The 57,671-nt window shown below is 62.3% G+C and carries 45 protein-coding genes and 1 pseudogene (1 of these 46 running past the window's edge); 12 read left to right on the forward strand and 34 right to left on the reverse strand.

All coding sequences use genetic code 11. The features are described 5' to 3' along the window. The 7 genes and pseudogenes from F3J17_RS16430 to galE form a co-directional block, all read left to right on the forward strand. Nucleotides 1-299: pseudogene (locus F3J17_RS16430) on the forward strand (SIS domain-containing protein); the annotation flags it as partial. A gap of 74 nt (nt 300-373) precedes the next feature. Beyond that, nucleotides 374-1,525 carry a glycosyltransferase family 1 protein gene (locus F3J17_RS16435; RefSeq protein ID WP_167060569.1) on the forward strand — a complete coding sequence of 384 codons (1,152 nt, stop codon included), beginning with the start codon at nt 374-376 and terminating at the stop codon, nt 1,523-1,525. Between the two features lie 13 nt (nt 1,526-1,538). Further along, on the forward strand, nt 1,539-3,545 hold the full coding sequence (locus F3J17_RS16440) for a capsular biosynthesis protein (RefSeq protein ID WP_167060572.1): 2,007 nt from the start codon (nt 1,539-1,541) through the stop codon (nt 3,543-3,545). 201 nt (nt 3,546-3,746) lie between these two features. Further along, nucleotides 3,747-5,174 (forward strand): mannose-1-phosphate guanylyltransferase/mannose-6-phosphate isomerase, encoded by a 1,428-nt coding sequence (locus F3J17_RS16445; protein ID WP_167060575.1) that lies wholly within the window; start codon nt 3,747-3,749, stop codon nt 5,172-5,174. A 346-nt stretch (nt 5,175-5,520) separates the two neighbouring features. Then, the gene (gene cysC, locus F3J17_RS16450) at nt 5,521-6,108 is read left to right on the forward strand and encodes an adenylyl-sulfate kinase (protein ID WP_205194824.1); all 588 of its coding nucleotides are present in this window, start codon (nt 5,521-5,523) and stop codon (nt 6,106-6,108) included. Nucleotides 6,109-6,274: 166 nt separating this feature from the next. After that, nucleotides 6,275-7,420 carry a glycosyltransferase family 4 protein gene (locus F3J17_RS16455; protein WP_167060580.1) on the forward strand — a complete coding sequence of 382 codons (1,146 nt, stop codon included), beginning with the start codon at nt 6,275-6,277 and terminating at the stop codon, nt 7,418-7,420. A gap of 37 nt (nt 7,421-7,457) precedes the next feature. Then, nucleotides 7,458-8,480: a UDP-glucose 4-epimerase GalE gene (gene galE, locus F3J17_RS16460; RefSeq protein WP_167061164.1), complete on the forward strand. Its 1,023-nt coding sequence runs from the start codon at nt 7,458-7,460 to the stop codon at nt 8,478-8,480. Nucleotides 8,481-8,547: 67 nt separating this feature from the next. On the opposite strand, the gene F3J17_RS16465 is transcribed toward galE, so the two are convergent. From F3J17_RS16465 to rfbB, 22 genes are all read right to left on the reverse strand, one after another. Next, the gene (locus tag F3J17_RS16465; protein WP_167060583.1) at nt 8,548-10,431 is read right to left on the reverse strand and encodes a nucleoside-diphosphate sugar epimerase/dehydratase; all 1,884 of its coding nucleotides are present in this window, start codon (nt 10,429-10,431) and stop codon (nt 8,548-8,550) included. Beyond that, nucleotides 10,418-11,458, reverse strand: a complete 1,041-nt coding sequence (locus F3J17_RS16470; RefSeq protein ID WP_167060587.1) for a glycosyltransferase family 4 protein — start codon at nt 11,456-11,458, stop codon at nt 10,418-10,420. The genes F3J17_RS16465 and F3J17_RS16470 overlap by 14 nt, the downstream gene beginning before the upstream one ends. A gap of 24 nt (nt 11,459-11,482) precedes the next feature. Continuing rightward, nucleotides 11,483-12,442, reverse strand: coding sequence for an SDR family oxidoreductase (locus F3J17_RS16475; protein WP_167060590.1), 960 nt, complete (start codon nt 12,440-12,442; stop codon nt 11,483-11,485). Next, the gene (locus F3J17_RS16480; protein ID WP_167060593.1) at nt 12,439-13,281 is read right to left on the reverse strand and encodes a glycosyltransferase; all 843 of its coding nucleotides are present in this window, start codon (nt 13,279-13,281) and stop codon (nt 12,439-12,441) included. Before F3J17_RS16480 ends, F3J17_RS16475 begins: the two co-directional genes overlap by 4 nt. A gap of 216 nt (nt 13,282-13,497) precedes the next feature. Beyond that, entirely contained in the window at nt 13,498-14,916 is a 1,419-nt protein-coding gene (locus tag F3J17_RS16485; protein WP_167060596.1) for a DUF2142 domain-containing protein, read from the reverse strand. Nucleotides 14,917-14,933: 17 nt separating this feature from the next. Beyond that, entirely contained in the window at nt 14,934-15,284 is a 351-nt protein-coding gene (locus tag F3J17_RS16490) for an EamA family transporter (protein ID WP_167060599.1), read from the reverse strand. Between the two features lie 25 nt (nt 15,285-15,309). Continuing rightward, complete coding sequence (locus F3J17_RS16495) at nt 15,310-16,344, reverse strand: glycosyltransferase family 2 protein (RefSeq protein WP_167061167.1); 1,035 nt, start codon at nt 16,342-16,344, stop codon at nt 15,310-15,312. 154 nt (nt 16,345-16,498) lie between these two features. Beyond that, the gene (locus tag F3J17_RS16500) at nt 16,499-17,947 is read right to left on the reverse strand and encodes a mannose-1-phosphate guanylyltransferase/mannose-6-phosphate isomerase (RefSeq protein WP_167060602.1); all 1,449 of its coding nucleotides are present in this window, start codon (nt 17,945-17,947) and stop codon (nt 16,499-16,501) included. A gap of 111 nt (nt 17,948-18,058) precedes the next feature. Further along, entirely contained in the window at nt 18,059-19,996 is a 1,938-nt protein-coding gene (locus F3J17_RS16505; protein WP_167060605.1) for an HAD family hydrolase, read from the reverse strand. Between the two features lie 64 nt (nt 19,997-20,060). Beyond that, a complete protein-coding gene (locus F3J17_RS16510) occupies nt 20,061-20,960 on the reverse strand; it encodes an NAD-dependent epimerase/dehydratase family protein (protein WP_167060608.1) in 900 nt (299 codons plus the stop codon). Continuing rightward, on the reverse strand, nt 20,960-21,994 hold the full coding sequence (gene gmd / locus F3J17_RS16515) for a GDP-mannose 4,6-dehydratase (protein WP_167060611.1): 1,035 nt from the start codon (nt 21,992-21,994) through the stop codon (nt 20,960-20,962). Before gmd ends, F3J17_RS16510 begins: the two co-directional genes overlap by 1 nt. Nucleotides 21,995-22,134: 140 nt before the next feature. Further along, the gene (locus tag F3J17_RS16520; RefSeq protein ID WP_167060614.1) at nt 22,135-26,040 is read right to left on the reverse strand and encodes a glycosyltransferase; all 3,906 of its coding nucleotides are present in this window, start codon (nt 26,038-26,040) and stop codon (nt 22,135-22,137) included. A gap of 415 nt (nt 26,041-26,455) precedes the next feature. Next, on the reverse strand, nt 26,456-28,849 hold the full coding sequence (locus tag F3J17_RS16525; protein WP_167060617.1) for a hypothetical protein: 2,394 nt from the start codon (nt 28,847-28,849) through the stop codon (nt 26,456-26,458). Between the two features lie 260 nt (nt 28,850-29,109). Continuing rightward, nucleotides 29,110-30,807, reverse strand: coding sequence for a glycosyltransferase (locus F3J17_RS16530; protein ID WP_167060619.1), 1,698 nt, complete (start codon nt 30,805-30,807; stop codon nt 29,110-29,112). Between the two features lie 116 nt (nt 30,808-30,923). Then, entirely contained in the window at nt 30,924-33,836 is a 2,913-nt protein-coding gene (locus F3J17_RS16535; protein WP_167060622.1) for a glycosyltransferase, read from the reverse strand. Next, complete coding sequence (locus F3J17_RS16540) at nt 33,836-34,591, reverse strand: ABC transporter ATP-binding protein (protein WP_167060625.1); 756 nt, start codon at nt 34,589-34,591, stop codon at nt 33,836-33,838. The genes F3J17_RS16535 and F3J17_RS16540 overlap by 1 nt, the downstream gene beginning before the upstream one ends. A gap of 10 nt (nt 34,592-34,601) precedes the next feature. Further along, on the reverse strand, nt 34,602-35,384 hold the full coding sequence (locus F3J17_RS16545) for an ABC transporter permease (RefSeq protein ID WP_167060628.1): 783 nt from the start codon (nt 35,382-35,384) through the stop codon (nt 34,602-34,604). A gap of 62 nt (nt 35,385-35,446) precedes the next feature. Next, entirely contained in the window at nt 35,447-36,337 is an 891-nt protein-coding gene (locus F3J17_RS16550; protein WP_240161016.1) for a glycosyltransferase family 2 protein, read from the reverse strand. A gap of 22 nt (nt 36,338-36,359) precedes the next feature. Beyond that, entirely contained in the window at nt 36,360-37,247 is an 888-nt protein-coding gene (rfbD, locus tag F3J17_RS16555; RefSeq protein ID WP_240161017.1) for a dTDP-4-dehydrorhamnose reductase, read from the reverse strand. A gap of 7 nt (nt 37,248-37,254) precedes the next feature. Then, on the reverse strand, nt 37,255-37,806 hold the full coding sequence (gene rfbC, locus F3J17_RS16560) for a dTDP-4-dehydrorhamnose 3,5-epimerase (protein WP_167060637.1): 552 nt from the start codon (nt 37,804-37,806) through the stop codon (nt 37,255-37,257). Beyond that, nucleotides 37,791-38,684 (reverse strand): glucose-1-phosphate thymidylyltransferase RfbA, encoded by an 894-nt coding sequence (gene rfbA, locus F3J17_RS16565; RefSeq protein WP_167060640.1) that lies wholly within the window; start codon nt 38,682-38,684, stop codon nt 37,791-37,793. The genes rfbC and rfbA overlap by 16 nt, the downstream gene beginning before the upstream one ends. Before the next feature lie 12 nt (nt 38,685-38,696). Next, nucleotides 38,697-39,758 carry a dTDP-glucose 4,6-dehydratase gene (gene rfbB / locus F3J17_RS16570; protein ID WP_167060643.1) on the reverse strand — a complete coding sequence of 354 codons (1,062 nt, stop codon included), beginning with the start codon at nt 39,756-39,758 and terminating at the stop codon, nt 38,697-38,699. 405 nt (nt 39,759-40,163) lie between these two features. Between rfbB and F3J17_RS16575 the strand changes: the two genes are divergently transcribed. Further along, on the forward strand, nt 40,164-41,015 hold the full coding sequence (locus tag F3J17_RS16575) for a symmetrical bis(5'-nucleosyl)-tetraphosphatase (protein WP_167060646.1): 852 nt from the start codon (nt 40,164-40,166) through the stop codon (nt 41,013-41,015). A 31-nt stretch (nt 41,016-41,046) separates the two neighbouring features. Here F3J17_RS16575 and F3J17_RS16580 read toward each other — a convergent pair whose 3' ends face one another. The 8 genes from F3J17_RS16580 to F3J17_RS16615 all read right to left on the reverse strand — a co-directional run bounded on the left by F3J17_RS16580 (nt 41,047) and on the right by F3J17_RS16615 (nt 48,404). Further along, nucleotides 41,047-41,862: a 2OG-Fe(II) oxygenase gene (locus tag F3J17_RS16580; RefSeq protein WP_167060649.1), complete on the reverse strand. Its 816-nt coding sequence runs from the start codon at nt 41,860-41,862 to the stop codon at nt 41,047-41,049. 62 nt (nt 41,863-41,924) lie between these two features. Then, nucleotides 41,925-42,689 (reverse strand): lysophospholipid acyltransferase family protein, encoded by a 765-nt coding sequence (locus F3J17_RS16585; RefSeq protein WP_167060652.1) that lies wholly within the window; start codon nt 42,687-42,689, stop codon nt 41,925-41,927. Between the two features lie 51 nt (nt 42,690-42,740). After that, nucleotides 42,741-44,018: a dihydroorotase gene (locus F3J17_RS16590; protein WP_167060655.1), complete on the reverse strand. Its 1,278-nt coding sequence runs from the start codon at nt 44,016-44,018 to the stop codon at nt 42,741-42,743. A gap of 11 nt (nt 44,019-44,029) precedes the next feature. Then, complete coding sequence (locus F3J17_RS16595; RefSeq protein WP_167060658.1) at nt 44,030-45,091, reverse strand: aspartate carbamoyltransferase catalytic subunit; 1,062 nt, start codon at nt 45,089-45,091, stop codon at nt 44,030-44,032. A gap of 94 nt (nt 45,092-45,185) precedes the next feature. Beyond that, a complete protein-coding gene (gene ruvX / locus F3J17_RS16600; RefSeq protein ID WP_167061170.1) occupies nt 45,186-45,614 on the reverse strand; it encodes a Holliday junction resolvase RuvX in 429 nt (142 codons plus the stop codon). A gap of 2 nt (nt 45,615-45,616) precedes the next feature. Beyond that, complete coding sequence (locus F3J17_RS16605) at nt 45,617-46,195, reverse strand: YqgE/AlgH family protein (RefSeq protein ID WP_167060661.1); 579 nt, start codon at nt 46,193-46,195, stop codon at nt 45,617-45,619. Between the two features lie 191 nt (nt 46,196-46,386). Further along, on the reverse strand, nt 46,387-47,910 hold the full coding sequence (locus F3J17_RS16610) for a hypothetical protein (protein WP_167060664.1): 1,524 nt from the start codon (nt 47,908-47,910) through the stop codon (nt 46,387-46,389). Nucleotides 47,911-48,233: 323 nt separating this feature from the next. After that, a complete protein-coding gene (locus F3J17_RS16615) occupies nt 48,234-48,404 on the reverse strand; it encodes a rubredoxin (RefSeq protein WP_008342674.1) in 171 nt (56 codons plus the stop codon). A 318-nt stretch (nt 48,405-48,722) separates the two neighbouring features. Here F3J17_RS16615 and F3J17_RS16620 point away from each other — a divergent pair, with 318 nt between their 5' ends. From F3J17_RS16620 to F3J17_RS16630, 3 genes are all read left to right on the forward strand, one after another. Continuing rightward, the gene (locus tag F3J17_RS16620; RefSeq protein WP_167060667.1) at nt 48,723-49,607 is read left to right on the forward strand and encodes a hydroxymethylpyrimidine/phosphomethylpyrimidine kinase; all 885 of its coding nucleotides are present in this window, start codon (nt 48,723-48,725) and stop codon (nt 49,605-49,607) included. A 229-nt stretch (nt 49,608-49,836) separates the two neighbouring features. Next, nucleotides 49,837-50,787: a glycosyltransferase family 2 protein gene (locus F3J17_RS16625; RefSeq protein WP_167060670.1), complete on the forward strand. Its 951-nt coding sequence runs from the start codon at nt 49,837-49,839 to the stop codon at nt 50,785-50,787. Between the two features lie 4 nt (nt 50,788-50,791). Beyond that, nucleotides 50,792-51,841: a glycosyltransferase gene (locus F3J17_RS16630; protein ID WP_167060673.1), complete on the forward strand. Its 1,050-nt coding sequence runs from the start codon at nt 50,792-50,794 to the stop codon at nt 51,839-51,841. Nucleotides 51,842-51,962: 121 nt separating this feature from the next. On the opposite strand, the gene groL is transcribed toward F3J17_RS16630, so the two are convergent. Continuing rightward, nucleotides 51,963-53,603 carry a chaperonin GroEL gene (gene groL, locus F3J17_RS16635; RefSeq protein ID WP_167060676.1) on the reverse strand — a complete coding sequence of 547 codons (1,641 nt, stop codon included), beginning with the start codon at nt 53,601-53,603 and terminating at the stop codon, nt 51,963-51,965. A 45-nt stretch (nt 53,604-53,648) separates the two neighbouring features. After that, nucleotides 53,649-53,939, reverse strand: coding sequence for a co-chaperone GroES (gene groES / locus F3J17_RS16640; RefSeq protein WP_137333599.1), 291 nt, complete (start codon nt 53,937-53,939; stop codon nt 53,649-53,651). 649 nt (nt 53,940-54,588) lie between these two features. On the opposite strand from groES, the gene F3J17_RS16645 reads away from it, so the two are divergent. After that, nucleotides 54,589-55,989 (forward strand): oligosaccharide flippase family protein, encoded by a 1,401-nt coding sequence (locus F3J17_RS16645; RefSeq protein WP_240161018.1) that lies wholly within the window; start codon nt 54,589-54,591, stop codon nt 55,987-55,989. Between the two features lie 290 nt (nt 55,990-56,279). Here F3J17_RS16645 and F3J17_RS16650 read toward each other — a convergent pair whose 3' ends face one another. Together F3J17_RS16650 and F3J17_RS16655 are read right to left on the reverse strand one after the other, a co-directional pair. Further along, nucleotides 56,280-57,386: an acyltransferase gene (locus F3J17_RS16650; protein WP_167060679.1), complete on the reverse strand. Its 1,107-nt coding sequence runs from the start codon at nt 57,384-57,386 to the stop codon at nt 56,280-56,282. Between the two features lie 132 nt (nt 57,387-57,518). Continuing rightward, a protein-coding gene (locus F3J17_RS16655; protein WP_167060682.1) for an acyltransferase crosses the window boundary here: on the reverse strand, nt 57,519-57,671 show its 3' portion. Its footprint extends 963 nt past the window's final position; only the last 153 of its 1,116 coding nucleotides appear in the window; its start codon lies off the right edge, out of view — the gene reads right to left on this strand; its stop codon occupies nt 57,519-57,521.

The raw sequence follows: 57,671 nt of genomic DNA on the forward strand, positions 1-57,671 counted from the left end.
TGACGGAAGCCATGCCGGTGGTGACGGTTGCGCCGAACGACGCGCTGCTCGAAAAGCTCAAGTCGAACATGCAGGAAGTGCGTGCGCGCGGCGGCCAGCTGTACGTGTTCGCCGACGCCGATACGCACATCACGAGCGAAGAGGGCATCCAAGTGATCCGCATGCCGGAGCACTATGGCCAGCTCTCGCCGATCCTGCACGTCGTGCCGCTGCAGATGCTGGCGTACCACACGGCCAGCGCACGCGGCACCGATGTGGACAAGCCGCGTAACCTCGCGAAATCCGTGACGGTTGAATAGTAATAGATCGCGCGTCAGGAAATGCCGAAGTGTGCGTCTTGATGCAAACAACTATAAATTCATTGACTCTCTCTGTGTCACGAGTTCTCCTGGACGTCACCCGCCTGGTGACGCGCCTTTACGACGGCCTGCTTCCCACCGGCGTCGACCGTGTTGGCATCGCCTATATCGAGCGGTATGGGGAGAACGCGCACGCCGTCCTGAGTGAGCGTGGCTTTTCAACGGTTCTATCGCGAAAAGACTCGCAGACCGCATTCGAAATGATTATTTCGGGTGCTCGCAAACGTTATGCAATTCGCAAACTCGTTGCGCGCGCTTGCATTAAGCATCTTCGTCCGCAAGACACCAACAAAGGTGTTCTCCTTCACACCAGCCATAACGGCATGGAGTTTCATCGCTATTACGAGGCGATGAAAAAACGCGGCTTGCGCTCGGTTTTCATGATCCACGACCTCATACCGCTGACCCACGCCGAATTCTGCCGCCCAGGCGTGGACGCCGCGCACCGCAAACGCATCCACACCGCGCTCGCCCACGCTAACGGCCTGATTGCCAACTCGCAGGACACGCTTGACGTTCTCGCCGCCGAAGCGAAACAAGCTCGCCTGCCCTTGCCCGCCAGCGTCGTCGCCCGTCTAGCACCGGCGATCACCACGCGCACGCCCCACCCCGCACCCATCGCACACCCCTACTTTGTTGTGCTGGGAACGATCGAGCCGCGCAAGAACCACTGGTTTCTACTCCAGGTTTGGCGCCGTCTGGTCGAGCGTCACGGAGCTGCTGCGCCGAAGCTCGTTGTGATCGGTCGTCGCGGCTGGGAATGCGAGAATGCCATCGACATGCTCGATCGCTGCACTCATCTGCAGGACGCCGTGATCGAACTGCACGGCTGCTCCGACGAGGATCTGCGCACCTGGATGCAGAACGCGCGAGCCTTGTTGTTCCCGTCGTTCGTCGAAGGCTACGGCATGCCGCTCGTCGAAGCGCTGGCGCTTGGCGTGCCGGTGATTGCCAGCGATCTGGGCGTGTTCCGCGAAATCGCTGACGATATCCCCGACTATCTCGACCCGCTCGACGGTCCGGGCTGGCTTGCCAAAGTGGAAGCCTACGCAGCGCCCGACAGCGGCGCGCGTGCGGCGCAATTCGTGCGTATCCAACGCTTTAGCGCACCCAACTGGGCTGATCACTTCGCGGCCGTGGATCAGTTCCTCGCCTCGTTGAACTAGCATGAGCAGCCCGATGTCCCCGTCTTCGCCGGCCTTGTCTGCTATCGCGCTAAAGCGCGGTGTCCGCACGCTGGGCTGGCTCGCGGGACAATCCGGCGTCATCTGGTGCGACAGCGTCGTGGGACGCATCGCGCTCACCTTCGCCCGATTGACGGGGCGGCATTTCGAAGCTGCCTGGCAAGGTCCGCTATGGACGCGCGAGGAACGCCGAGCCATGCCGCTGGCGTGGTTTTGCGTCCCAGGCGCCGATGGTTCGCCGACCACGTTCGCCCGAGCCATCGACGATGCATTGCTATGTAATTCGCATGCAGGCACAGCGCCCGATGTCGCGCGCCTCATGGCGCGCGTTCGCGACACGCATGCGCTCGCCCCCGCTCACCGCACGCCGCGCGCCCCAATACAGACGCAATTCTCCGAGGCCGATGCCGAACGCGTGCTGCTAATCGACGAACGTTCATCGAGCACGCAAGACAGCCAAAGTGCACGCGCAAGACGCGCGGCATTCGAACAGATGGTGGCATCGGCACGAACCGCCCACCCGCGTGCGCAGTTCTGGCTGATCCGATCAAGCGTTCATGGGCGCGGACGCTGGCTCTCGGAAACTATCGGCGCACTGCCGCCCGGCGTTCACCGTACCTCAGCCGACAGCACCGCTTGCGCCACGATCGATCAAGTCGACCGCGTCTACACCCTAGCCGCGCCCGAAGGTCTGCACGCCCTGCTGGCGAACGTGCCGCTGCATGTCTTTGGCGCGCCCTGGTATGCGGGCTGGGGCCTCACGCAGGACGAGCACCCGCAGCCAGCCCGGCAATCGCGCCCAACGCTCGCCGCGCTTTTCGACACAGCGTTTCTGCACTTCGGCCGCTACCTCGACCCGACGATGCACGCGCCAAGCACGCTCGACACCTTGCTCGACAGCCTCGAACTGCAACGCCGGGTCGCGGCGCGTTTCGAAGCGCTCGGAGACGTTGTCGCGGTGCGCTTTCAATGGTGGAAGCGTCCGTTCGCCACGCCGTATCTGGGGGCGGGCGGCCACACACTGCGCTGGGCATCTTCGGCAACCGGAATCGCACCGCACGAATGCGCTGCGCTCTGGGGCGCACGCAGCGCCGAAGGTCTTGTCGACGGCATGCGTCAGATCCGCATCGAAGACGGCTTCCTGCACTCGCTCGGCCTCGGTTCCGACATGAACGCGCCGCACAGCCAGGTGATCGATACTCGCGGGCTTTACTTCGACGCGAGCCGCCCTAGCGATCTCTCTGTGCTCCTCAATGAAACATCGTTCACGGAAGCCGAGTTAGCGCGCGCGGCGCGTCTGCGCGCACAGATCGTAAGCAGTGGCCTCACGAAGTACAACCTCGGCCGACGCAGTCCGCAGTGGCGCGCGCCAGTGGGAAAGCGTGTCGTTCTAGTGCCGGGCCAGGTGGCAGATGACGCCTCGATCCGCCTCGGCACCCGCGCCATTTCGACCGCCGACGCCCTGCTAAAGGAAGTGCGCGCGCGCCGCCCGGACGCCTTCATCGTCTACAAACCGCATCCGGATGTGATGTCGGGCAATCGCAACGGACTGATTGACGCGCATCGTCTCGCCGACGCTGTCGATACGGTATCCGATGTGCTTTCCCTGATCGAAGCGGCTGACGAGGTTCATACGCTCTCGTCGCTTGCTGGTTTCGACGCGCTGTTACGCGGCAAGGAAGTTCACGCCTACGGCATGCCCTTCTACGCTGGCTGGGGGCTGACGCATGACGCACTTGCCCCGCTGCCCTGGCGCGAGCGCACGCTCACGCTGGACATGCTCACGGCGGGTGCGCTCCTGCGCTATCCGCTCTACTGGGACTGGCGCCTGGGTATTTTCACGACGCCGGAAGCCGTCGCTGCGCGGCTCGCACCAGGTGCTGCGCGGCCGCTGCGGCCGGTCCGGGGCGATCGTTTGCGTTTCTGGCGCAAAGCGTGGCGCTGGACGCGCAACGCGCTCGCACATCTGGCCTGGCGCGTTGGGCAAAGTCGCAACGGTTAAATCGGGCCGTATATTGTGGCGCGAATCGTTCGGATAGAATGCTGAGCGACACGTCCGATACTGGACACGGGGAGTCCCGGGCGTGTGCCAAACCGCGCTGTCCGTCACATTGAAACGCCTTGACGGCAGCACCACCCGTCGCACCACGAACGAAGTTCCGCGGCGGCACTTTGTCGGCCGCACTCCGCGATCCAATCGATAATGACCATTCATCCGGTAATTCTTTGCGGCGGAAGCGGTACCCGCCTGTGGCCGCTCTCGCGCGGCGGCTATCCCAAGCAGTTTTTGAATCTCGCAGGCGAGCGCACGCTCGTTCAGCAAACCGCACTGCGCGTGCGCGACATTGACCGCATGGCCGCGCCGATCATCATCGCGAACAATGACCAGCGTTTTCTGGTCGCGGAACAGCTGCGCGAAGCCGACGTAAAACCCGCGGCCATCGTGCTCGAACCGCTCGGCCGCAATACCGCGCCGGCCATCGCCGTAGCCGCGCTGATCGCACTGGGAAAGTCGCCAGATGCCCTTCTGCTCGTCTTACCGTCCGATCACGCGATCCAGAATGACGCCACCTTCGCGCAAGCGGTGCAAGCCGCGGCGCATGTAGCGAGCGATGAGTATCTCGTCACATTCGGCATTGAGCCGACGGAACCGCATACCGGCTACGGCTACATCCGTTGCGGCGAGTCACTCGGTTACGATGTGCCGGCCTGGCGCGTCGACGCGTTCGTTGAAAAGCCGGATGCGCAGACCGCGCAGACCTTCCTCGCCGACGGTGGCTATCACTGGAACAGCGGAATGTTCATGTTGAAGGCGTCCACCTTCATGGAGGAGCTGCGTCGCTATCAGCCGAAGGTCGCTGAACAGGCGGAGGAATCGCTAAAGCTCGGGCGCGCAGACCACGACTTCCTGCGTCTCAACGAAGCAGCCTTTGCGGCTTGCCCGAGCATTTCGGTCGACTACGCGGTGATGGAAAAGACCGACCGTGCAGCCGTGATTACCGCCAACGATCTGGGCTGGAGCGATATCGGCTCGTGGTCTGCACTCGCCGAGCTCGCGAAGACCGACGAAGCCGGCAATGCCGCACTGGGCGATGTCTTCCTCAACAATGTCGCAAACAGCTATGTGCGAGCTGAACACCGCCTGGTGGCCGCGATCGGCGTCGACGATCTCGTAATCGTCGAAACCGCCGACGCCGTACTGGTGGCCCATCGCAACAGCACACAAGATGTGCGTAAGGTCGTCGAGCATCTGACGAAGGCGAAACGCAGCGAGTCGGTCACGCATCCGCGTGTGGTGCGGCCTTGGGGTTCGTATGAAGGTGTCGATCAGGGCGAGCGCTTTCAGGTCAAGCGCATCATCGTCAATCCCGGCGCGCAGTTGAGTCTGCAGATGCACCATCACCGCGCCGAACACTGGATTGTCGTGAAAGGCACGGCGCTTGTCACGAATGGCGATCAGCAGATCATGCTCAGTGAAAATCAGTCGACTTATATTCCGCTTGGCGTGACGCACAGACTCGCGAATCCCGGACGAATTCCTCTCGAACTCATCGAAGTCCAGTCAGGCGCCTACCTCTGTGAAGACGACATCGTTCGATTCGAAGACAACTACGGCCGCATCGGTTCGTAATCTCCCCAAAAGGGCGTTCAAAAAATGAACGCCCTTTTTTCATCTCCGTCATCCCCGTTTAACCGTGTTGTGTATTGCTCACCACACCCCCTTAAGGCAAACGTTTCCGCTGGACACGTTGTAAACGACTGTAACGAAATGATTAACGAACTATTTCCAAAACCTTACAGCGCATTCTAAAATCTTCGCCGGAATAAGCTTCCATGCCAGACGGATAAGCGCCGGCTCCGTCAGACTCGAATCGATCCGAGATCACTGCCAGCGCAGCAAAATTACGATCAGTTAGCGCGAGCGCCCAGTCGCAGCCGGGACGCGCAAACTAAAAGACCAAATGAAACGAGAGCCAATGCAGATCGTCGTTGAAAGCCCGACGAGCATCCAGCCATCGGACCGTGCACGCCTCAAGGGGCAGCGCGCGTTTGTCGTGTGGTTGACGGGAATTTCCGGCGCGGGCAAATCCACCCTCGCGAATCTGCTTGAACAGAGTCTGCACGCGCGTGGTGTGCATACCGCGCTGCTCGATGGTGACAGTCTGCGCCTTGGATTGAACAAGGATCTCGGTTTTTCCGATACGGACCGCGGCGAGAATATCCGACGCGCCGCTGAAGTCGCCAGACTGATGGTCAACGCCGGTCTCGTGGTGATCGTCGCGACCATTTCGCCGATCCGCGCCGCTCGCGAATCCGCTCGCGCGCTCTTCGCTGAAAACGAATTCTTCGAAGTCTTCGTCGATGCTCCCCTCGATGTGGCGGAAGCGCGCGATGTCAAAGGTCTCTACGCGCTAGCCCGCCAGGGCACGATTCGCCAGTTCACCGGCATCGGTTCGGCTTACGAGCCGCCCGTGCAACACGACGTTCATGTGCAAACCGCGCAAATGAGCAAAGAACTCTGCATCGGCGCGATCCTGCAAAAGCTGCCGATCCACCCCGTCTGAAATACTGCGTCCGTCGCCATTCACGCGCGACGGATGTGGGCGCCGGTCAGCGTCTCGATGGCGCTGCGCCGTCGGTTAGAATGCTGCACGCTGCAGCGAACCCGCTTTTTACAGCGCGTTTGCGCGCATCGCACGCACTCTGCCACGCATCCGGATCATCCCGCCTGTGAATTCCCGCGCCAAAGACAACGCCCTCCACATCGCCCTCGTCTGCAATACCGCGTGGGCGATTTACACCTATCGACGCGGACTTTTGCGCGCGCTTACGCAAAGCGGCGCACGCGTGAGCATCATCGCGCCGCGCGATCGCACTTTCGAGCCGCTCGAACAGATGGGTTGCGAGTGCATCGATCTGCCGGTCGCCTCGAAAGGCACCAACCCGCTACACGATCTGCGCACGCTCTTCGCGCTCTTCAAGCACTATCGCGCGCTCAAACCCGACGTTGTCTTCCACTACACGATCAAACCGAATATCTACGGCTCCGTCGCGGCGTGGCTGGCGCGCGTGCCGTCGGTGGCGGTCACGACGGGGCTGGGCTACGTCTTCATCCAGAAGAGCCGCGCCGCGCAGGTTGCCAAGCGTCTTTACCGTTTTGCGTTTCGCTTCCCGCGCGAAGTCTGGTTTTTGAATCGTGACGACGAGACCGCCTTCCGCGAAGAGAATCTGCTTGCGCATCCCGAACGCGCGCGTCTGCTGCACGGTGAAGGCGTGGATCTCGAAGACTTCGCCTTTGCGCCGCTGCCCGAGCGCAGCGAATTTTCTTTCGTGCTGATCGGCCGTTTGCTGTGGGACAAGGGCGTGGGCGAATACGTTGAAGCCGCGCGCCAACTGCGCACACGCTATCCGCAGGCACGCTTCAAGCTTCTCGGCCCGGTTGGCGTGGATAATCCCAGCGCGATCACGCGCGCAGAAGTTGCCGCGTGGGAGCGCGAAGGCGTGATCGACTATCTGGGCGAAACCGCCGACGTGCGGCCCTATATCGCCGATGCCGATTGTGTGGTCCTGCCCTCTTATCGCGAAGGCGTGCCACGCACGCTGATGGAAGCAAGCGCCATGGGCCGCCCGATCGTGGCCACCGACGTGCCCGGCTGCCGCGAGGTCGTCGCCGATGGCGAAAACGGCGTGCTCTGCGAAGCGCGTGACGCCGCATCGCTCACGGCCGCGCTGTCAAAAATGCTCGATATGTCCCTTTCAGAACGCGAGGCAATGGCCGCGCGCGGCCGGAAAAAAATCGAGAAAGAATTCGACGAACGGGTTGTGGTACAACGCTACCGGGACTTGATCCGGGGCATCACCGGATCGACCTTCTAACTATATCGAGAGCATACGGGAATACAGCATGGCAGCGATTCACTCCAAAGGCACGATCCTCGTCACGGGCGGCGCGGGCTTCATCGGCTCGCATACCTGCGTCGAACTGCTTAACGGCGGCTACGACGTGGTCGCCGTCGACAACCTCGTCAACAGCCGCGAGGAGTCGCTCGCCCGCGTCGAGCGTATTACCGGCAAGCCGGTCGCGTTCTATCACGCCGATGTGCGCGATGCCCAGGCGCTTACGCGCATCTTCGAAGCACACAAGATCACGGGCGTGATCCACTTCGCCGCGCTCAAAGCCGTGGGCGAGTCAGTCGCCAAGCCCATCGAGTATTACCGTAACAACCTCGACGGCCTGCTCGTCGTGCTCGACGTGATGCGCCAGCATGGCGTGAAGCAGTTCGTGTTCAGCTCGTCGGCGACGGTCTATGGCGTGCCCGAGCGTTCGCCCATCGACGAAACTTTCCCGCTTTCCGCGACCAACCCGTACGGCCAGTCCAAACTCATCGCCGAGCAGATCCTGCGCGACGTAGTCATTTCCGATCCGTCGTGGCGTATTGCCGTGCTGCGTTATTTCAACCCGGTGGGCGCGCATGAAAGTGGCTTGATCGGCGAAGATCCGGCCGGTATTCCGAACAACCTGATGCCGTTCGTCGCGCAGGTCGCGGTGGGCAAACTGGAGAAGCTGCGCGTGTTCGGCGGCGATTACCCGACGCCGGACGGTACGGGCGTGCGCGACTACATTCACGTGGTTGATCTGGCGCAAGGGCATTTGAAGGCGCTCGATGCGCTGGTGGCGCGCGATGAGGGCTTCACGGTGAACCTTGGCACGGGTCGCGGTTATAGCGTGCTTGATGTGGTGAAGGCGTTCGAAGCGGCCTCGGGCAAGCCGGTGCCGTATGAGATCGTGGCGCGCCGCCCCGGCGATATCGCCGAGTGTTATGCGAACCCCTCGACGGCGGAAAAGCTGATCGGCTGGAAGGCGCAGTTCGGTATCGAGCGCATGTGCGTCGATCACTGGCGCTGGCAGGAAAATAATCCGCGTGGGTTTGAGTAAGAAATAAAAAAAGCGGCGGATACAAATCCGCCGCTTTTTTGTGGGCTGTCCGCCCTCTTATTTCGCTTCAGCCCACCGCTCGCACCGAGGAACCACCAACGCTCTGCAGCTTCGGCGCGCTCGACGGCTGGTATTCCGGAACCCAGCGCCGCAGATCACGACGCACTTCGTCGTCGCTCGGCACACGATGCTGCATCAGCCACGGCAGCAATTCATCGAGCAGATTGCTCGGCACTTCGCGCGCACGCGCGATGCGCAGCTTTGAATGCGGCGTGCGCGTGGTGGTTTCGTCGTCGGCGAGCAACTCTTCGTAGAGCTTTTCGCCCGGACGCAGGCCCGTGAAGACGACTCGAATCTGCTCCTCCGAGAAGCCATAGAGGCGTATCAGGTCGCGTGCAAGATCGACGATCCTCACCGGTTTGCCCATATCGAGAATAAAAATCTCGCCGCCATGACCCATGCTTGAGGCCTGCAGCACGAGTTGCGACGCCTCGGGAATCGTCATGAAGAAACGCGTGATCTCCGGATGCGTGACCGTGACCGGCCCGCCCTTGGCAATCTGCTGCTGGAACTTGGGGATCACGCTGCCGGCGCTGCCCAGCACATTGCCGAAGCGCACGGTTTCAAACTGCGTGCGCTCGCTCGTCTGCTGCAACGCCTGACACGCCATTTCCGCAAGGCGCTTGCTCGCGCCCATCACGTTGGTGGGGTTGACGGCCTTGTCGGTGGAAATCAGCACAAAATGGCGTACCTGATGCTTGATCGCCGCGCGCGCCACCCGGTAAGTGCCGAGCACGTTATTGCGAATCGCCTGCCAGGCGTTGAGTTCCTCCATCAGCGGTACGTGCTTGTACGCAGCCGCGTGGAAAACGATGTGCGGCGTGTAGCGCGACATCACCTGATCCAGCAACAAGGCGTCCTTTGCATCGCCCACAATGGGAATGACCGGCAGATCGGGAAAACGGTCGTGGATTTCCTCGGTGAGCCGGTACATCGCGTACTCGGACACGTCGAGCGCGACGAGTTGCGCAGGCGCGAAGCGCAGGATCTGGCGGCACAGTTCCGAGCCGATCGAGCCGCCCGCGCCCGTCACCATGACCACACGGTTGCTCAACAGCGCTTCAACGTGCGGCGTATCGATCTTGACAGCCTCTCGACCCAGCAGGTCCTCGAGATCAATATTGCGGACCTGGGACAGAAAGCCCTGCCCCTTGGTGAGTTCGGTCAGCGCCGGCAGCATCAGCGCCTTGACGCCGGCACGCACGCATTGCGTCGCGACGCGACGCTGCACTTCGGACGAAGCCGAGGGGATCGCAATAATCGCGAATTCGCAGCGCAACGTTTGCGCCCAATGCTCGACTTCGTCGATGGCGCCCAGCACCTTGTAGCCGTAGATTTCGCGGCCCTGCTTTGCGGGATCATCGTCGAGCAGGCCGACGAGCCGCCATTCCGCCGAACGCGAAAGCTCACGCGCGAGACTCGCACCCGCGCCGCCGGCGCCCAGCACCAGCACAGGCTTGCCTTGAGCAACAAGGCCGCCGTAGAGATAGAACTCCTTCGTCGCGCGGTAGAGCGCTCGCGAGCCGCCCATTACGAAGAACAACAGAAGCGGTGAGACGATCAACACCGAACGCGGAATGATAGGCGCTGGCTGCAGCATCACCGAAACCACCATCACGATCAGCGCGGCGGAAATAATGGCCTTGGAGATGCGCATCAGGTCCGGCAGGCTCGCGAAGACCCACATGCCGCGGTAGAGACCGAACACGCGGAACATGGCTGCGTAGACGGGCAGCACCCAAAAGAGGGTCTTGAGCGCGCCATGCCAGAACTCGTCGGGCACGGAGGCGTTGAAGCGCAGGAGATAGGCGGTCAACCAGGCAGCGGCGACGGCGCTTACGTCGAAAAGAAACGCGCTGAATGATAGCCAGGAGGCTTTATTGCGGAGCATCAGCGTCAACCTCAGTTTGGCTGGAAAGATTTGACTGGAAACTGCGCCAGCGCGCGTCAATTACCGCGCCGATCAAGACCAGAACGACAGCCCAACCTGCTACGGTTGTCCATTGGAGCGTGGGTGTGAAACCCAGAGCCCATAGAGCAAGCAGCATGCCCACCAACATTACCAGATACCATGCGAGCGCTGTAGCGGCGTGGCCGAAACCGGCGCGCACCAAACGCTGATAGTAATGTTCTCGATGGGCCTGCCAGAACTTTTCGCCACGCAACAGGCGTTTGATTAGCGTTACTGAAGCATCACCGATGAAAGGCGCGAACATCAGGGCCGGAAACCAGATTGGCCACGCGCCTGTCTGCCATCCCCAATAGCCCAGCGCGCCCGCGAGAAAACCAAAGGGGATCGAGCCAGCATCGCCCAGAAAAATTCGGGCCGGATGAAAATTGAACAGCAGGAAACCTCCGGCGGCGCCGGCCGTCGCCGCGCTCACCCATCCGAGCGCCGCAACCGGATGCGGCCCCAACAATGCCGCCAGCGCATAGCCACCAAATCCGAACAACGCCATGCCGCCCGCCAGCCCGTCCGAGCCATCCATGAAATTGTAGAGATTCACGAGCCACAACATCAAGAACGCGAGTCCCACGAGACACCACCACGGCAAAGCGGCCGGACAGGCGACGATCAGCGCCAGCACCGCGATGAAATGTGCAGCGAAGCGCGCGCGCGCGGGCAGCCCGCGGCGATCGTCCACTTGCGAGACTGCGGCGAGAAATAGCACGCCCGCCGCCACAACCCACAGCGACGGCGCTAGCACGACAATCGCCAGCAATACTGCGGGCACAACACCCCATCCGCCAATACGCGGCGTGGGTCGCGTATGCAGCGAACGGGCGTTCGGAACGTCTGTGGCCAGGCGCCACGCAAGGCCGGTCACGAGCAGCACGCCGAGTATCGCGGCGCACAGGGCGAGTGCGCCGGCAAAGGCGCCCAACGCCACTATCGAAGAAGGTACGGATTCGAACACGCGTAACGTCCAGTCATCCCAGGTTTATCGATTGGCCGAACGAAACCAGCGCACTGTGGCCTCGAGGCCCTCGTCCGTCGTGCAGGGCGGACGCCAGTCGAGCGTGCGCTGGATACGCGACGCGTCCAGTTGCAGTCCGCTAGTCAGTCGGTCCACCACAGACTGGCGTCCTGTCAGGACTCCTACAGCACGTAGTAATCCCATCGGTATGCTCACGAGCCGCGCCGGACGACCGAGGTGGCGCCCCAAAGCTCGCAGAAGTTGCGCAACGTCGGGCGGATCATCGTCAGCCACGTGAAAGCAGGTATTAGCCGCACGCACATCGGTCGCACAACGCATCAGCGCGTGCGCCAGATTCTCAACATAGACGAGGCTGCGCCGGGCATGGGCTGCGCCGAGCGGCAAGGGCAAGCCCTTCGCAACGGCCTGCATCATCCGCAGAAAATTGGCGCCCACACCGGGACCATAGACCAGTGGCGGTCGCACGATGACAATCTCCATGCCGGTCTCGCGCTGGAACGCCCACAGCGCTTCTTCCGCTTCATGTTTTGAAACGCCATAGGGGTCCTCCGGCCGCGCCGGCGCGTCTTCCGCGAGCGGAACGCCGTGATCGGACTCGGCGACGGCCTTGACGCTGCTCACGTAGACGAAGCGCGCAACGCCGTGGTCGTGCGCCGCACGCGCGAGACGCAATGTGCCGTCGACGTTGGTCGCCCGAAACGCAGCAAGCGGATCTGGAGCCTCATCGTTCATCACGTGCACGCGGGCCGCCAGATGCACGACGCAATCGGGCCGTCTGCCGGACGGCCACGACGCATCGATGCCTGCAAAATCGGGCTGCGCATGCAGCCAGGGCGTAACATCTTCGACAGGTTCACTCTCGCGCCGCTGCAATGCGATCACATCGTGCCCGTTATTAGCCAGCAGGCGGCACAGCGATGCGCCGACGAACCCGTTCGCGCCCGTCACCAGTATCTGGCTCATAGCCATTTCCAGCCAAAGCGCCCAAAAAACTTGAACGCAGACGCAACGAACATCCTGATGTGCGCAAATCCCTTACGCGATGCGCCACCACCGTGATGCAGCACGCGAACTGCAGGCACATAGGCGACTCGCGCGATTTCATGTGCACGCAGGCTCAGATCGTAGTCCTCGAAATAGAGGAAGTAGCGCGCGTCGAAACCCTTCAGTCGCTTGAGGACATCCGTGCGGAACAACATGAAACAACCGCTGATGATCGGCGGATCCCAGACGACATCGCGCTCATTGATCACGTCGCGCATCTCATATGCAGCCAGCCGCGTTGCAAACGGCTTGCGCAGGCGCGCAGGCAGGAAGCCCCTTACGAACAGATCGAGGACCGTCGGATACCGGCGGCACAGGTACTGAATATCTCCGCCGTCGTCGCCGATGCGCGGTGCCAGCAACCCGGCTTCGGGATGCGCGGCAAAGAACGCCCATGCTCTGGCAAGCGCCTGCGCATCGAGATCGATGTCGGGATTCAGGACGAGATGGTAAGCGCTCTGTGCCCGCTCGATGGCGAGATTGTGGCCTCGCCCATAACCGACGTTGCCCTGCCCCGCAATCACTTCAAAACCTGCGCCGCAGCGTTCGAGTAACAACACGGAAGACGCCATATCGGGCAACCCGCCGTTGTCGACGAGAAATACCTCGACTGATACAGGCACCTCGTCTCGCATGCGCACGATGGCATCGGCGAGCGTGGCCAATGTTCGCGTGAGCTGCACTGGATCGGGCCGAAAGACCACGACAGAAACGGAAAGCCTGATTGGACTCATTGCCTGCTCACCTGTATCCATCATTCGCAAAACCACGGAGAGCCTGCATATACCTGTAAGAAACCCGCGATCGGGCACCAAGTTTGCTTAATTGTTCGTTTGAGCGCAACTTTACTTGCGCTTTGTTACTGTGCAAATGGACTGAAAGGCTTGGAAAGATTTGCCCCCCAAATACCTTTCGGACATCGGCGAGCGAATGTCCGGTTGGCTGGCGACGACGTGAGTTGCGTCAGGCTCGCATCAAACGTAGAAGCGCCGCAAAATCGCCTCGACGGTTTCAACGAAGGTGTAAAGGGGAAAGATCAATACCACCGTCAGGCACACCGTAGTTGCAACCGCGACCACACGCGATTGCGCAACGGAATGCAAACGCTGAGGCAACAGGAGTGCAAGCAGAGGCAATAGCGGCAGGAAATAGCGTCCCTGAACACCCTCTACGATACGCTGCCCTACCGGTGTCCACGACACATACAGCGCGGCAAAGATCATCGCGACACAGACAAGCAGCACGATCGCAACGATCGCCCTGTCGACGCGCCGAAACACACGGGTGACGGCGCGACGCTCGAGAAGCGTCACTACGGCAAGCGCCGCGGCCATCAAACCGGCTACGCGATAGTAGTCGCGGTGCATATGCGTATCGAGCCACCCGAGTACACCGATCATGCTCTCGAAATAGAACCGCGCGTTCTGGTGTAGCGTCGCCACCGCAATGCGTGGGATTTCGAACGGATGATGCAGCACAAACGCGATCTGCCCCGACTCGGAGCGCGGCGGCGGAACAGGAGCCCACGCAGAAATGCTGCCGACCGATACCACGGCAATCGACACGATCGCGGCTGCAAGCAGCAGGCCGATCCGGCGCGTGCCTGCATAAGCCCCATTCCCGGACGCCCACGCAAGCGCCGGACAGAGGCCCAGCAGCAGGAACCCGAGATAAGGCGGACGCGCCGTCACACACGCGGCGGCAGCCAGCGCGGCCAACACCAGCGGCGCATATCCAATCGGCCGGCCGTCGTCGAATGCGCGATCGAGTGCGGCGATCAGCAGGAAACAGACGGGCAGCAGCAGTACTTCCTGGCTAACCGACGAATACAGCATGAGCGTGGACGGCAGCAGTCCAACGGCGAATATCCACAACGCCGTGCGCCGCCCCAGCCGGAGCGCGGCAACGGTAAGCGCGACGCTGACCAGCAGATCGACGATACAGGTCAAGCGGTAGGTCGACGACACCGACACATGCGCTGCGCGTGCAAACGCTACCGTGATGGCCTGAGGCAAATAGGCGTAAGCGGGGTAAATCGCGGTGCCGGGGAATTCGACGACGCGCCGCTCGCCGCCCCACTGACGCCCGTCCGATTGCGCCTGCAGTTGCGCATTCATTTTGACGTCCTGATGCCCGGCCAGCGGGTGAAACATGTCCGAGAAATCGACCAGACTCGCGTCCATCGGACCACCGGAGGTATTCCCCGCACGCTCGCTCAGGAGGTGGCCTTCAGAAATCTGAACGGCGCGAAAGAAGTGATTGACTGAATCGGGCGTCTGGAATGGCGGCGTCGCCAGCACGAGAAATAGCCCGGTCGTCAGGGCGTAACCTACGTAGAGCCAGGCAAGACGGTGCCCTTGCCTGAACGAGCCAAGCCATTCGTAGAATTGCATGCACTACCCTGAGAAGTTCAACCGAAGCGCGTCGCCACAACCAGACCCGAAATGATGAGCGCGGCGCCCACCACATAACCACGCGTAATCGCTTCCCGGAAAAAGAAGTGGCTCGCGATGGGCACGAGGATAAAGCACAGCGCCATGAACAAATAGGCCTTGTTCAGGCTGACGAAACGCAGCAGATTGATCCACAACAAGGTCGCGATGCCGTAGATCGCCAGCGCACAAAAGAGCATCACGAGCGCGCGCGGGGAGAACCACGTCCCGGCTGCCTGAATTTCGATACCAGCCTTCTTGAACAGCAACTGGCCGCTCGAAATGATGAAAACGCAGCCGAGCGCCCAGGCAATCTGAATAGGGGTCATACGTCAGTGACTCCAGGAAAATCGGTCAAATAGCCGTATCGCGTGTATCGGCCTGCTTTGCGGGGCCGCGCAGCACGTTGCGCGCGTGCGCTGCATCGGCAGGCAGAAAGCGGCTCATGGGACGAGTGGGCACGCTCGCGACATCGAAATTGAGAAAGCCCAGCAAAAGTTGCAGCCCGATCAGCACAGGCAGCGCGGCCAGCATGATCGTACCAAGCGGCGTTGCGACGCCATGCATGGCGGATTCGCCCCAATGCCACGCGCCAAAGCCGATTCCGAACAGTAAAAGCAGGACGCCGAGCACGAGCTCGAACGTGGCGGCCGTCATGTCGCGCAGGAAATAGTTGTAGAAGATCCGCTTGCCGAAATTGACGGCATGCTTCGCGGAGAACTCGAACAATACTTTGGAAACCTTGAGATTCGATTCCTCGTCGCCGTAGAACGCGTCCATCGGCACGTCCACTACCACGGCGCGCAGCGTGTTGAGCCGGAACAGCATGTCCGTCTCGAAAAAGTAGCGCCGGGCAATCTTGTCGAATGGCAGATGCGCGGCAACGCGTGCGCTGATCGCCGTGTAGCCGTTGGTCGGATCGAAAATGTTCCAGTATCCGGTGGAAATCTTCGTCATGAACGACAGGCCGGCATTACCGAACAGCCGCACCGCCGGCATACGCACAATATGGGTGAGATCGTAGAAGCGGTTGCCCTTTGTATAGTCGGCCCAGCCCTCGATGATGGGCAGCACGAATTGCGGCAGCAGATCCGGATCCATCTGGCCGTCACCATCGAGCTTCACGATGATGTCCGCACCGCCTTCGATGGCATGCGCGTAGCCCGTCATGACTGCGCCGCCCACACCTTGATTTACCGTATGGCGAACTACCCGTACGCGAGGATCGCGACAGTTCGCCTCGACGAAGTCGCCGCTTTGCACTGGACAGCAATCGTCGACGACGTAGATGGCCGTGACTTCAGGGCCGATCTTGTCGATCAACGGCAGGATATGGTCCTTGACCTTGTACGAAGGGACGACGACAGCAATCGAGACAGGCTTGGTCAGCACGATCAGGTCCAGTAAACCAGGTTGCAAAGAACAGCGCGGCGCTACACCGCACAGATATGAATCGAACCGCCGAATCAGCGACGCCTCAGCCTTTCAAACGGCTTCTCACTCTACAGGGCGCACGCGGTCGGCACAACTCGTGTGGACGCGGCTAGGCAGGCACGCGGCCATAGACATCCTCGAAGCGGACGATATCGTCCTCGCCGAGATAGTCGCCGCATTGAACCTCAATCAGGACGAGGTCCACCACGCCCGGATTCATCAGGCGGTGCTTGTGCCCAGCCGGGATGAAACTCGATTCATTGGGCTGCAGGGAGATGACGTTGTCGCCGTTGACGATGTCCGCGCAGCCGCTCACGACGATCCAGTGCTCGCTGCGGTGATGATGCATCTGCAACGAAAGCGAAGCCTTCGGCTTCACCACGATGCGTTTCATCTTGTACCGATGCCCTTCTTCGAGCACCGTGTACATCCCCCACGGGCGATGCACCGTGCGGTGCAAACGGTACGTTTCGTCGTTGTTGCGCTTGAGCTTCGCGACGATCTGTTTCACGTCCTGTGCACGATCGCGCGCCGCAACGAGCAGTGCATCCGGCGTATCGACCACAATCACATCGCTCACGCCCACCAGCCCCACGAGCCGCTCGTCGCCGCGCACGAAACAGTTGTCGGCGTCGTGCAATTCGACGCGGCCGTGCAGGCGATTGCCCCGCTCGTCTGGGGCAGTGAGCTCGCTGATGGCGCGCCAGGAGCCGATGTCGGTCCAGCCCATCTCGCAAGGCACCACATTGACGTTGTCCGAACGCTCCATGACGGCGTAGTCGATCGAAATATCTTCTGCCTGCGCGAATGCCTGCGCACCCAGTTCGATCGTGAAACCGTCGTCCGAGCGGCTCATTGCGCCACTTTCGACAGCGCCCGCGACTGCCTGCGCCACCCCTGGCGCATGGCGCTCAAGTTCGGCAATCATGGTGTCGGCCGCGAAACAGAAAATACCCGCGTTCCAGAGATGCTGCCCATCCGCGACGAGCTGTTGCGCCACGTCGAGCTGGGGCTTTTCGACGAACCGCACCACGTCGTGAACACGGTCGCTGACGGGAAGCGGCCTCACGTCATATTCGATATAGCCGTAGCCGGTTTCAGGCGACGTCGGGCGGATACCAAACGTCACCAGCCGACCCGCGGCTGCGGCGACGGCTGCGTGCTCCACCGCTGCCGCAAAGGCGGCCTCGTCTTCGATCAATTGATCCGCCGGCATAACGAGCATGAGCGCATCGCCGCCATGCTCGTCGCGCACGACGCGCGCCGCCGCCCCGATTGCCGCGGCCGTATTGCGGCCAACCGGCTCGAGCACGAAACCCAATTCCGCGACATCCGCGCGAGCGCCAACGCACTCGTCCTTGGTCAGGAAATAGGTCTCGCGATTCGTGACGATCACGACTTCGCGGCTGCTAGCGAGGTTCGCGGCGCGCCGGAAGGTCTTCTCGAGCAGGCTCTGACCGTCTGCGAGCTTGAGCAGGGGCTTGGGAAAAGCCTCGCGCGAAACCGGCCACAACCGTGTGCCCGCGCCACCGCAAATAATGACTGGAACGATATTCATGTGTGTCTCTCAGGAATCGCAGTGCCGCAGGCGTGCACGACGATTCTAGCGGATTTCAAACTGCCCCCCCGACGCATCGGAGGAGGACCTGCCTGGCCGATCACGCCGCGCTCACGCGCCATGCAGCCGGTCTGCGAGCGCCACCTCGCCGTTACCCGAATAGCGGTCTTCCATCGAAAGCCCAGCCAGCAACGCATCGCCAATCGTCACGCCGCCGTCGAACGCCTTTGCCGCCAGCATCATCAGCGGCGCGTGAGCCTCAGCCCCCACTGCGAGCATGCTTGCGCCACCCAGCGCCAGCAGATCGTCGACATAACGCTGGGCGCCGGCGTAAATCGCTTCCAGCTGGCCGAATCGCCGCTGCGCTACACCTTCGGGCGCGAACTCGGGCACGGCTTCGCCGTCGGGCTGCACGCGAAAGCGCACGACCTGTCCATGCGGTGCGGTCAGCAGCGCTTCCAGGAGCACGGTGTAATGCATGAAGCGCTCTGGGCGCATGTCGTGATAGAGCGCATCCTGGAAACACCCGAAAGCCAGCCCACCTTCATCGCGGACCTGCGCGGCGTTCGGCGCCGTCACCATGTACAGGCCAATCAGCGGCCGTTCGAATACGCGTTGAAGCGCATGCTGGATAGTGCCCGAATAGCCGATATCGACGAATGTCGTCGCCTTGTCCTGCGCAAAACCCACCTGACGCGCATAGGTGCGAAACGCATCCAGTTCGGCACGCGCCTGCCCGCGGATCTGCGGTTCGAGCAAAGTGAGCACCTTCGCGAGCGAAGCACTATCGTCGGGCAGTTCGATCTCACGCGTCAGTGCTTCGGCGACCTCCGGTTCGAGCGCCGCCGCCTGCGCTTCAATGCCCAGTCGCACCGAGATGAATTCGGCGATCGTGCCGCGAAATCCCCCCTTGCCAATCACCTGGGACGGATCGAACTCCTGCGCTTGGGCGGCCATTAACGCAAGCCGCCGCGAGACCTGCAGATATTCGCTCTTCGGCAGCGCGTCCAGCCCCGCAACATCACGGACGTGATCGTACAGACGGCTCAAAAAGTAGCCTTCGCGCGCGAAGAAGTAGAGCGTCGAAGCAGCCTTGAGCGCAGGATTGGCAAGCAGCCACGCGATAAAGCCGAACAGAATCGGGCCATACAGCGCATAGCCCAGATCATTCGCATCGTCGAACTGAATGCCCGTCACCCCGTGCTGCACGCGCCACGGGCTCGCGCCCAGGCGGGCAATCACCGGCCCGAGCAGGAGATGGTCGCGCCAGTCACTCTCGATCGGCAAATGACCACCCTGCAAGGCATAGGACAGACGCGAAGGCAGCAACCATGCGGCGCGAATACCGCGAGTGCCAGCCATGCCGATGTCGGAGTGCAGGTTATCGCCGAAATGCTGGAGCTGCGCGGGTTCGACCCGCTCTCCCTCCAGGACGCAATCCCAGAGAATTCCTGAATCCTTGCGGGCAGCACGCTCGCAGGAGATGTACAGTGCGTCCACCCACTGCGCCATCCCGAGCGTCGTCATCACGCGCTGGAAAAAGTCACGGCCGAAGTAGCTGTCGCTGACAACAATGACGCGCTTCCCTGCTTGCTTCGCATAACGCATCAACGCGACGACGTCGGCGCGGGCAACGAGCATGTCGTGCTCGACCTGCAACTCGAGACTGCGCGCATCGCTCACCAGATCCGGGGTCCAGCAGCGGTCGCCCCCCATCTGCGCATAGATCGTGTCGATACCGACATCGCCGGCGTTCGCGTTGCGAGCACGCGCCATCGCTTCGGCATGTTTGCGGATCGCGAGGAAATCGTCGCCGCGACCGTGTTTATCCTGCAGGAGACGGCCCACGTACCGCTGCACCGCTTCGGGGTCCGAAGCGAGGCGCGATACGAGCGTATCGAAAAAATCGAAGGACACGACAGTCGCCGCATCGATCAGGGCGCAGGCCTGTGCATGCGAATGCACCAGCGCGGGTGCGGCAACGCGATACGCATCGTCACCCAGCAGCGCACGAAGCTGTTGATCAAACAGCCCACTCATACCATTCATGAAACCCCTTCGTACAAAGCAGCGGGCCGGGCGCGCGTTTCGAGCGCGCGCCGGTCCCTCACGTTCAGGCCGGCTGACCAGACGACAGCAGCCACTCCAGCGTATCGAAGAGAGGCGGCGCATCCAGTTGGCCAATAGCGGTCAACAGCTTGCGGTTGTCGCCGCATTGCGACTTCACCTCGTGCGGGCGCACGAAAGCAGGATTGACCTGCACGTCGATCTCGTGTCCGGTGATGCGGGACATCGTTTCGATCAGATGCATGAGCGTCACGGGCTGACCAGAACAGACGTTGAAGACCTCGCCCACCGGAGCAGCTTCGAGCAACCGGCAATAGACGTCGGAAACCCAGCGCACATCGGAAAAGTCGCGCGCCACGTCGAGGTTGCCGAGTTCGATCACGCTGGCGCGCCGCCGGAAGTGATCCGCGATCTTCGCAACCAGAAAGCTGGTGGATTGACCGACGCCAATGTAGTTGAACGGCCGAACCGTAAAGATGGGCAGTCGGTCGTGCCAGAGCTGCGACATATACTCCAGCGCGACCTTGCTCACTGCATAGTCGTTGGCCGGATGAAACGGCGCATCTTCCGCAATCGGCAGGCCCGATTGACCCGCGCCGTAAATGTTCGCACTACTGGCCAGCAATACAGCCGAAGGCTTCTTTTCACACGCATCAAGCGCTTCGAGCAGATTGCGCGTACCAATCACGTTAGTCGCGTACATCTCGCCCGGATCACCGTGCCCTACAAACGCGATGGCCGCAAGATGCACGACCCAATCGGGGCGCACGCGGTCGATCACCTTGCCAAGCCGCGCACGCTGCAGCAGATCGCAGCCATAGACGTCGGCGCCCGATGCGGGCTCGCGCCGCACGAGACCCACAACGTGATGCCCGCGCGCGCGCATAGCGTCGGCGACGTAGCGTCCCGTGAAGCCGTCAGCCCCGGTGATCAGGACGGTGGCCATTAAAAGGACATCCCCTTCTTGTTACGCTCGAGATCCGCTTCCACCATCATCTGGCACAGCGCTTCGAGCGAAGTCTGCGGCGCCCAGCCCAGTTCGTCGCGCGCCTTCTGCGGATCGCCGATCAGCAGATCGACTTCAGCCGGGCGGTAAAACGCGGGATTGATGCGCACGATGGTTTTGCCGCTCTTGCGGTCACGCCCGGTTTCGCCTTCGGCCTGGCCTTGCCACTCGAGGTCGAAACCGAGACAGGTTGCTGCGGCATTGACGAAATCGCGCACGGTCTCGGTCCGGTTGGTGGCGAGCACGTAGGTGTCCGAGTGATCGGCCTGCAGCATGCGCCACATACCATCGACATATTCCTTCGCGTAACCCCAGTCGCGACGCGCGTCGAGATTGCCCAGTTCGAGCACGTCGAGCTGACCGAGGCTGATCTTCGCAAGCGTGTCCGTGATCTTGCGGGTGACGAACTCGCGCCCACGCAGCGGCGACTCGTGGTTGAACAGAATGCCGCTCGACGCGAACAGATCGTAGCTTTCGCGATAGTTCACCGTGATCCAGTGCGCATAAAGCTTGGCCACGCCGTAAGGACTGCGCGGATAGAACGGCGTCGATTCCGTTTGAGGAATCGCCTGCACCTTGCCGAACATTTCCGACGTGCTGGCCTGATAAAAGCGCACCTTCGGATTGACGATGCGAATTGCCTCGAGCAGGTTCAGCGCGCCGACACCCGTGACTTGCGCCGTCAAAGCAGGCTGCTCGAACGAGACGCCAACGAAGCTTTGCGCCGCGAGGTTATAGACTTCGTCGGGCTTGGCCTTTTCGATCAGACGAATGCAACTGCCTGCGTCCAGCAGATCATGTTCGACGAGGCGCAGGTTCGGGTGGCGGGCAATGCCAAGCTCCTCGATCCGCCAGAAGTTCACCGAACTCGTCCGACGATAGGTGCCGAATACGGTGTAGCCCTTCTCCAGCAGTTGCTCGGCGAGATACGCGCCGTCTTGACCGGTGATGCCAGTAATGATTGCCGATTTCACGAAATTCCACCCTTTTGTGTACTGCGAGATTACTTGCGCAATTGCCCGCGAACTATTGCGAGACCAAACGGTATTATCAGCACAACTTGCCAGATTGTTTCAATAGCTGAAGCGAGTCGTTACGTCTGAAACAATCGATCTCAGTTCCGCAGATCGGATTGGACCGACGCCGCCGCGAGTGCGCGCACCCGCCCTGCGAAACGCTCGAGCGAGAACTCGCCCGCCCGCTGCGCTGCACGCGCCCCCATCTGTTCGCGCACGACCGTGCGTTGCGGCGTGAGCAGTTCGGACGTCATCGCTACGAGACTTTCCAGCGAGCCGTAGAGCAGCCCGCTCACACCGTCTTCGATGATCTCACGCGGACCGCCCGAGTTGAATGCGAGCGGCACGCAGCCCGCCGACATCGCCTCCACGACGGTCATGCCAAAGTGCTCAGCTCGTTCCGGATGCGAATCGAGATCCGTTTCAAGCCCGGCGCCGTGCCAGTAAATCGCCGAATCGCGATACAGCGCTTCCAGTTCTTCGGCCGACACATTCACGTGGAAATGCACCGGTAAACCTTGCGCGGCATCGCGCAAACGCTGCAGATAATCCATATGCGCGGGTTCGGGCATTGACGACCCTGCAAGATGCAGTTCGACGGCGCCCCCCATACGCGCGTGCAGCGTGCGGAACGCCTCGATCATCAGATCGTGGCGCTTGCTGTGCGCGCCGATGAAGAACCGTCCGACGCTCAGGATCATCGTCTTCTTTTGCAGCGCCGTGCCCGGCACCGGTTGCACCGGCGGATGCACCACTTCGATCGGACGCTGCGGAAGTTGATAAGCGCTCAATGCGGCGAAGATATGGGACTTCGCGTAGTCGGAGTACGCGATGATCGCGGCGTAGCCATCGAGCGCAGCCGGGCTCACCTTGCGCTCCGCTTCGGGCAAACGGAACGGGAACTGGCACAGGAACAGGCTGCGCGCGCCCCGCGCCTCGGTGGGCGGCGCGATGTGGTTGCCCATTGTGATCATCAGATCGGGGTTGGGCGCATAGGCGAATTCGCCTGCGGTCATCAGCACGCACGAAGAGAGATCGATGCCGAACTCGCATTCGAAGCTATGCAGCCGCAAATTACTGTAGGGATGCGGCGTGACCAGCGTCACCGCGTAGTCCTCGGACAGTACCGCAGCCATGGTCAGGATGTAACGCTCGCCACCGCCCGGCGTTAGCGCGTACGGCGTGAAGATGACTGCGGTCTTGTCCTTGCGGGGGCGGGCAGCGACAACCGGCGGAATGAAGCGCTCGCGCACAGCAATGGCGTCCGCTTCGTTGCGGCTCTTCAGGAAACGGCCCCAGCGCGAAACGAACTTGTCCCGGTTAAGATCGCCCAATGCGTTGCGACGTGCCTCAGCGGCAGGGTTGTGATTCGCCGCGGCGCCTTCGATGTGCACGACGCGCGCGTCGGGACAATAATGGACGACGCGACCCATCGCGCGGACCTTGAAGCACAGATCGGCGTCTTCGTAGTAAGCAGGCTCGTAGGCCAGATCGAAACCACCGATCTCCATAAACAAATCGCGCGGCATGACACACGCCGCCGCAGACACGTAATCGACCTCGCGCGGCACGAAGAACTCGCTATGCGACTGGGTTTCGCCGCGGCCGAAACGCACCGGATACCCCTTCTCGTCGATCATGCCGCCCGCTTCCTGGATGATCCCGTTCGGGTAGAGGAACAACGGGCCGACTGCGCCGATGCGCGCGTCGCTTTCCAGTGCGCCGATCATGGCCGTGAGCCAACCCGAACGCACGAATGCATCGTTGTTCAGCAGGCAGAGATAGCGCCCAGTGGCCGCTTCCGCCGCGATATTGTTGGCTTCGCCAAAGAAGCGATTCTTGCCGAGTTCGAGCAGTCGCACGCCCGGACCGATATTGCGCACCGGCGCGAGATTGGCTTCGTCGCTGCCGTTATCGACGATCACGATCTCGTAACGCAGGCCTTCGGTGTTGGCCCAGAGTTGTCGCACGCATTCGAGCGTGAGCGGCCCGGCATTCCAGTTGATCACGAGGATCGAAACGTCCGGCTTGTCAGCCGTGCACCACTGGGCAGCCTTTTCCAGCGCTTCGCTCATGTTGACCGGTTCCGCGCCCGGAAATGCCACCGCAGCGGGACGCGATGCCGCAACGGGCACGACAGGCCGCTGTGCTGCGGCACCGACCACGGCCTCGAAACTTTCGAGCCAGGTTTGCGAGCGATATTCGCTGGCAATGCGGCGCTCGCCATCGCGCCGCGCCGCTTCGTCGCCGATCGCCTCGCGCAGGGCGCGCAGGGCATCGTCCTCATCGCCACGACGGAAGTACCAAGGCAGATCGCCCGCGTGCTCTCGAATGCATTCGAGATCCGAAGACACGCAGACCTTGCCGTACATCAGGCTTTCCGCGACAGGCAGGCCGTAGCCTTCGCTGAGCGACGGAAACGCCGTGAAGAGACACTGTTGATAAAGGCCTGCCAGATGCGCGTCGGACAGACCCTGAAGCACGACGATCTTTGCGCTGTCCACCAGCGCGGCAACGCCTTCCCCAAGCGAGGCGATACCCACGTCGTCGCGTCCCACCAGTACGAGTTGAGGAACGCGCTGCGCGCCCAGTTCGTCGCACAGGCGCACCCAGAGCCGCGCGAGCAGCGCCTGATTCTTGCGCTTGTCGATCGTGCCGACGCTCAGCACGAACGCCGGCAACGCAACACGAGCGGTGGCGGCATCCGCCGCGAGCACCTGCGCGGAAGCGGCTTCGCCTACTTCGTTCGCACCGAAGTGGACAATCGTGATCTGCGCGTTGACGCGCACATTCGCAAGCGTTGCCCAGCGCAACAGCTTTTCGCGAATCGACTGGCTCGACACCGAAATCGTCTTTGCCACCGTCACCGCGGACGTGAGCCACTCGACGAACAGCGTGTAATGGCGCTCACCGACGAGTTCGGGATGCTCGATCGGAATGATGTCGTAGAGGAACGTATTAACACCGACACCCTGCGCCGCCAGACGCTCGAAAAGCCGCGCATAGTCAGGATTCCAGACTACACCAGTAAAGAACACATCGTCGCCGGGAGCAGGCGAAAGCTCTTTCCATGCCGACGCATCCTGCGTCTTGCCAGCCGGCTGCGAACGCGCGCCGAGCTTTTGCGCGAGCAGCGCCGCCGTATCTTCGGGCGAAACGCTTGCGAGGCCCGTCGGCGTATCGCCCAGCACACACGGCAATACGCGCGACTGCGCGGCCGGATCGAACGACGCGAAAAAGAGCTCCGTGGTGACTTTGCCGACACCCGTCAGTTGATCGTGTGTCTTGAGCCAGTCCAGCGTGTCGCCCACGAAGAACCAGTTGATCGGCGCGCGCCCGACCTGCACACGCGCAGGTTGCTGCGCGGCGGCCTGCGGCAGCGCTGCGGCAGTGTGAGTCTGGCTTTGTGCCTCGAGCGCGATGAGACGGTCGCGCTCGCGCATGAAACGCAGCCGCGCACCCATGCGATGCGGTGTGATTGCCCAATAGACCAATTTGGCGAATTTGCGGGCGAGAGCGCGTTGATCCGCACTCAGCATGCTTGCGCCGCGCCGCAGCGGTCCGGTCGCGCGCCACATGCGGGAAGACAGGACAGCATCGCGTTCGGACAGGAACTGCAGTGCCATGCCATGTTCATGATGCGCCTGCGCTTCGGCGCGCGCCAACGCCGCCCGCACATCGCTCATACCATCGCGAGCAGCCTGAACGTCGCCCTGGGCTCGCGCCAGGCGCATCGCCAAAGCGCCGATCTCCGAATTGCGGCGGGCAATCTCGGCTTGCTGCGCGGCACGCGCCTCGTTGCGCGACGCGAGTTCGCCATGCAAGGTATCGACTTTCTGCTCGAGCACGCTCATGCGCGCGAGTCGGGAAAGCAGGTAGTCGCGCTCGATTTCCAGCAAGGCCTGCCTGCCTCGGTCGTCGGTCTGCGCAACGCCAGACGGCGGCTTTGAAGCATCGAGGATTTCAGAGGCCTTCTCGATCTCGTGCGGCATTTTCTCTTGCATGAATTCAGATTCCCAATCGACGCCGGCAAGCCATCACGCCTGCCGGCGAAATAACGAAACGCCGCGCACAGAAACTTCAGGGGGTCACCTGACCACGCCGCGGCGTCGTCCTCTCCGAAACCAGCACCGTTGCGCCAAGCTGGACATCAAGCGAGTTGAGCGCGCATAGCTATTGCGGATTGGAAGTTCGACAAGCGACGAATCCGGTCGCACCGGGTGTGCCGAATTGGCCGGAAAACGGAAGGATTACAAACTGGCTTCAAAGTAATGCGGGTAATAATTGCAGCCGATCCTACTATACGCACCTACCCTGCGCAACCGCCCGAAAAGGACAATCGAAGACGCCAACATCCCGGGTCAATATGCATGACAAATGACCGGACTTACGGTCAATTCGCCATGTTCGCACCCCAAATTAATATTCGGCGACCGGATAGCCTTCGCGCAAGGTTGCGCCTAAGAAAACCGCCGTTGCGTTATCGACGATCACATGGGCTGTCGCCGAGTAGTCCGGGGTCACGAAGTCCAGCGTGCGGGTCACATCGCCAAGCGCGTCGCACGGCGGGAAATCGTCGAAACGCACGGCTGGACCTCCGGTGGGATTATCCAGAATGACGGCGGCATGCAGGTTTTCCGTCACGCTCGTGCAGCGCATGTTGACGGTGAGCCGATGCAGATAGCCGGCTTTGAGCGGCGCCACACTCGCCTGCTGGAGGCTTGCGCCCGCGCCAAGGCGCGCGCCGCCACCCGTCGACCATGCGATGTCACCGCCCGGCTGCCATACGCGCTCGCCGGACGCAAGCGCTCCCTCGGCCAGCAGGTTGGGGCCAAGCCAGACGTCGGGGTACAACCGGTAGAGGATCAGATTACCGCGTCGCTCAATCGGATCACCCAGTTCAGCCAGCGCGCGCGCCACGAGTTGTTGATCGTAGCCGTAGCCATTGGGCTCGAGGCGGAAACTCGCATGCGTCGCACCGTAGTCGCGCACGATACGGGCGACGTCCGCCACGCTATGTGCATCCACGAAACGCTTCACCAGCGTGCCGTTGTACCAGTTGACCGTGAGCGGGACGCCATTCAGACCCGCCGGAACGGCATCGCTAAAAAGCAGTTCGCGTGGGGCAGGCAGGCCATCGCCGCTCACCCGCTCGTTCAGGGCCAGTTGCGCCAGCGCTTCGCCGCGCGTGTCGCGCCACTTCTGGGCGTTGAACAATCCGCTCCAGAAGTTCTGTGACAAAGGCCATCCAGCAGTGCTAAAAAAAGCCAGATTCAGCGCGATCAAGACCACCATTCCGAACGCTGCCAGACGTCGCAGCCAGCGTCCCGGCACATAGCGAACGAGCGTGCGATCGCTTGCGAGCAGCGCGGCCATGCCGACCATGACCAGCGGAATGCCAGGGTAGAGGTAGCGCGCGTAAGTCGAGCCCTTCGAGATAGCGAACACATACAGCAGCCCAAGTGCGAGCGCCGCCAATGCCTTGCGTGACACGAGACAGGCCGCCGCCAGAGCCGCCAGCAAAAGCGCGAGCATCTGGAAGCCGAACGCACCGTTGCGAAATTCGCCGGAGCGCTCAGTATGGAACGTCAGGTGATAGAACAGATCGTAAGGAGGCGGCTGAACCCAGCGGCTATCAACGAAATTCGTCGGAGGATAGAACGGCGAATGAAAGACCGCGTTGAAGAATGGGTACACCGGGTTGTGCGTCACCGCGTAGGCGTAGATATACGGCTCGCAGCCCACCACGAGCGCCAGCAGGCCGAGCGCGATCGTCACGGCCCGCCGACGCGCGCCCTGCACCTGCGTGAAGACGATCCACAACGCCACGAGGCCCAGCGGGCCCGCCACCGCAAAGGCGTGCAGTTTGCTCGCCATGCCAGCCGACAGCAGCACCACGCACGCGAGTACGCGACGCTCGGGCCGAGCCTCAGTTGCCAGCAGCGCCGCCAGCGCGGCGAACATGAACAGCGCGAGGCCATGCTCGATGAAAAGCGCGGTGGTCTCAATGAAGGCAAGCGGCGTGGACGCAAACAACGCGACGACCAGCAGCGCGGCCGCCGGCCGTGCGCCGACGCGCCGCGACACCGCATAAAGATTGCCGGCCAGCAGCAGGAAGACGAGGAACGACATCGCCTTGGCGCCCGGTTCGTCCGCCATCATGTTGCCGAGGCTGAAAAGCCAGTCGGTGCCTGCGGGCATGAGCGCCCAGACAAGCAGATGGAAGTCAGCGGGCCAATAGCCGAGACGTGCCACGGTCTGGGCGAGGACGACATGATAGAGCACGCCATCGGCGTAACGCTCAGGCAATCCGGCCCCCGTCAGATGAAGCGCGACGATAAAGAGCAGAAGCGTGGCAACCGCAATTTCGGCGACGCTCGTACAGGGCAGTGTCTGCGCAACACGGCGGCATGCGGCGATCACGTCTCGCCATGCACCACGCAAGAGCCAGGGCAGGAACAGAAGCGCACCGTAGCTAGCTGGCGTGTTGACGCGAAAATGCACGAGCAGTCCCAGCAGCAGCACATAGAGTGCGGCGCCGACGCTGGCGCGCAGGCTCAGCGAACCCAGCCCCGCTCCGCCCAGCATTTTCTCGCCGAGCACAGCAAAGCTCACGAACGCAATGCCCATCCACAGCAGCGCGCTCCAGCCGAATGCGACTAGCAGCGCCGCACCGAACGCGCCCGCCAGCAGATGACGCGACCAGCGACGCGCGACCAGCGCGGCAACGCCCACCGCCGCGCACAGCGCCGCGAGCAAGCCGATGTTGGTGAGCAGACCATCGGCGAGTTGACCGTGGGCCTGCGTCCACATGTGATTACGGGCCAGCCCCACGATAAGCAGAGCGAAGCCCGCGATCAGAGCGGCACAGATGGCGATATCGCGCCATCCAGACGATATTGCCGAATGCTCCGCGCGCTCTGACGCCCCTGCGTCGTGCGTAGTCTGATTAATCACCTGTAAACGTCCTTGTCCGTGCGCTGGCTTCGTGAGCGCGCTATTGTTCCACAGTGCCATTGCGCAATGCGGCGGCAGTTCCTGCTGTATTACCCGACTTTACTTACATTGCCTTGCTAGTCTAAAGCGCCGATGCGGGGCCTCGCAGCAATGTCGAATGTGGCAGCTTGCCGATCGAGGGCAAGATGAGGGCTGTAGGCGAAATCGCGAAAAGCTGATACCTCTGCCTGCCCCTGCTCCCCCGAAGTGTGTTCGGCGATGGCGCCGTCACCGCTTGTCACGGTGGTCCCGGCGACCACGATATGCCTTAACCCGAGATCCGCGATCGCGCCTGCGAGTTCGACCGCCGCACCAGCATTTTGCGCGCCGGCCAGCGGGGCAACCGCCGTCAAGACTGCGCGGCGCGCCACCACACAATCGAGCGGCAACGCCGTAACCGAGCGCGTGAGCTGATTCACTCCGAAGTAGCCGAAGTCCTCACGGGTCGCGCCGCTGCGCGCCGCGACGGCGTGATGCCGCGAAGTTGCGACTAGCCCCGCCTGAAACCACGCGCCATCCTCGCGGCCCAGCCTGGGACCCACCAGGCCGATCTCCGGTCGCATCGCATGGCACACGAGCGCCTCCAGCCAGCCCTCGTCGAATGCGTTAATGTGCGCGTCGAGCAGACATACACAGGTCGTCTCGCTCGCGCGTAGCGCAGCGCTCACGTCCGGTTGCGCGTCGAACACGATATCGCCGGCCTGGGCAAAGGCCTGCGCCTGTACGCGCGCAAGATTCGCCTGCGCGTTGCGGCCAACCAGCGTCACATGAGCGAACAACGAAGGCGCCTGCGCAAATATCATGCGCAGCAACGCACCTGACGCTTCCCCTTGATCCGGCACGCGAAGGATTGCCTGGACCGTCGGCGCGGGCTCCGGTAATGCGTAGCGCACTTGCACGAACGGGCGTTGCAGGGACGGCTCTAATACCTCCGCCCCTGGAGCCGTACCCGCAAGCAGCTCGCGCACGGCGCGCACGCCAGCATCGACGGCATAGGACTTTTCGCCCGCATTTAACGCCGTACTGCCTTCGATCGCACGCCAGTGATACAGCACGTGCGGAATATGCACGACGCAAGCGTCGCCTGCTGCGCGCACGCAGCGCAACACCAGATCGTGATCCTGGCTGCCCTCGAATCCTTCCCGGAAGCCGCCGACCGTACGCACAAGCGCGCTCTCGAACACGCCAAGATGTGAAAACACGTTGCGTTGGAGAATAAGTTCGGGGTCCCATCCGGCTTTGAAGTACGGCGTGCTGCGTCGGCCGTCAGAGGAAACCTTGTCTTCGTCGCTATAAAGAAGTCGCGCTCCGGAATTGTCGTTCAGATATTTGACGACCATTGCCAACGCATGCGGGGCTAGCAGATCGTCGTGATCGAGCAACGCAATGAACTCGCCCCTCGCGAGACCGAGCGCACTATTGCTGGCTGCACAGATGTGCCCGTTCTGCGGGCGGTGCAGCACGCGCACTCGAGCATCGCGATGGGCGTAGGCAGCGAGAATTTCGCGCACATGCGGTGCAGTCGACGCATCATCCGCGATGCAGAGCTCCCAGTTCGGATAGATCTGCGCGAGCACTGACTCGATCATTTCCGTCAGGCACGCTGCCGGCGTGTTATAGACCGGCACGACGATCGAAATGAGCGGCGTGCGCGTGAGGCCCAGAATCGTCCGGGCAAAGCGCGCCAGCTCATCTGTTGTCGGCGAGTCATGCTCTTCGATCCAGCGCGCGTACTGGCTCTGCTGCTGCGCCCCTCGCGTAAGCTTGCCGAGCATTCCGCGCCAGCCTTCACGTCGGATCACTGCGGCAACGGCGCGTAGTGCGCCACGCGCGCCGCCGTACGCAGCAACCCGCGCACGGGCGCCGGCCAGTAGATCACCGGGCGCAGCCATCAAGCGCCGTTCATGTGGGCACGGTCCGCGTCGTGCGCCGCGTTGGCCGCTTTCGCTTCTGCGACCACTTCGCCAAAAAGCGCGTGGAGCTCGACAGCCTGTTCTTCGAACAGACGGATCATGCCCTTGTGCGCGTTGCGATAGCCGTCGAGTCGCTGCGGATTAGCGAGCAGCCGTGCAATTGCTGCGGCCAGTTCGGTGCCGTCGTCGTCGAGCGGAATGATGTCGCCGTTCTCGCCGGGGACGATGTCCTCGATTACGCCGCCCGCGTCGGTTGCGATCACCCAGACATCGCGGATCAGCGCCTCGCGCACGGTCAGGCCGAAGCTTTCCTTCCACTGTGTCGGAAACAGCAGCACGTCGATGTTCGCGAAGAAGCTATCGATCGTTTCTTGTGTGTACGCCGGCTGGATCTTGAGCACGCCCGGGATCGCCCACAGACGTGCATCGATCGAGTGCCGACCAAGATTGAGCACATTGTCGACGACATGGAGTTCGTAATTGTTGTAGCTCAGGCTACGCAGCGCCTTGCGAATCAGCGGCGCCCCCTTGATCTGCGTTTCGCCGCCGACATAACCGAAGCGTAGCGGCCTGCCACCAGGCGGCTCGCGGCGGATGTCACGTTGCGGCGCACGTATACCGTTCTTGTTCACGACAATCTTGCCGGCGTCAAAACCATTCTGCGCGTAGAGATCCTTGAAGAATGCGCTCGGCGCGACCAGACGCGACGCTGAAAGCAGGATTTCGCGCAACCTGAACTGCCGGTAGGTATTGCGGCTCGCATCGTCCACGCAGGTCGCGCAAACGTTCAAGTCGATCTTGCGCTGATAGCAGTACTGGTTGTCGCCCGTGATCATGAACTGCCGACCGCAGATCCACCACGCATCGTGCAGCGTCACAACAAACGGAATACGCTCGCGCAGACACACCTCGGCGATCTGTGCTCCGATGCCCTGAATGCTATGCAGGTGCACGACGTCGGGACGCAGCGCGCTCACGGCATCCGCGAACGCCGCAACCGAATTCGGATTCTCGAACTCAAAGTTTGGATTGGGTTCGTGCGGCAGGCCCATGCCAAACGCGTCGCCGCCCGCCGCGCCATAACGCGTCAGTCGATAGCCAGGAACATCGCTCGTGGGCAGCGACGTAAACATCGCGTATTCGATGTCTTCGCGCTGGTTCAAACGTCGCGCGATCTCTTCGGCGACGACCGTCGCACCACCGAAGCTGCGCGGTTCGAAATAGATGTTGACCGCCAGAACTCGCATTTTGCGACGCTTCAGCTTGAAGGGTTCGAGAATCGGCTCGACCTGTTCTTGCGCCACAGCGTTGGGCGCATAGTGCTGGTTGACGTACGCGTAAGCGGCGTTCGCCATCGATTCGCGCAGCGCAGCATCGTCCACTAGCGCAAGCAGCGATGCTTCCCACGCCGCTGAGTCGGCGGCCAGGTAGCCCGTCTCGCCATGGCGGATTGCAGTGCGGAAGGCCGCGCTCGGCGAACACACAGACGGCAGGCGAACGATCGACGCTTCGAGAAATTTGATATTCGATTTCGCGTCGTTGAAAACGCTGTCCTCAAGCGGCGCGATGCTGATGTCGCACGAGGCCAGACGCTTCAGATACGTCGGATAGTCCGACAGCGGTAGACGCTCGATCTGCGCCTGGATGTCGAGGTAATCGGGCGGCAGATTGAGCTCGCCGACCACCACGAGATGCACGTCGGGCCGCTCTTTCATTACTCGCTTGATGGCCGGCGCGGCAACGCGGAAATCGGCGTCGTGCGTTTTCGTGCCCGAACCGTAGACGATGCGAACGATGCCATCGCGTCGGCGCGGCTGAGTAGTGATCTTGCGGGCGACGCGCTGTGTTTCCTTGTCAAGCGCATTCTCGACCACATGAACGTCGCGCAAACCGGCGCGACGCATCGCGTCTGCCAGACCGACCGTCGATGCGATGCCGGCGTCGCAGGCAAGCATTGCCTTTCGATAAAGAGCGACACCGTCCAGAACACCGCGTCTCGTTTCTTCGTTGAGATCAGCAAGATTGGAATTGCCCGAATATTCCTGCGCATCGAAGATCAGATCGTCGACTTCCCAGAAAGTCGGCAAGCCAAGCGCCCTTGCTTCTTCGATAAGACGCAGCGGTTCGGGGAATCCAGGCACCCGGTAGAAGAAGACTACCGAGTGAGTCTGGAGCAGGCTGCGGCAATGTTCAAACTCTGTCCAGTTCGCAACCGTGCAGTCGATACCTCGTTGCAGAATCATCTGCTGCTTTTGCGTGACGCGATATTTGCGGCATTGGGGAATGCTCATCTCGCCGATGATCAGCACCCGCAACGCAAGCCTGTCGCGTGCGGGCAAAGCCTGCGGCAGCTTAAGGACCGGCTTCAGACCACCGCCTGGCGCGTTGCTGCCAAGCAGACCGGTAATGCCGCGACGACGTGCTGCGGCCATCGCCTTGCGAAACGTTCCCGCCAGGCCATATTGGCCTATTGCGTAGCGCAGCGTACCGCTTACCTGCTTCGCCTGCACCACAATGGCGCGCGGTGTGCGGAACGTCGTGATCGCGAGACGCATGGGCGCCATCAGGCGCCACGAAGTCGAGCCGAGCAACGCCTGCACTTCGGCCTTGATACGCCGTACGTCATCGTGGGCGATGCGCAGTGCTTCGGCTTCCTGCTCGAGATCGTCGTTCGCCGCGTCAAGCCGTTCCTGCAGCGCCCGGCACTCCTGTTCGGTGTCGTGCTCGACCTGACGCGCACGCTCCAGCGCTTCGCGCACCAACGCCAATTCGCCTTCGCTCGCTTCGAGCGCACGGCGCGCTGCCGCCAGTTCGCCTTCGGAGCGGGCAAGACGCTGCTCCACGCTCTCGCCCGATGCGCCAGCGCCGCCGCGCGTCACCTCGTCACTCATCACATCCCACCTACGTGTGCTTCGTAAGCCGATACCACCTCTTCCACCGGTCCGAATGCGCGCACACGTCCACGCTCCATCCAAAGCGCCTTGTTGCAGACGCGACGGATTTCGGTGTTCGAGTGCATGGCCAGCACAACGATTTCGGATCGCCCATGCAGATCGGCAAGTCGTTGCTCGGCTTTGTGCATGAACACGGCGTCGCCCACGCCCATGACTTCGTCGAGCAGCAGGATTTCCGCTTCGACCGCCGTCGAGACGGCAAACGCGAGACGCACGCGCATCCCGCTCGAATACGTACGGATCGGTAGGTCGAGGTAATCGCCCAGCTCGCAGAACTCCGCGATTTCCTCCTGCTTCGCGCGGATTTCCGCATCGGACATGCCGAGCAGCAGGCCGCGCAGGCGAATGTTCTGCAGGCCCGTCGAGTTCTCGTCCATGCCGAGGCTGATATCGAGCAGCGGCACCACCTTGCCCGACGATTCGATCGTGCCGCTCGTGGGCGAGTAAATGCCCGACATCATTCGCAGCAGAGTCGATTTACCCGCGCCGTTCTGGCCGATCAGGCCCACACGATCGCCCTTTTCCAGACGCAGATCGACGCTGTCGAGCGCGCGCACGACAACCACGCCGTCGTTGTCCTCGGCGATGGTGTTGCGGCGCCCCATGCGCATAACCTGCCGTTTGAGCGAGCGGCCCTGGACGTCATAGATGGGCAGATCCAGCGTTGCGCCCTTAAGTTCGATAAATGCCATGTCCTGTTCCTTACACCCAATACGGAATTCGCTTCAGATAACGTCCGGTCATCAGCAGCGCGATCGGCCAGCCGACCAGCAGCATGCCAATGGTCACGCCCCAGGTCAGGAGGGACGGCGGTTGGCCAATCAGCGGTCCACGCACCACGTCGAGCAGATAGGCGAGCGGGTTCCATTCGACAATGAAGGAAAAGCGCTTGAGCGAGGTCGGGCGATAGATCACGGGCGTCACGTAGAACGCAATCTGGGTCAACGCCGAAATGATCTGCGGCAGATCGCGGAACCGCGCCGAGAGCAAACCGGCAAGCATCGCAATCCACAGTGCGTTGAGCACGTAGACGATGAGACCCGGAATGAACAGCGGCAGCGCTGCCCAGCTCTTCACGCCGAATATCACGAGCAGCAAGATCACGATGACGAAGTTGTGTGCCAACACCGTCAGATTGCGCCAGATCACCTGCAATTCGAACAGCAGCTTGGGCGTGGCAGCCTGACGGATATACATGCCGCTGTTGATATACGCGACGCTGCCTTCCTGCACCATCTGCGCAAAGGCGTTCCACATGACGAGGCTCGCCGCGAGAAACGGCAGGTATTCGCTCATCTGCTGCCCAAACAGCGTGCCGTACACGACACCGATCGAGCCGATAATCACGCCCATACTGATCGTGAGCCAAAACGGCCCGACGCGCGAGCGCGCGTAGCGTTGACGCACTTCGAGCCAGCCGAGCAGCGTCCATAGGCGCCATGACGTGACGCTTTGTATCAGGTCGGCGATTGCGAGATTAAACATGTCTGCGAGCGTTGTGGGAAAGTTAAGCGTTTATTAGGGTAGTTGCGCGTCGCGAAGGGCGGTCAGCCTCGCTGCAAGGCCCCGGTTCTACCGGTCAGCCCGTGCCATATGCCAAGCAACGAGAGCCGGACATGTTCGCGGCGCGGCACCATGAACAGGCCGTAGATGGCGAGCCGAACCGGCAGCTTCACGATCTCCGTCGACTTCCAGCTCCACGGAATATAGCCTCGGCGGATCAACGCGATCGCATTGCGGAACATGTAGTAGTGGCGCACCGCGCTATGGCCGGGATAGATGCGCCCGAAAATACGCACGGGTTCGCCGCCGAGTTCGTGCGCCATATGCCACTGTGGCAGCCCGAGCACGGAATAACCGCGCGCACGCGCACGCGCACACCATTCGAGATCGACAAAATCGATGAACAAGGAATCGTCCATCGGGCCGATATCACGCCAGAGCGCCAGATTGATGCAGGAGCCCGATGTAATCAGGAAGTCGACTTCGATTGGACGCGTACCGCTTGGCATGATGCGCTGGAGCTTGAAGAAGCCAAAGCGCACGAACGGCACGACGCCGCCCAGACGAACGTCGTCGTAAGCCGGTCCGACCAGTGCGATCCGACTGTCGCGCGCAACCTCTTCGACCAGCGCCCTGGGCAATGCGGCCAGCAGCGCGGGCGCGGGTTCGCTATCCTGGTCGAACAGCATCGCGTAAGCGATACCCTGCCCGATCAGCGCGTCCACGCCCTGGTTGATAGCGGTCGCGATACCCAGATTGCGACCGTTGCCGATATAGGTGATGCGCGCGTCGAGGCCCGCCGGGCGCTGCTCCGGCAGCGCATCCGTGTTGTCGACGACCACGCACGTCACAGACGCGGCAAGCCGATTGGCGCGCTCGATGCACGCCACGTCCGGCCGGTAGAAAACAACGACGGCGCCGGCGTTGCCGGGCATCGCGCCCTGCGGTGACATACGCTCAGTCACCGAGACAAAGCCGCAATGCATCCTGCCATTCCGGCAACTGGACCCCAAACGTGCGCGCCAGCTTATCCGCCGCCATCCGCGAATTCGCTGGCCGCTTTGCCGGCACCGGATAGTCGCTGGCCGGAATCGGCAGCACCTTCGGCGCTTTCTCACCCATCGCGATGTCGAAAATTGCTTCGGCGAAACCGTGCCACGAAGTCTCGCCCGTCGCGCTGAAATGATAGACACCCGAGCGCTCGCGCCACCAGTTCGCATCGCCGCCACGCTGGACAGCAAGGCCCTGCGCGACGATATGTGCCGTCACCGTCGCGATCGAATTCGACCACGTCGGCGCGCCGATCTGGTCGGCCACGACGCGCAGCTCCGGACGTTCCGCGCCGAGCTTGAGCATCGTCAGCAGAAAATTCTTGCCGCGACGCCCGTACACCCAGCTCGTACGCAGCACCAGATGCGCGCAGCCGCTCGCCGCGATCGCCTGCTCGCCTTCGAGCTTGGTCTTGCCGTAGACGTTCTGCGGATTCGTTGCGTCGTCTTCGGCATAGGCGCCGTCCTTCGTGCCGTCGAACACGTAATCCGTCGAATAGTGGATCAGCGCCGCGCCGCAGCGCGCCGCCTCTTCCGCCAGCACAGCCGGCGCTTCGGCGTTCAGGCGTCGCGCCGCGGCTTCGTCCGTTTCCGCCTTATCGACAGCGGTGTAGGCCGCCGGATTGACGATGATCGAAGGCTTGAGCTCGCGCACGACCGCGCGCACGCGGTCGAGATCGCTCAAGTCGAGCGCAGCACGATCAAGCCCAACCACACGCCCAAGCCCTTGCAGCGTACGCAGCAACTCATACCCAACCTGCCCGCTAACGCCCGTTACGAGAATGGTGGAATCCATCACGCCCTCACGCAAACACATCGGCTTCGGCCAGCTTCTTGCCCGCCGCATCCTTGGCGGCCAACAGCGGCTCGAAGTCGATCGGCCATTCGATGCCGACGGTCGGATCGTTCCACACGAGGCTGCGCTCGTGCTCCGGATACCAGTAATCGGTCGTCTTGTAGAGGAATTGCGCCGATTCCGACAGCACGACAAAGCCATGCGCAAAACCGGGCGGCACCCACAATTGCCGATGGTTTTCCGTCGACAGATGCACGCCGACCCACTTGCCGAAGTTCGGCGAGCTCTTGCGGATATCGACGGCCACGTCGAACACTTCACCCTCCACCACGCGCACGAGCTTGCCCTGCGCATGCTGGATCTGATAGTGCAGACCGCGCAGCACGCCCTTCGCCGAACGCGAATGGTTGTCCTGCACGAATTCCACGCCCGGCTCCACCAGTTCCGCGAATTCGCGGCCGTTGAAGCTTTCGTAGAAGTAGCCGCGCGCGTCGCCGAACACCTTCGGCTCGATGATCTTGACTTCCGGCAGCGCCGTTGCCGTTACCGTGATGGCCATGCGACCTGATCCGTAAGAATGTTCAACAAATACTTGCCGTAACCGTTCTTCGAGAGCGGTGCAGCGAGCTTCTGCAGTTGTTCCGCGTCAATCCATTGACGTCGATACGCGATTTCCTCGGGGCATGCGACCACGAGGCCTTGACGTTTCTGCAGCGTCGCAATAAACGTCGCCGCCTCGATCAGCGAATCGTGCGTGCCGGTGTCCAGCCATGCGAAACCGCGACCCATGATCTCGACGTTGAGCGCGCCATCGGCGAGATAGCGCGAGTTCACGTCCGTGATCTCCAGCTCACCGCGCGGCGACGGCTTGATGTCCGCCGCGATATCGCACACGCGGTTGTCGTAGAAGTACAGACCCGTGACCGCGTAGTTCGAACGCGGTTGCACAGGCTTTTCTTCGATCGACAGCGCACGGAAGCCTTTATCGAACTCGACCACGCCGTAACGTTCGGGATCCTGCACGTGGTAAGCGAACACCGTCGCGCCCGATTCCTGCGCGGTCGCGCGCTCGAGCTGCTTCGCAAGATCGTGGCCGTAGAAAATGTTGTCGCCAAGAATCAGCGCCGACGGATCATTGCCAACGAATTCCTTGCCGATGATGAACGCCTGCGCGAGGCCGTCCGGGGACGGCTGGACCGCGTACTGGATGTTCATGCCCCACTGGCTGCCGTCGCCGAGCATCGACTCGAAGCGCGGCGTGTCCTGCGGCGTCGAGATGATGAGCACGTCGCGAATGCCCGCGATCATCAGCGTCGACAGCGGGTAGTAGATCATCGGCTTGTCGTACACGGGCAGCAGCTGCTTCGACACCGCATGAGTGATCGGATAGAGCCGCGTGCCGGAACCGCCGGCGAGAATAATGCCTTTGCGTGCCATTTGGCCCTGCCTTTACGTACGCTGCGCGTAGTTGGTTTCGACCCACTTGCGATACTCGCCCGAAGCGACTTCGTCGGCCCATGCCTGGTTGTCCAGGTACCACTGCACCGTCTTCGCCAGACCCGTTTCGAAGGTCTCAGCCGGCTTCCAGCCCAGTTCGCGTTCGAGCTTGCGCGCGTCGATCGCATAGCGGCGGTCATGGCCGGGGCGATCCGTCACGTAGGTGATCTGGTCGCGGTACGAACCCGTGGCCTTCGGGCGCAGCGTGTCGAGCAGGTCACACAGCGTGTGCACGACTTCCAGATTCTTCTTCTCGTTCCAGCCGCCGACGTTATACGTCTCACCGCTCTTGCCGCGCGCGAGCACTTCGCGGATCGCGCTGCAGTGGTCGCCCACGTAGAGCCAGTCGCGCACGTTCTGGCCGTCGCCATACACCGGCAGCGGCTTGCCCGCGAGCGCATTGGCGATCATCAGCGGGATGAGCTTTTCGGGGAACTGGTACGGACCGTAGTTGTTCGAGCAGTTGGTCGTGAGGACCGGCAGGCCATACGTATGGTGATACGCCCGCACGAGATGATCGGAGCCGGCCTTGGTCGCCGAGTACGGGCTGTTCGGCGCGTACGGCGTGGTTTCCGAGAACTGCGGATCGGTTGCCGACAGCGAGCCGAACACTTCGTCGGTCGAGACGTGCAGGAAGCGGAAGGCAGTCTTTTCGGCCTCCGGCAAGGTATTCCAGTACTGGCGCGCGGCTTCGAGCAGCGTGAACGTGCCGACCACATTGGTCTGAACAAAGTCCGCCGGACCGTGAATCGAGCGATCGACGTGGCTTTCTGCGGCAAAGTGCAGCACGGCGCGCGGCTTGTGTTCGGCGAACAGCGCGTCGAGCGCGGCACGGTCGCAGATGTCTACGCGCGCGAAGACGTGCTTCGGGTTGTCCTGCAGCGATTGCAACGTTCCAAGATTGCCCGCGTAGGTCAGCTTGTCTACGTTCAGAACGGCTTCGTCAGATTGACGGAACCAGTCAAGCACAAAGTTGGCGCCGATAAAGCCGGCACCGCCCGTTACCAGGATCATGGAATTCCTTTTGTAGGCGTGTGAAGGTAGTGCGCCTGGCCATCTAACCCAAAGGCCCCCGGCAGCCAAACGCACGAAAGGATGCTGTAAAAGTGGATTTTTTGCGAGAAAAATGCAGCACTTTATCCGCGGAGCATACTCTTCTAGCTCTGGTTTTATCGTGTCAATTATACGGACAGACCGCACGAAAACCATACCGCTAACATCTTGAAACAGCTTGACAAAGTTATTTTATTTCTTTTCGAGCCTTACTCTTACTCCAGCGGAATTACTGTCGATCTCGTTTAATCGTGATCCCGATCTCAATCCAGCATCACGCGACAATCGTTTTCCTGTGATACCGTCACTCCCTTGCCTCGGCACCCCGCCAACCTATTGCAGACTACTGCAACTGATTCAGATTCAATGACCAAGCAAGCGCCGTTCCCGCCGCCACTCGCTTTCGGCGACCTCCAGGGTTGTCTCACCCCGTTCCGGGAGCTGCTCGCCAAGGCCGCGCCCTCCTCCGATACGCCCCTTTGGTTTGCCGGCGATCTCATCAATCGCGGCCCGGCATCGCTTGAAACGCTGCGCGAGGTGATCGCACTCGGCGAACGCGGCGTGGCCGTACTCGGCAATCACGACCTGCACCTGCTGTCCGTGTCCGCAGGCATCCGCAAGTCGAAAAAGGGCGACACCATCGACGCGATCCTCGCCGCGCCTGACGCTGAAGATCTGCTGTATTGGGTGCGCCATCGTCCGATCGCGCATTACGAGCGCGGCATGCTGATGGTGCACGCGGGCGTGTTGCCGCAGTGGGATGTCGATCTGACACTGGAACTCGCGCACGAACTACAGCAGGCCCTGCGCCGCGACAACTGGAAAGAGACGCTCGCTGGCCTCTATGGCAACGAGCCGAGCCGCTGGTCGACGGATCTCAAGGGGATCGACCGGCTGCGCCTGACGTGCAGCGCGCTAACGCGCATGCGCTTTTGCAATGAAGACGGCGTCATGGATTTTACGACCAGCGGCGGCCTCGATTCCGCGCCGCCGGGTTATATGCCGTGGTTCGACGTGCCGACCCGCAAGACCGCCGACATCACGGTGGTGTTCGGCCATTGGGCGGCGCTTGGACTTACCTTGCGAAAGAACCTGATCGGTCTGGACTCAGGCTGCGTCTGGGGCGAGCGGCTGTCGGCGGTGAGCCTCGCCAGCGATCCTTACCAGCGCATCCTCACCCAGGTCCCCTGCCCGAACTGTCGCGCGGTTTCGGCCTGAGGCCTCGCGCGACCAGCGGGATCAGAGCGGATCAGCGCTTCTTGTTGTAGACGTGCGTCGTGGCTTTCACGCCCTTCGGGAAGACCCGGCGCACGAAACCACGCGCCGCGGCGTCGGCCTGCAGCACCACATCGCGCACGGGCTGATCGGGACGGCCGCGAAACGACGTCGGATGAAAGTAATCGTCGTCGCCAACCGGGTGATCGGAAAAGTAGTAGTTCGACACGCAGCAACGCTGCTCATCGCTCACGTTCTTCGACACCGAATGCCATGAGTGCTGGTTCGTCACCATCACGGCCAGGCGGTTGAAACGGCTCACGATGGTGGTCGATTCCGCCTTGGTGCCCTGCGGCCACACCTCGAGGTTGCCGCCCTTCTCCAGCGACCAGTCGGGCGACACGTAGTAGAGCAGATTGAGCACGCGATAGTGCTCGCGATCCTTGTCGTGCGAATTGTCGAGGTGGGGGTTCAGGAAGTGTCCCGGCCCCATCATCGAGATGCCGCCCGCGTACAGATGTTCGTCCGGATACAGCGAGCGCAGCCCCGTGATCTCCTTGACAAGTTCGACCACGCGCGGCGCCTGAAACGCAAAGATGATCTCTTCGAGCAGCGGCGCATGCGTGTCCATCTGCGCGGAGACATACTTGAGTTCGCGCAGGCTCTTGCGCAGCATCATCTTCGACGCATCGGGAAAGCCCGCACGGATCTCGCGGGCAATCGCGTCCGGCAACACATCGTCGATATGGAAATGCTGGATGGGCGCGGTCTGCGTCCATTGTTCGCGCAGCCGCGCGAGTTCAGTTTCGAGACGCGCCGCGATCAGTGCGCCCAGTTCTGTACGATCCATGATGACTGTCCTGCCTTCGATGATCCGATGATGTAGGTGCGTGCCACAGCGCACGCCCTGAATCACACGCCCTGCGCCACACCCACCGACGCCCGCCCGCGCATCGCCTCCAACCCCGCCTCCACCGACTCCTGCGCCCTTGCCGCCAGCTTGCGCCGGTCGTCGCCCGGCTCCAGCGCCTCGCCCACATACACGTGCGCCGTAATCGGCCCCGCGTTGAGCATGGCGTCGAGCGAATCCTTCAGCGACAGATCGTCGATATAAGCCGGCGCGATCGACTGCCGGCCCTGCGCGTCCTCATACATGATGCAGATCGGCTGCACCGGGCGCGCTGCCGAAACAGGCGCCTGGAACATATTCGAGTGAAACTGCTTGAGCGCAAGCCCATCAGTGGTGGTGCCCTCAGGAAACACACACATCAGCTCACCGCGCTCCAGCCGCGACGCCAGCTCATGCATGATACGGCGCGCCTCGCTGCGCTTCTCGCGCTCGATGAACACCGTATCGAGATTCGCCGCGAACCAGCCGATCAGCGGCCAGCTGCGCACTTCCGCCTTCGACACGAACGGCGTCGGCCGCCACGCGTTGATCACGTAGATATCGATCCACGAAATATGATTGCTGACGACCAGCGCGCCCGCATCCAGGCGCGCCGAATCGTTGTGCACCACCAGCTTCATGCCGCACAGGGCGAGCATCTTGAGCGACCAGGCGCGGTTCAGCGCATGGCGCTGCTCGGGCGTGGCGCGCGGAAAGCGCACGCCAACGGTCCAGGCGCCGCGCAGCAGATGGCCTAACAGACGGGCTTTGCGAAAAAAGAGACTCATGGCTGGGTCAGTATCGAAGTCGGTCGCGGCTTGCGTTCGGTGTTGCTCAGTTCAATGGCGCTCGAAGCCGATGCGCCCTGCCACCAGCGTCGCGCGCACCAACGCAGGCAGCTCGTAGCCGAGGAACGGCGTATTGTGCCCCTGGCTCTTGAGCGCGCGCGGTTCGACCTGCCAGTGCGCATGTTCGTCGAACACGCAGAGGTCGGCGCTCGCGCCCACGGCCAGATGGCCCACTTCCTTGCCGATCACCGTCGCAGGCGCCGACGTGATGCGCGCCAGCGCCTTCGCCAGCGGCACATTCGCTTCCTGCGCCCACTTCACCGTCAGCGAAAGCAGCAGTTCGAGACCGGTCGCGCCGGGCGTTGCTTCGGCGAACGGCAGCAGCTTTTCGTCGTCGTCCACCGGCGTGTGCTGCGAGCAGATTGCGTCGATCGTGCCATCGAGCACGCCCGCGCGCAGCGCTTCACGGTCACGCTGCTGACGCAGCGGCGGATCGAGGCGGAACTGTGCGTCGAAGTAGCCAATGTCCGTGTCGGTCAGATGCAGATGATTCGCCGTCACATCGCAGGTCAGCGGCAGGCCTTCGGCCTTGGCCGCACGCACCAGTTCCACGCCCGCCGCCGACGACAGATGCTGCACGTGCACGCGCGCACCCGTCACGCGCATCAGTTCGAACAACGTGAAGAGCGCGATGGTTTCCGCGCTGACCGGCACGCCCGACAGCCCCAGCCGCGACGCCAGCGCGCCGCTTGCAGCCACGCCGCCCTTCGACAAGAACGGGTCCAGCGGACGCAGCCACACCGGGTAGCCATACGTGCTCGCGTACTGCAGCGCGCGCAGCAGCACCTGGGTATCGCCAATCGGCGAATCGGCCTGCGTGAATCCGATACAACCCGCTTCGGTGAGCGACACCATTTCGGTGATCACCGCACCCTTGAGGCCGACCGTGAGCGCGCCCAGCGGATGCACATGCGCACGTTCGAGCTTGCCCGCACGGTACTTGAGCATTTCGACAAGCCCCGCTTCGTCGAGCACCGGATCGGTGTCGGGCGGGCACACGAGCGTCGTCACGCCGCCAGCGAGCGCTGCGTGCATTTCCGAATCGAGCGTGGCCTTGTGCTCGTAGCCCGGCTCGCGCAGACGCGCGCTCAGGTCGACGAAACCGGGCGCGACCTTCAGACCGCGCGCGTCGATCGTCTTGTCGGCCGTGAAACCGGCGGGCGCCGCGCCAAGCGCAGCGATCTTGCCCGCTTCGATGAAAACGTCCTGCTGCTGTTCGGTGCCCGCGACCGGGTCGATCAGCGTGCCGCCTTGAATATGAATCTTCATGCTGCCCCGCGTTATGCGTTGTTGTCCGCGCTGCTCATTACGCCATTGCCCGCGACGATACCCATCACCGCCATGCGCACGGCAATCCCGAAACTCACCTGATCGAGGATCACCGACTGCGGGCCGTCCGCGACCTGCGAGTCGATCTCGACGCCACGATTCATCGGGCCAGGATGCATCACGATCGCATCGGGCGCGGCCAGCGCGAGACGCTCGGGCGTGAGGCCCCAGCTCTTGAAGTACTCCTGCGCTGAAGGCAGCAGCGCGCCGCTCATGCGCTCGTTCTGCAGGCGCAGCATGATGATGACGTCGACGCCCTTCAAGCCTTCGTCGAGGTTGTGGAACACACGCACGCCCATCTGCTCGAGACCGCCCGGCAGCAGCGTGCGCGGACCGATCGCGCGCACTTCCGGCACGCCCAGCGTAGTGAGCGCATGGATGTCCGAACGCGCCACACGCGAATGCAGAATATCGCCAACGATCGCCACGCGCAGATTGGTGAAATCGCGCTTGTAATGACGGATCGTGTACATGTCGAGCAGACCCTGCGTCGGGTGCGCGTGGCGGCCATCGCCGGCATTGATCACGTGAATGTGCGGCGCGCAGTGCTCGGCGATCAGATACGGCGCGCCGCTCGACGCGTGGCGCACGACGAACATATCGGCATGCATCGCCGACAGGTTGCCGATGGTGTCGAGCAGCGATTCGCCCTTGCTCGTCGACGAGGCGTTGATGTTCAGGTTCAGCACATCCGCCGAAAGACGCTTGGCCGCGATCTCGAAGGTCGTACGCGTGCGCGTCGAGTTCTCGAAGAACAGGTTGAACACCGACTTGCCGCGCAGCAGCGGCACGTTCTTGATGTCGCCATCAGTCGCGCTCACGAACTGAGTGGCGGTATCGAGCACCTGGTTGAGGATCGCGCGCGGCAGGCCCTCGATCGAGAGCAGGTGCTTGAGTTCGCCGTTCTTCGTGAGCTGCGGATTGCCTTTCAGAAAGCCGTAGCGATAGCGCTTGTCGGCGGCATCGGCCGCATTTTGAGACGCGCTCGATGCGGGCGTGGGCTGTGTATTCATCGCTTGAGTCCTGCGCGAATGGCTTGCTGGGTGAATTTCAAAAGGCGTGCGGTGTGGCGCGTGCGGCAAAATGGACACATCACCTTGGCGACGCTTAGGCAGAGGGGAGTTCGTCGAGATATTGCTGGAGGATCACGCAGGCGGCTTCGCCGTCGATGTGTTCGGCGCGTTCGCCGCGCTCGCGCAGCCGCGATTCCGCATCGACCGACGAATAGCGCTCGTCCACCCACACCACGGGCAGATTGAAGCGGCCGTTCAGCTGATTGCCAAAGCGCTTCGCCTGCTTCGTCATGACGTGCGGCGTGCCGTCCGGATGGCTCGGCAAGCCGACCACGAGGCGATCGGGTTGCCACTCGCGCAGGAGCGCGGCCACGGCTTCAAAACGGGAATCGATGCTGCGGTTCTGGATCACGGTCAGCGCACGGGCGCTGCGCGTGAGCACATTGCCAAGCGCCACGCCAATGCGCTTTTCACCGTAATCGAAGGCCAGCAGGGTTGCCTCGGCGGCACTACGCCCCGCCACGCTCATGCGTGACCCGCTTCGCCCGAGAGCATCGTCGAGGAAATGCCGAGCAGCGCGAGCGCCGCTTCGAAGCGTTCTTCGGCGGGCACGTCGAAGACGATTTTCGGATCTGCTTCCACGGTGAGCCAGCCGTTCTTCGAGATTTCGTCTTCGAGCTGGCCCGCGCCCCAACCGGCATGGCCGAGCGTGAGCAGGAACTGCTCCGGACCGGTGCCGCTGGCGACGGCTTCGAGCACGTCCTTCGACGTGGTCATCTCCAGCCCGCCCGGCACCGACATCGACGACGTGTAGTTCGTACCGGTGATGGGCGCGTGCAGCACGAAACCGCGCTCGGTCTGCACCGGGCCGCCGAAGTAGACGGGCACGTGCAGCAACGGTTCGATTTCCAGCTTGAGGTCGATGCGCGAGAACAGCGCTTCCAGATCGATATCGGTGGGACGATTGATCACAAGACCGAGCGCGCCGCGCTCGGAATGATCGCAAAGGTAGACCACCGTTCCTGAAAACGTAGGGTCCGCCATGTTGGGCATGGCGATCAGGAACTGATTGGTCAGATTGATGCGATCGTTACTTTTGGACATGGTTTGAATTCTAGCAAAGACGATACGGATTGGCGGTGGCCTGCCTGGCCCTCCGGCTGCGCGCGGGACTCGTCCTCGACTCATCCTGGGCTCACCGTAGCGCGGGGAATAACTCACTCTAACATGCTGGCGCGGCGTGCCTGTAACGCCCCTTTTGCAGGGCCGCAACGGGCGGCCGCCGCCTTTTTCGGCTAGCGCGCCGCAAGCGGCGCCGCCGGTGCGCCAACCCCGCTCGCCGCTCCGGAAATCGCCGCACCCAGCGCGCGCACCGTCGCGCTCGCGTCGGGTTGGGCAACGCCCGCCGCCACTTTGTGCAGCATCGCGCGCAAGGCTTCGTTGGCCTGATCGATGGCGTCGAAATCCGGTGCATTTGTCGCTTGCGCGCCATAGGCCGGCGTGGATCCTGCGCGATTTCCCGCTGCGACCGCCGCATGCGCGGTGCATCGCCATGCAAGACCTAGCGCGTCCGCCAGCAGGCCGACATGGCCCAACCCCAACGCCCAGGCCGCGGCGCCGATGCGGTAGGCCGCCTCCGCCGCCACCAGCGCCGTGGCCGGATCGGGCGGCGCGCCCGCAGGCCGCAGCGACAGCGCGCGCGCCTGAGTGCCGAGCGCAAGCATCGCCGCGTCGGCGGTCTGCAAAAAATCCTCGTAGGCGTTGCCGTTGACGACCAGCGCGCCCAGATCCCGCATCGGCGCAACACGGGTGGCAAGCGCGTCGGCCTGCGCGCTTCCCGCTTCCCACAGCGCCTCCGAGTCCTGCGTGCCCGCGACATGCCAGTCCACGGTCAAACCGTAGTCGTGCAGCAGTTCGACATCGGCGGTGTCTTCCGCTGCTGCGCCAAACAGCGCGTAATCGCGCCACAGCAGCGCCAGCGACATGCGCACGAACGATTGGGGGACGACGCGCAAGCCGCGTGCGTGCTCGCCCATCAGCAGGTTGCAGCGGGCGTAAAAGCGCCGTGCGTCTTGATCGCCCCAAAACGTCGTGCTGCGCCGCAGCACACGTCCGCACGCGGCGGCGAGGCGCCAGAAGTCGTACGGGTCGTCGCTGGTCAGTTCGGTGAAACAGGCGTCCATCTCGCCGAATGCCGCCAGTGCCAGCGCATCGGCCGCGCGGCTGCTGCTCAGACGCATCTTCAACGCCGGCAGCAGCGCGGCCTCGAAGCGCGCGCGCGCCTGCGCGAGCCGCTGCGTGGGCTGCGCATGCAGCGTGGCAACGGCGATCGGGCGACCATGCAGCGCCACGTCTTCGTAGGCAAGCGATACGCCGGGCGCGTGCTCGGCGAGCGCTTCCACCAGCGTGCGTTGATGCGCGTAGAGCGAGGGCGAACAGGCCATTTCGCGCAGATTGTGGCGATCGAGCGCGGCTGCCAGATCGGTCAGCGCGTCGCGAAAGACTTCGCGGATGCGGCTGTCGTCGGGGCCATCGTGATCGTGCGCGGGCCGCGGCGGCATGCCGGGCGGCGGTGGCGTGGGCACGTTAGCCGCGAGCGCCAGTGGCGAGGCCAGCAGCAAGGTGTCCGCAAAACGCGCCGCCGCCAGCCAGCCCGCATCGCGCAGCGTACGCGCCGCCTGCCGAAGCGGCCGCGCCACGTCGCGCTGCTCGTCGAGCGCCTGACTGGCCTGGGCCAGCGCGGCATGGGCGAACGGCACATGGCCGCCGCGCGGATTCGGCAGCGCTTCGAAGGGAGCTGACGATGAATGATCAGTCATGAGGCAAAGGCAGCGCCGGAAACGGTTGCGAACTGATGCAGACGGTTCTGCGGCAGGCGGTCCTGCAGCAGGCGGACCTGCAATGCGGGACGACAACGTAGGTCAACGCCCGACAATGACAGATTTCGCATCATCGAGGCGTTTGGCTGGCCAGCCGCCTCGCGTACACGCGATGCAGGGCAGATATAGCAATTTGCGCGCCGCGTGACGTTTGAAACATGACGTTTGAAAACAGCAAGCGGCGGCCTGGACATGCCGAAGCCGCGGGCGTCGAACGCATCAGGCGCACGCCCCGCCACGCTTCGGCGCGATCGAGGCACGCCTCAGATCTGGACCATCTCGAAGTCTTCCTTGCGCGCGCCGCACTCGGGGCACGTCCAGTTGATCGGCACATCCTCCCAGCGCGTGCCGGGCGCAATGCCTTCGTCTGGCAAACCGGCTTCTTCATCGTAGATCCAGCCGCAGATCAGGCACATCCAGCTTCTATATTCCATTCTTATGCCGCGTCGAAAAGTCGAAAATACCGCGCGCCTCTACCCTCTCTGGAGCGGACGCAATCGGTCGGGGAAACTGCCAGGGAAAACTGCCAGGTCATGAGAGCCATGATGGTACCGTGTTGCCGTTTTTATGCCTAGCAACCGTAGCAAGGGCAAGACGCTTCCCTCGCGTGAGGGCAAGACGGAAAAATCCCTCGCCTTGTGCTGGTCATCCGTCCCCCGCTGCGCGCCCGAGACGGCATAATTGAAGCGACAGCAACATCGACAGCAACGCCAAGAGCCGCAACGAACCAACCCTTCACTCCGTCCACGTCCATGCCCGGCGACACCCCTCCCATCGTCCTTTCCTTCGGCCTTTCCGATCCGACCGGCGGCAGCGGCCTGCAAGCCGACCTGCTCACGCTCGCGAGCATGGGCTGTCACGGCGTCAGCGTCCTCACGGGCTACACCGTGCGTGACTCGGCTGGCTGCGACGAAGTCACCGGCCTCGACCCCGAGACCGTCGCGAGCCAGGCGCGCATGCTGCTCGAAGACATGCCCGTGGCGGCCTTCAAGGTCGGCGCGGGTGCGCGCGCGGAAGTGGTCAGCGCGATTGCCGAAGTCGTCGCCGATTACGACGAAGTGCCGCTCGTGCTTGCGCCCGACTTCACGCTCGACGACGAACACGTGCTCGCCGCCGACGAACTGCGCGAAACCGTCACCGATCTGCTGGTGCCGCAAACCACGCTGCTGGTCGCCGATGTGTCGGTGCTGCTCGCGCTCGCGCAGCCAGACGGCGATTCCGAGCCGCCGGGCATCGACGCCGCGATTTCGCAACTGCTGTCGAGCGGCTGCGAATACATCCTGTCGATGGAAGCCGGCTCGCATCGCGTGGTCAACACGCTCTATAGCGAAGAAGGCCAGATTCGCCAGGACCTGTGGGACCGCACGAACCAGCCGATGATGGGCGTGACCGATACGCTCGGCACCGCCATCGCCGCGTTGCTCGCCAACGGCCAGGAGCCGCCCGAAGCCGTGCGCGAGGCCCAGGAATATCTCTACCAGGCCATGCAGAGCGCGTTCCGCCCCGGCATGGGCGCGTGGGTGCCGGACCGCTTCTTCTGGGCGCGCAGCAACGACGCCGAAGACGGCGAGGACGAAGCATCCGACGACGCCGACGCGCCAGGCAAGACGCCGCCTTCGGGCGAGGCGCGGCACTGATCGCCTGGCCAGCCGCAGCGAGCGCGGGCAGCCGACCCGCGCCGTGCGGCGCCAACACTCGCGCCACAGGAGCGCGAAACGCAATTTGCGAATAGTTTCAGCGGGTATACTGCCGGGCCTCCAAACAAAGATAACGCCGCCTGAGCAGCCCCAGACGCACACCAACGCTCGACAATTTTCGAGATAGCGCGTCATGACCGACACGGGCACCCCCACTCACGGCAGACCAATGTCCCGCACTCTCCTGTCACTGGTCGTACCTTTCTACAACGAAGAGGACGCCATCGCGGCTTTCTTCGCCGAGGTCGTCCCGGCACTCGAAGCGCTCGGCGAAATCAACGACATCGACTTTGAAATCGTGTGCGTCAACGACGGCAGCAAGGACAGCACGCTGCCGCTGCTCGTCGATGCCGCGAACGCCGACGCACGCGTGCGTGTCATCGACTTCTCGCGCAACTTCGGCAAGGAAGCCGCGTTGTCGGCCGGGCTCGCCGAATCGCGCGGAGATATCGTCGTGCCCTTCGACGCCGATCTGCAGGACCCGCCCGAAGTCATCGCGCAACTCGTGAGCAAATGGCGCGAGGGCTTCGACGTGGTGCTCGCCAGGCGCTCGGACCGCAGTTCGGATACGTACCTGAAGCGCCAGTCAGCGGTGAGTTTCTATCGGCTGCACAACAAGCTCGCCGACGTGAAAATCCCGGAAAACGTCGGCGATTTCCGGCTGATGACGCGCGAGGTCGTGGATACGCTCAACGCGCTGCCGGAGTCGCGCCGCTTCATGAAGGGCCTGTTCGCGTGGGTGGGCTTTCGCACCGCGGAGGTCACTTATGTGCGCAAGTCGCGCGTGGCGGGCGAGACCAAGTTTTCCGGCTGGAAGTTGTGGAATTTCGCGCTAGAAGGCATCACGAGCTTCAGCACGGTGCCGTTGCGGATGTGGACATATTTCGGCCTGATGGTGGCCGCGAGTTCGTTTCTCTATGCGGCGTATCTCGTGATCCGCACGCTGTTGCGCGGCATCGACGTGCCGGGCTATGCGTCGATCTTCGTCTCGCTGCTGTTTTTTAGCGGCGTGCAGATGATCGGCATTGGCGTCATCGGCGAATATATCGGCCGAATCTATCTGGAATCGAAGCGCAGACCGCTTTATGTGATTCGTCGGCGTTACGGAAAAGAAAAGTAAAAGCATGAACAATCAGCATGCGGCGCACGTAGAGGCGCCCAGGCAATCGGGGAACGAAATTGCGCGTCGTATCGATGCCAGCGTCATCGTGCCCGTCTACAACTGCGAACCGTGGCTCAAGACGCTGCTCGACTCGGTGCTCGAACAGGAAGGCGTCGAACTCGAAGTCATCGCGATCTGCGACGGCGCGACGGACGGCAGTCTCGGGATCCTCCAGGCGATCGCCGCCGAAGACCCGCGCGTGCGGGTCGTCGCGCAGGAAAACCGCGGCGTCTCGGCGTCGCGCAACGTGGGACTGACGCTCGCGCGCGGCGAATGGATCGTGTTCGTGGATGGTGACGACTGGGTCAAACCCGGCGCCCTGCGCAGGTGGATCGGACACGGTCGCCAGAACGATCTGGAGGTTGTGATCGGCAACGGTTTCGCGTTCGATACGCTACCCGCGCCCGCACAGCCCTCGCCCATGTACGAACACCAGCCCTGGGGCGAGATTTGCGACGGCCGGACGTGGATGCTGCGAACCGTGCCGGATGACGATTGGGCCGTATGCGTCTGGCTGCAGTGCATGCGGCGCGATTTCGTCGAACGGTTCGGCCTGCGCTTCGAGGAAGGTGTGGTTCACGAGGACATCATCTGGACCCTGCAGTTCGCGCAGCACGCCCAGCGTATGGGCTTCGTCGAAGAGCCGTTTTATGGCTATCGGCACAATCCCATTTCGATCATCAACGCGCCTTCTGAAACGTCGCTCGCGCGTCGTGCCAACGGCTATCTGCGCGTCATCGATGCACTCGCCAGTACCGCCAGCGCGCTGCGCGAAGATCGTCCGTTTCATAGACTGTTGCTTCGGCAGATCAATCGAGAAGGCGGGAATTTCCTGCATCTGCTCAGAAAGCGTCTTCAAAGCAGCGAGTTGCGCCGCCACTATGCGCGCGCGTTTCTCGACAAGGGAAATATACGGGTCATGCTGCGCGGGGCCACCAACGCAAGCGAAGTGTGGCGTGCGCTGCGCTGCTGGCGCACGCTTTCGCGCTTTGGCGGCGTAACGCGCGGCTGAACGACGCGGGAACGACGCGCATAAAAAAACCCGCATCGCTGCGGGTTTTTTCGTTTGGGCGGGAAACACGCCTTTCGGCGCATTTCCCGGCACGTCGATGTAGTCGCGGGATAACCCGTGCTTACATGTCCATGCCCATGCCGCCCATGCCGCCGGGCATGCCGCCGGGCATCGGTGCATCTTCCTTGGCGATTTCAGCAACTGCTGCGTCCGTCGTCAGGAGCAGGCCAGCAACCGAAGCTGCGTTCTGCAGTGCCGTACGCGTGACCTTGGTCGGGTCCACAACACCGGCTTCGACCATGTCGACGTACTCGCCCGTCGCTGCGTTGTAGCCGTAGTTGCCCGAACCTTGAGCAACTGCTGCCACCACGACCGACGCTTCTTCGCCACCGTTCGTGACGATCTGGCGCAGCGGCTCTTCCATTGCGCGCAGGACGATCTTGATACCTGCGTCCTGGTCTGCGTTGGCGCCCTTCAGGCCCGTCACAGCAACGCGAGCACGGATCAGTGCCACGCCGCCGCCCGGGACGATGCCTTCTTCAACGGCAGCGCGGGTTGCGTGCAGCGCGTCTTCCACGCGTGCCTTCTTTTCCTTCATTTCGACTTCGGTCGCAGCGCCAACCTTGATCACTGCAACGCCGCCTGCCAGCTTGGCAACGCGCTCTTGCAGCTTTTCACGGTCGTAGTCCGACGTCGCTTCTTCGATCTGCGTGCGGATTTGCTTGACGCGCGCTTCGATGCTTGCGGCTTCGCCTGCACCGTCGATGATCGTCGTGTTTTCCTTGCCCACTTCGATGCGCTTCGCTTGACCGAGTTCGTTCAGCGTTGCCTTTTCGAGCGTCAGGCCGGTTTCTTCAGCGATGACCTGACCGCCGGTCAGGATCGCGATGTCTTCCAGCATCGCCTTGCGACGGTCGCCGAAGCCCGGAGCCTTGACAGCAACGGTCTTCAGAATGCCGCGGATGTTGTTGACGACCAGCGTAGCCAGAGCTTCGCCTTCGACGTCTTCAGCGATGATCAGCAGCGGACGGCCAGCCTTCGCGACTTGTTCCAGAACCGGCAGCAGATCACGGATGTTCGAGATCTTCTTGTCGAACAGCAGGACAAACGGGTTGTCCAGAACGGCGACTTGCTTGTCCGGGTTGTTGATGAAATACGGCGACAGGTAGCCGCGGTCGAACTGCATACCTTCGACGACTTCGAGTTCGTCTTGCAGCGACTTGCCGTCTTCAACGGTGATGACGCCTTCCTTGCCGACCTTGTCCATCGCTTCAGCGATACGGTCGCCGATCGACGAATCGCTGTTCGCCGAGATCGAGCCGACTTGCGCGATTTCCTTGTTGGTCGTGCAGGGCTTGCTCAGCTTGCGTAGTTCTTCGATTGCAGCTGCAACAGCCTTGTCGATGCCGCGCTTCAGGTCCATCGGGTTCATGCCCGATGCGACGTACTTCATGCCTTCGCGAACGATCGATTGCGCGAGGACGGTTGCCGTCGTCGTGCCGTCGCCTGCGTTGTCGCTGGTCTTGGAAGCCACTTCCTTGACCATTTGCGCGCCCATGTTCTGGAGCTTGTCTTTGAGCTCGATTTCCTTCGCGACCGAGACACCGTCCTTGGTGACCGTCGGGCCGCCGAACGAGCGCTCGAGGACCACGTTACGACCCTTCGGGCCCAGCGTGACCTTCACTGCGTTGGCGAGAATGTTCACGCCTTCAACCATCTTGGAACGGGCGGAATCGCCGAACACGACGTCTTTAGCTGCCATCTTCAAACTCCTTGGGATTCTTGATGAATGTGCGGTGGGCGAAGCTTACTTCTGCACCACGGCCATGATGTCTTCTTCGCGCATCACGAGCAGTTCGTTGCCATCGACCTTGACGGTCTGGCCAGCGTACTTGCCGAACAGGACGCGATCGCCAACCTTGACGTCGAGGGCGATTTGCGCGCCCTTGTCATCGCGCTTGCCCGGGCCGACTGCCAGGACTTCGCCTTGATCCGGCTTCTCAGCCGCTGCGTCCGGGATCACGATGCCCGAAGCGGTCTTGGTTTCTTGATCCAGGCGCTTGACGATCACGCGATCATGCAAAGGACGAAGGTTCATGGATAGATCCTCTATCTTGATTGGGACTTGAGAAGAGACTCAAGAAAACCTGGCTGCCGACAACCGTCAGCCAGAGGTATGTTTGCACCGAGCGTTGTTAGCACTCTCATGCGGTGAGTGCTAATTATATGGACGGGTAGTGACAAATTCAAGAACGGGCCAGAAGGGTTTTTTAGGCATCTTTTCGGCCGGCGGGGCGGAGCCCGCAACGCACATCGTTGCCTCTGGAGTGAGTTTCCGGGCTGGAGCAAGATCGTGCCATGCAGAATATTTTCCAATAAAAACAATTGCTTAACAGATAAACACAGTAACACGCCACTGCAGAATCTACGGTGATCAAGGTCGCTAAAATTTGGGGCGAATACGCGGAAGTAGCACGACATGCGAGCTTGCCAGGGAAATCCCCGACTTTTGATCTGGCGCCGATTAGAGGCACTGCAGCGGCTTGCACTTCCTCCGTTCGCCTACGCACACACACTGCCCCCTTCGCTGTCCACAATAGAGCCGCACGGTCATGCACGCGCCTATCGTCTTGCATCGACCTGGACCGAAACGCCGAGCCCTGCCCGCGAAGGCACGGCCGCACATCGAAGCGGTGGATCGACCACCGCCTGTTTGCAGAGAGGATGACCGTCGTGAAGTCTCTCCCATGGTTGCCGAATGCCGCCTTTGCTCCATGCCGACTGTCGATGCCCGACCTGGCACGCCTGCGCGCGCCCATGCAGACCCTGCCCAGCTCCGCCGACACGGTGCAGACATGAACCCGGTAAAACCCACGCTGGCCAAGGCGGAACTGGCTGCGGTGTATATCGCTTACGCGCTGCGCTACGTCTACCCGCTCCTGCTGCTCCCGTTCTACGGTCGAACGCTGGGGGCGGCGGGATATGGTGTCGTGCTCGCCGGTATGTCGCTGTCGAATTCAATCTGGCAGTTTGTGAGTTTCGGATTCCCTGCCGTCGGCGGGCGCGATACCGTCCACGCCAAAAACGACGCCGAACGCGCGGCGATCCTGTCGAGCCAGATGACAGGCCGGCTGCTGCTATGTATCCCGACCGCGCTGGTCGGCGTCGGCGCTCTCGCACTGTCCCCCGTGCTTTCGGCGCATGTATTGCCCGGCGGCACCGCGATTGCGCTCGGCTTGCTGGCAGCGTTCAATCTGGGCTGGTATTTCACGAGCACGGGACGCGCCAGAAGAAGCGTCCTGATCGAGGTCATCGGTTTTTTGATTTCGCTCACGCTCATCTTTTCGTTTATCCATCACCCGTCCGACCTTGCGCGAGTGTTCCCGCTGCTGTTCATTTCGAGTCTCGTGCAATCTGCTCTGGCCTATGGTTCGATCAGGCGCGAGTTTGCCGGCGTGTTCTCAACGATTCGCGCCGGTCTCGATTTGATTCGCCGCTCGAAAGTCATCTTCATCTACACCGGCACGTCCGTTTTGCTGATCAGTGCGTCCACTTACATCCTCTCTACCATGGCGCCCGAAACGGAAGTCAGCGCATACGGCGTGGCCGAGCGCCTGATCGCCGCGGGCCTGAGCCTGATGGGTCCGGCCGCGCAGGTTCTCGTCCCGAAGGTCACTTACCTGGTGGGCGTGGACCCCGAGAAAGCCAATCGGCTTGCGCGCAGGATTCTGGCGTTCTTCCTGCTGGGCGCGATCGCCGCCGTGGCCGCCACCATGCTGCTCGCCGGCTGGCTGGTGCCGCTCGTGTTCGGCAAAGGCTTTCTGAGCACCGTCCCGGTGCTGAAACTTTTCGTGCTGGTCCTGCCACTGAGCGTCGCCAACCAGGCAATCGGCATCTACTTCCTGATCCCTCGCAACCGCGAAAGCCTGCTCGCTCGCGCGGGCGTGACGAGCGCGGTCATCAGCATGGTCGCTGCCATTCCGCTCGCCAGCCATTGGGGAGCAATGGGCATGGTCGGGGCGCGCCTGCTCGGAGAGCTGACACTTCTGGGCACGCTAATGTTCTTTCTGATCCGCTCAGGTTTGATCGGGGAATTCTTCTCGCCCCGCCACGCCGCGCTTGCACTCAGACCGCGCGAAGAAGGTTGAGTCATTGCGCTTGCCAGACCCAGACAGCGATTTCGTCAAAGCGGGCCGCAATCGTGGGCCGCTTGAGCGAATGGGACTCGCCGGACTCAGGGTGCAAATTCATGTGCAAGCTGCCGGGTCCGGCATCCCGGGTATCGCGCATAGATTGCGGTCGAGCCCGATGAATGGAGATTCCGATTCTGTCGTCTTCGCGGCGTTGCCGGTACAGGTGAACTCGATGCGTCCTCGATCCGCGCAGAGCGGATATCAATGAACGTCACGCGCCGCGGCGATCACTCCGGATCGCGCTCTCAGTTCAGCGGCGCGGCACCTATGGCCGTCTGCGGCTGCCGGCCCCGCACGCCACGCATCAGAAGGTGCCGGATCGGGCGGTCATAGAACTGCTCGCCAAGAGCTGCCACCACCACCACGATCAGCAGGATGCAGGAGTCAACGGCAAGACTCTGAGCGAGCGACGGTTGCGGTCCGATGCCGGTCGCGAGGCGCAGCAGACCGATCACGGGCACATGCAGCATGTAAATGCCATACGAGACCGTGCCGAAAAACAGAAAGACCTCGCGCACCCGCTTCGATGGCTCGAACGATGCGCCGATCCAGACCAGTCCGGGAATGAAGATCAGCACGATCGAGAGGGTGAACGCCACATGCAGCGCGGCGGCAACGGGCACAAGGAACATCAACGGAAACCATGCAGCAACGCCAATGGCGATGGGGTTGCTCGTGTGCCGGCGGCCGGCATGCAAGCGGAACAGGAGAACGCCGAGAAAGAAGCCATAGGCCACGCGCACGATGCCAAGATGACTGCTCGCAAGCGCCCAGCCGCTGTTGATGGAGCCGGCATGCACGACCTTGAGCGTCAGGGCTAGCGCCGATATCAGGACCGCGGACGCCAGCACGCGCACCGAAAGAAACCGGAAGCACACGGCATAGGCCACATTCGCCAGCAGTTCGAACAGCAACGACCACGACGGATAATTCAACGGATACAGAAACCACGCGAGCGTCCCGTCGGGAGGCGTGACGCCATTCGGGCATGGGAGCATCAGCAGGGCCATCGAAAACGCCGACGCCGCGAGATGCCAGTGTGCATGCGGCAATCGAAGCAGCACGCCGACGCTCCCCGTCAACGTGCCGAGAAAATACAGCGGATAGAGGCGAATCAGCCGCAACTTCAGGAAGTGGCGCGCGCCGATGCTGCCCGACGCGAGCTTGCCTTCATATGCGCTCGCAATGACGAACCCGCTCATGACAAAAAACAGATCGACGACCAGATAACCTTCGTCGAGATGAAACGGCTTGAACAGATCGCTGAAGTGATACATCACGACGATCATCGCGGCGAAACCCCGCAGACCGTCCAAGGTCGCGTATTTGTCGGACTGCGCTGGCCTGTTCACACGTCACCTCGATTCGGCTGCTGCGTGATCGCTGCTGAAAGCGCCGCGAGGCGCCCGCCGTCCCTGTCGCGCGGCGCGCAGCGCCAGCCCGGCAGCGGCTTCCAAAAATCGGCGTTCAAAAATCGGCTTGCACTACTGCTCGACCGTCGCCGCGCCCAGCTCGCTGCGCCGCCGCCCGCCGCTCACGCCGCGCAGCAAACGCCTTCGGATCGGCCCGTCATAGCGCTTTTCCGCAAACGCCGCCAGCAGCACCAGAAAGAGCATCAGCCCGACATCCGTTAGCAC

This window comes from Burkholderia sp. Ax-1719 (assembly GCF_011753055.1).
Lineage (GTDB): Bacteria > Pseudomonadota > Gammaproteobacteria > Burkholderiales > Burkholderiaceae > Paraburkholderia.

Excerpts from the sequence above, each read along its gene's own strand:
- F3J17_RS16550 (WP_240161016.1), bottom strand. The coding sequence starts at position 36,337 with ATGCCCGGCAACGCCGGCGCCGTCGTTGTTTTCTACCGGCCGGACGTG.
- F3J17_RS16475 (WP_167060590.1), bottom strand. The coding sequence starts at position 12,442 with ATGAGCCAGATACTGGTGACGGGCGCGAACGGGTTCGTCGGCGCATCG.
- F3J17_RS16480 (WP_167060593.1), bottom strand. The coding sequence starts at position 13,281 with ATGATGGATACAGGTGAGCAGGCAATGAGTCCAATCAGGCTTTCCGTT.
- F3J17_RS16545 (WP_167060628.1), bottom strand. The coding sequence starts at position 35,384 with ATGTTTAATCTCGCAATCGCCGACCTGATACAAAGCGTCACGTCATGG.
- groL (WP_167060676.1), bottom strand. The coding sequence starts at position 53,603 with ATGGCAGCTAAAGACGTCGTGTTCGGCGATTCCGCCCGTTCCAAGATG.
- F3J17_RS16440 (WP_167060572.1), top strand. The coding sequence starts at position 1,539 with ATGTCCCCGTCTTCGCCGGCCTTGTCTGCTATCGCGCTAAAGCGCGGT.
- F3J17_RS16500 (WP_167060602.1), bottom strand. The coding sequence starts at position 17,947 with ATGAATATCGTTCCAGTCATTATTTGCGGTGGCGCGGGCACACGGTTG.
- F3J17_RS16595 (WP_167060658.1), bottom strand. The coding sequence starts at position 45,091 with ATGAATACACAGCCCACGCCCGCATCGAGCGCGTCTCAAAATGCGGCC.
- F3J17_RS16585 (WP_167060652.1), bottom strand. The coding sequence starts at position 42,689 with ATGAGTCTCTTTTTTCGCAAAGCCCGTCTGTTAGGCCATCTGCTGCGC.
- groES (WP_137333599.1), bottom strand. The coding sequence starts at position 53,939 with ATGAACCTTCGTCCTTTGCATGATCGCGTGATCGTCAAGCGCCTGGAT.
- F3J17_RS16485 (WP_167060596.1), bottom strand. The coding sequence starts at position 14,916 with ATGCAATTCTACGAATGGCTTGGCTCGTTCAGGCAAGGGCACCGTCTT.
- F3J17_RS16615 (WP_008342674.1), bottom strand. The coding sequence starts at position 48,404 with ATGGAATATAGAAGCTGGATGTGCCTGATCTGCGGCTGGATCTACGAT.
- F3J17_RS16630 (WP_167060673.1), top strand. The coding sequence starts at position 50,792 with ATGAACAATCAGCATGCGGCGCACGTAGAGGCGCCCAGGCAATCGGGG.
- F3J17_RS16590 (WP_167060655.1), bottom strand. The coding sequence starts at position 44,018 with ATGAAGATTCATATTCAAGGCGGCACGCTGATCGACCCGGTCGCGGGC.
- rfbA (WP_167060640.1), bottom strand. The coding sequence starts at position 38,684 with ATGGCACGCAAAGGCATTATTCTCGCCGGCGGTTCCGGCACGCGGCTC.
- F3J17_RS16625 (WP_167060670.1), top strand. The coding sequence starts at position 49,837 with ATGTCCCGCACTCTCCTGTCACTGGTCGTACCTTTCTACAACGAAGAG.
- F3J17_RS16610 (WP_167060664.1), bottom strand. The coding sequence starts at position 47,910 with ATGACTGATCATTCATCGTCAGCTCCCTTCGAAGCGCTGCCGAATCCG.
- F3J17_RS16530 (WP_167060619.1), bottom strand. The coding sequence starts at position 30,807 with ATGCTCGGCAAGCTTACGCGAGGGGCGCAGCAGCAGAGCCAGTACGCG.
- F3J17_RS16575 (WP_167060646.1), top strand. The coding sequence starts at position 40,164 with ATGACCAAGCAAGCGCCGTTCCCGCCGCCACTCGCTTTCGGCGACCTC.
- F3J17_RS16620 (WP_167060667.1), top strand. The coding sequence starts at position 48,723 with ATGCCCGGCGACACCCCTCCCATCGTCCTTTCCTTCGGCCTTTCCGAT.
- F3J17_RS16580 (WP_167060649.1), bottom strand. The coding sequence starts at position 41,862 with ATGGATCGTACAGAACTGGGCGCACTGATCGCGGCGCGTCTCGAAACT.
- rfbC (WP_167060637.1), bottom strand. The coding sequence starts at position 37,806 with ATGGCCATCACGGTAACGGCAACGGCGCTGCCGGAAGTCAAGATCATC.
- F3J17_RS16465 (WP_167060583.1), bottom strand. The coding sequence starts at position 10,431 with ATGCTCCGCAATAAAGCCTCCTGGCTATCATTCAGCGCGTTTCTTTTC.
- F3J17_RS16520 (WP_167060614.1), bottom strand. The coding sequence starts at position 26,040 with ATGCAAGAGAAAATGCCGCACGAGATCGAGAAGGCCTCTGAAATCCTC.
- cysC (WP_205194824.1), top strand. The coding sequence starts at position 5,521 with ATGCAGATCGTCGTTGAAAGCCCGACGAGCATCCAGCCATCGGACCGT.
- F3J17_RS16505 (WP_167060605.1), bottom strand. The coding sequence starts at position 19,996 with ATGAATGGTATGAGTGGGCTGTTTGATCAACAGCTTCGTGCGCTGCTG.
- rfbB (WP_167060643.1), bottom strand. The coding sequence starts at position 39,758 with ATGATCCTGGTAACGGGCGGTGCCGGCTTTATCGGCGCCAACTTTGTG.
- F3J17_RS16510 (WP_167060608.1), bottom strand. The coding sequence starts at position 20,960 with ATGGCCACCGTCCTGATCACCGGGGCTGACGGCTTCACGGGACGCTAC.
- rfbD (WP_240161017.1), bottom strand. The coding sequence starts at position 37,247 with ATGGATTCCACCATTCTCGTAACGGGCGTTAGCGGGCAGGTTGGGTAT.
- F3J17_RS16445 (WP_167060575.1), top strand. The coding sequence starts at position 3,747 with ATGACCATTCATCCGGTAATTCTTTGCGGCGGAAGCGGTACCCGCCTG.
- F3J17_RS16540 (WP_167060625.1), bottom strand. The coding sequence starts at position 34,591 with ATGGCATTTATCGAACTTAAGGGCGCAACGCTGGATCTGCCCATCTAT.
- F3J17_RS16645 (WP_240161018.1), top strand. The coding sequence starts at position 54,589 with ATGGTTGCCGAATGCCGCCTTTGCTCCATGCCGACTGTCGATGCCCGA.
- F3J17_RS16605 (WP_167060661.1), bottom strand. The coding sequence starts at position 46,195 with ATGTCCAAAAGTAACGATCGCATCAATCTGACCAATCAGTTCCTGATC.
- F3J17_RS16525 (WP_167060617.1), bottom strand. The coding sequence starts at position 28,849 with ATGTGGACGCAGGCCCACGGTCAACTCGCCGATGGTCTGCTCACCAAC.
- F3J17_RS16535 (WP_167060622.1), bottom strand. The coding sequence starts at position 33,836 with ATGAGTGACGAGGTGACGCGCGGCGGCGCTGGCGCATCGGGCGAGAGC.
- F3J17_RS16490 (WP_167060599.1), bottom strand. The coding sequence starts at position 15,284 with ATGACCCCTATTCAGATTGCCTGGGCGCTCGGCTGCGTTTTCATCATT.